Here is a 57,671-nt window from a genome sequence, read left to right on the forward strand (position 1 = left end):
GTTGCGCCACCCCCTCCGGCGTGGCGCCGGGCGGGAACAGCGCCCCCACCGTCTGACTGATGCGGGTATCCTGCGGCCAGGCGCTGTCAGTCACCTGCCACAGGTACACCGGCGGCTGCCAGCGCAGGGCCTCCCCGACCTGCTCGAGGGTGCGAAGATGGTTATCCAGGGTAGCGCTGGTCGCCTGCGTCTCATCAAGCGCCAGCACGATGCCATCCAGCGGACGGCTGCGGCGCAGCTTGCGCAGGGCGGCCAGGCGTTCAGTATCCGGCGCGGATGACAGAGTGCCGCCGTAAATCAGCACCGTGCGGTGGCCTTCGAGCCACTGCTTTTCCGCCAGACCGGGGACGATGGCGGCAATGTGCGCGGGTTCACCGGCCACCAGCAGCAGGCGGACTTTGTGGCGCCAGAAACGGGTATAGCGGCGGCGGAGATGGGTGGCTATTTCTTTCGATAGCATCGGGCGTTTCAACGCCAGCGTCTTTGCTGATGTACTCTGTCCAGCCGCTGATGAACGCCTGGCTCGACTGATGATCCAAAGATGTATCGCCAGAAAAACCAGAGATACGACACATACCAGCACAATCCAGAGAAGACCGCACACCAGTAGAATCGGATAGATAACCGACCATTTTGCAGCATGGTCACCTATGAAAAACCAGTACGCCAGTCCCCCCAGTAAAATAAGGAACGTGATCGCCACGGCTGTAAGTACCACCGTGAACGCAGCAGAAATAGTTTCTTTCTGATTTTTATCTGTTTTCATGAGGTTTAACAATTCCAAGCGCCAGGGGGTGTAAAGGATCAGTGGCTATCCAGCCGCAGGGTTGCGACTGGCTTTGTGCGAAAATGGCAGCAAGTGATATCACGACAAGCGCCTCAAGTTTTCCCGTATTACCCCAAAAATTGTCCTGCAAATGATGAGTAACGTTCCAGCCGCTGCCTGCCAGTTCAGATTGTTGCGGGTGAGAAAAAAGAATGCAGGCGTCAGGTGCTGCGTCAAGTTCACTTTGCTTCTGTGCTCGTTCACAGACATCCTTCAAATATTCCGTTGCCGATGGGGAAAAATATTCCCCCTGTGAGAGCAATACAGCCCCCTCAGCACTCACAAGCCACAAGGCAGCGGCTTCTCCGGCAGGCAGCAAATCCTCTGCCGAGGGGACTTCAGACTGGCACCCAGCCACCAGAATTTGCGTGCCATCGCCCTCTGAATCCAGAAAGGCTGCAATATCTGACAGTGAACGTTCTCCCTTCCACATAATCGGTAATTCAGGCAGCACAATGCCTGGAAAAGAGTCCTTTATCTGTGCAACAAACGCCTGCCATACGCTCTCGCTCCCCTGCCAGTAAAAGCGCTGCGGCGAGACCAATTTTTTGCCTTCGCGCTGCCGTTTCCACTGTAGTACCAGCATACGAGCCAGTTGATTTTCACGTTCCGTCGCATCGGAAGAAAAAGAACGCGCCACACGCAGCGCTTTACCGTTTGCCTCCTGACGTTCTGCTGGCGCTTTTTGCTCACGCTTAAGCAAACGCAACCAGTCCATCATCTCCGCCCCGGCAGGGCCAATCAGCACCACATCCTCCAGGGAAAACTGCCGACGATGCTGATACCACCAGTGACTTTGTACCTGTGCCACCTCCGCTTTCCAGGTGGATGAGTGGTGAATTGAAAACCGGTAATACAGTAGAGAAAGAAGCCAGAAAAGCCCCATGACGGTTAACGTGAACAGCATCGCGGCAAAAACGATCCCGGAGCTTGCATCTGTTCCCCGTAATAACGCACTCGCAGCGCCGACCGCCGGGACCAGTAATGCTCCGGCCCCCAGCCAGCGTTTTGCCGCAGGCGGTTTAGCGGTGCGATAATCAGGAAAATCAGGTAGCGGTCTCACTGTGCAATACCGCAGTCGGGAAAAGAACTCACCAGCGTACAGCCACAGGCGCAGCGGTGTCCGTGAAGAGCGACGGGCTGACCATCCACTTTTGACAGCGAACTGCCTTCAATAATCGTGGTCATACCATGCTTATTGCATTTTACCGGATCGCCTTTAGTGGCAATGCCTTTTCCAAAACACAGATAATGTCCGGCCAGAACTTTACCGCCATACTCCCGCAGGGTATCGCCTTCGCGTATTACCTGTTTCATATTTATTCCTTGTATTATTTACACAGGCATCCGTATATCAGAACGCCATTTCGTTATGGCCACAGTGAGGCTATCGCCGCTTTCGTACTGGCCAGTTTTTCCGCTTCCCGCGATTGTTGCTGCCAGGCGATTAATTCCGCTGGCTCGTTTGTCAGCGCAGGTTGAAGGGGAAGATCGGACAACATGGTAAGGGGAATATCCGCAGAGCTGTTTACCACGGATATTTTTTGTTTTATTTCAGGCGGGGAGTTTTCACCCATAATAGCCCCTCCTTTCTCAGCTCGCTCGATAATAAAATCAACGTCAGGAACCGTATCTTTAAATCTCCCCTCAATAAAGCGCCCGTATTTCACAAGAGGTGTAATATTTTTACTCATCAGCTCACCGAAATAGATCATCCGGTATAAAAAGTAACTTCCCCACGGTTCCCTGGCATCAAGCGTCGCCTGCATAAACCAGGCCCTGGAATCATGAACCTGATCGTCAAATAATGCTCTGACCAGCCCTCCGGGTTGTTGCTCGTTGCTGCTTTCCCCCTGAGGAGGAAAGAGCATTGAATATTTTTCATTGGCCTCTTTTTTTATCTTTATATATTCGCCACTTACATCATCATCGCTGAAGGTATAAACCAGGTTACTCAGTTTATCCATTCCCTTATATATCCAGTTTCCGGTTACGGCACGCTGTTTTAGCTGATAGTCCTCGCGAAATTCTTCCGCAGCCTGGCGCAGCTGCGTCTGCCCCAACGCGGGATCAAAATCTTTCGGCCCCGGCGGATAGGGGATATAGGTATCTTTTTCAGCAGACTCCTGCATTTTACGCCGTGTTTTCTCTACTTTCCGCTGTTTTATATCTCGCGCCTGTTCGGAAGCCTCTCTAATTTTGGGGTCGCTGTCTTTATCCATGCCGTTTGCGGCTGCATCAATATAAAACCGCTGTTTTGTATAGTTGCCACTCGCATAGCGACCGATACGCCAGGCGGTTATCCAGGTGATTTGATCTTCCAGCGCGGTAATAACGTTGACTGATGCACGTACAGGTTCGTATCTGGCAGCATTCTCATCATTTATTTTTTCCAGAGATGAGGGAAGGTTTAATGTTAATTCACGCCAGGCGTTGAAGCGCTGGATCATATCTGGTGCAATATCAAATTCGTGGCTGAGTTCAACGGGCATGATGCGCCAGGTATCTTTTTTCAGGTCATCGGGCAGTGCATCCTTCAAAACTTTAAGTGGTGCTCCGGCAAAAAAAGCAGCAGCATGAATATCATGCAATGCAATCTGCGATAATAAATAACCGTCGTTATTTGCCACTGCTTTTCCCTGATCGCCAGGCATATAACCACCACCAATATCCGAATGCATACCGGGATACACCATCTCTCTGGCATAGGATGGATAGGTTCCGTCATGGCGGCAAATCGAATCCAGAGGAAAACAGAGCCGCTGCTCGTAGGCAGAAACCAGATGCACGCAATTTTTGATCAGGCCGTTATCGGGCAGCTCCATTGCATTATCGGCCCAGCCCATATGTCCTTCCGCAAGAGGGGCGATATGCGCCACGCCAACAGAGGCCACCGTATCCAGCAGTCCCAGAAATTCGACGCTCAGCGGCACCTTCCAGTTAGCGCCTTCCAGCGTCAGACAGAGATCCGGCTTCGTTCCTTTTCTGAAACCATTGGGCAGCAGTTCAACCAGCCAGTTGACAAAAGCCCTTGCCGCCGCCGCTCCGCGTGAAAAACCGTACACATACAGCTTAATCCCCAGCAGTTTCGGTTTACCGGGTTCAGGCTGCTTTAACGCCAGCTTCAGCTCGGGTTCCAGATCTTTTAAAAGCTGCCGGAATACTATTGGTCGATATTGATCTAAAGCCCCGAAGGACATCTCTTTCACCGCTTTCCAGCTTTCATTATCGGATAACGCAGGTTTGCCCAGCGTGCGTCTTAAGGCATCGATAATGCGAATAAGCGCCCAGTTAATTCGCTCTTCGCCATAGGTAGCAAAAACCAGACCGGGTGTACTGTAATTCAGATCCGCCACTTCCGGGAAAGGGGTACCAACGCCGGGAATATAGTACTTGTAATATTTATTCCCCGACGTCCCTTCCATATCCACCAGTTCCCCGGCGTGTCCCTGGACGCCACCGGCGTGCCCCTGGCCAATGGTTGCGCGAAAAAGACGGGCAATATTGGTGGGATGTTTAGGAACGTCGATATAAAGATCGTTGTTCAGATTATTACCGGTGCCGTCGAAAAACAGGCTGATATGCAGCGTCTTACAGCACGGCGGTTCCACCAGTCGACCCGCCGCCTGGCAAAGTTCATTGCGGTAAGCCAGTTCATGGCTGTCCTGCTGCTTACAGTTTTGACCGACTAACGCCGCTTGTGTGGGTAAACGTCCATTTTCAGGAAACAGAGGAGGATACCAGACTACATCAGGCTTCATTGTGGACATACTTTGGGTTCCTCCATTTTGATCGGATCTTTAATCGGATAATTTGGATTGCCGTAGTCGTAGCAGCTGGTGGTGACTTTTATTTGATCGCAGGGTAAAAAGTGAACCTTTATTCCGCAGGTTTTTTGCCCGGTATAATCGGGAACAGGGACTATTTTTGTATGCGCTTTATTCAGTGCCTTAATTTTCCTATACCATTCTTGTTTTTCATCAAAATACACTTGCCATACTTGATAATAATTTTTCTCGTTCATCCCGGAGGTATCAGGTCGTTTCGGTTCAGGAATTTCAGGTACATCATCGGCAAAAGCCACACCCGTTTCCCACTCAACTTTCACCGTCATTCCCGGTTTCCATTTTGTCGGCACGCCGTAACAGCAGCCACCGCCTCCCCCCTGCCAGGGGCCGATAATATCCAGCCCTGACTGCCCGTCTACGCTGAAATGGTTTATCGCCCAGTGGGTATGGTTAACCGCTTCTATGGTACCGCTGCCGCCGCTAACATTCTTTTCTCTGGCAGGCCTGTCACAACCAGCCAGCAATATCGCCACAGCGATAAAAACAAGGCGTGTGAACCATCGTCCCTGCTTCGGAAACTGCGGAGGATACCAGACTGCATCAGGCTTTATTGTGGACATACTTTGGGTTCCTCCATTTTGATCGGATCTTTAATCGGATAATTTGGGTTGCCGTAGTCATAGCAGCTGGTGGTGACTTTTATTTGATCGCAGGGTAAAAAGTGAACCTTTATTCCGCAGGTTTTTTGCCCGGAATAATCGGGAACTGGGACTATCCGGCTATGTTCCTGGTTCTGAGCTTTTATTTTTTTTCCCATTCTAAATATTTAGCGTCATCTCCATATCCTGGAAAATCCATTGAATAACCGACACCCGTTTCCCATTCCACTTTCACCGTCATTCCCGGTTTCCATTTCGTTGGCACACCGTAACAGCAGCCACCGCCGCCGCCCTGCCAGGGGCCGATAATATCCAGCCCTGACTGCCCGTCTACGCTGAAATGATTTATCGCCCAGTGGGTATGGTTAACCGCTTCTATGGTGCCGCTACCGCCACTGATGCTCTCCTCTTTCGCGAGTCGATCGCAACCAGCCAGCAATATCGCCACAGCGATAAAAACAAAGCGTGTCAGCCATCGTCCCTGCGGTGGATACCAGCCTAAATCAGACTTTATTATAGACATATCTCAGGTTCCCTTATTTTAGCCGGATAAACAGGGTTATCATTAGATTCAACCGTCATCTAATAGCCGCTTATTGTTTGGTCTTTTTTTTTCAAATATTTTTTGGATCCATGTCAGAGCCACAATGAGGACATTTATCGATTTTATAGTTAACAAAATTCATGCATGATGAACATCTGTATATGTGTCCGGTATGTTTTGGCCAACGCTTATCAGGAAAAAACAAAGCGATAAAAACACTAATAACAGGAAGTATAAAATAAAAAGAATTTGCCGGCTCTCCCCAGGATAATAGCATAACTATCGCTAAAAACATCATAGACGCTTTGATAAACAAAACACAAAACACCAGAGCAATAAAAAAGCTTTGTTTTTTCCAGACAATGATTCCAACCAGTAATATTACCGTTCCAGAGATAATAACTTTTGTATCACTATCCAAATACATAACCCCTCCGATGTAAGTAGCTATGATCCCTATTGAAAATACCACTCCTGATGACTTTATAGATTATTAACACCAGAACTGCATTCATCAGAATAAATTTTATTTTTAAGAATATACTCAGCCACCCACTCATTACGTTTATCTTCGAAAAGCACACCTTCTTTTGTCGCAGCCAGCATAGCCTTAAAGCAAGCAGAAAATTCACTTTCTCTGTTCATAAAAAGGTTCTTCGGTAATGGCAGATAAACCAATAATTGTTTTGCATCACACAGACACATCAGACTTTCAAACTGATTATCAGTAAATATGATTTGCTCACTCAATTCCTCTTCACCTAATGCTGCCCCGTTTCCTTCCAGCAAAACAGGTGCTTCGTCGCGATCCAGCCAGCTCCAGAATAATGTCGGTCTGTGGAGCTGACTTTGCTGTTCATCACTAAGAACATGGGTAAAAAGATACGAAAATATACGCGTATCCCAGAAGCGAAATATCCCTGCACGCCCCTCATGCTGCGCATCAATGCAACGGATCAACCATTCAGCCAAAACTTCGAACCGCCAGGATGACCCCAGCACCAGTAAAGGCGCTGTTGCCGCAGCTTCACTAGCCAGCGCATATAACCACTGCACCTGCTGAGCATCTTCCAGCTCAATACGTACCAGCAAAGGCGCATCGTCCGGGTAAATATTCTCCGGCAATCCCTGGTAAAGGGACTGCCATTTTATTGCCGGAGAAAACCCGGAAAGAGCCGGAATGACGGAGAAATTCACGCCGCACTGATCGATAATCATATCGACATAATTGTGACCAATCTGCTGACACGTCAGCTGGATTTTATCCAGCCAGATCTTTATGTTGTCCATTTACGCATCCCTCGGCACAAAACCCTGAGCCAGTTCCTGAGCCCGTTTGAGGCATTCTTTACATACTGATGAAGGCAGATCGGGCAACTGGAAATCTTCGCTGGCTGGCCCCTGCAAATTATGTTGTCCTTTCAGACTTAACAGGCCAGGTCCATGAATTTCAATTTCTCCCTGCGGAGTCAAGCGAATGTAAGCGCCGCCACACCCAACAGTGATACCATTCTTCGCCGTAAGCTGAAGATGTCCCTGTGTGGACTGTACGGTAACATCCTGAAGAGATGTTAATGAGAGAATATCGCTATGAGATTCGATATTCAGCGGGCCTTTTGCAGATACCAGACGAACACCTTCCTGGCGGGAAAGTAACGATATCGCCTGGCTGGCATTCACTGCAAGCCTCTGCTCGCTGGCAATACTGACTTCTCCAATACTCTGCATATACAAACCGTTGCCACTGTGCAGAAGAATGCTTTCTGGCGTAACGCTCCCTATCCCCTCCGGTGCTTCCATCAACAATACCGGTTTCTTTATCTGGTCCGCCTTTTCAACAAACTGCTTTAACGTATCCATATCTGGTGAGAAATTACGGTGCGTTTGCGTCACACTCTCCCAACCGGCAATAAGGTTTTGCGCCCCCCTCAACAGACTGGTTGCAGGCTCCATCGCCAGCTGCTGCCCCTGCGCTTTCATCTGCGCATCAGCGGTGATGAATATCCCTTTCCCGGCCCGTATCGCTCCGTAGCTGTCGGTACGCAGCTCGAATCCCTCCCCGCGCGGCTGTTTTCCGCCGTCCACCAGATGCCCCAGGTTCAGCTGGCTCTTGCCGCCGTACTCCGTGCTGACCTTGATGTGCTCTTTTCCCCGCGCGTCGTCGAGGCGGATTTTGTTGTTCGCCGGCGTGCGCAGCACGTTACGTTTATAGTTCCGGATGGTGACAGGGTCCGGGTGCGCCGAGTCGTGCAGGACACCGGCTATATACGGCCGGTCCGGGTCACCCTGTTCAAAGGCGATGGCCACCTCGGTGCCCGCCAGCAGCGGCAGATGCAGGCCGTACGTGTCACCGGCATACGGGCGCGCCTGGCGTACCCACAGACTCTCTTCTCCCGGCTGCCAGTGGTCGCGGTCGAACAGCAGGTTGACCCTGTAACGCCCGTCGCGGTCGATATGGCCGTAGATATCACTGCTTTTCGTGCTGGTGACCCGCGCCGGCAGCGTCCCGGCCATCACCGGCCTGGCGATAGTGGCCGGGCGGAAGCCGTAATCTTCTAAGTACGGGATGGCGTGGAAGGCCACCTCAAAACTGCGGTCGCGCCGGGCGCCGCTGTGGAGGTGGGTTATCATCACCCCCTCCCGGAAGGTGCCGGTGACCTCTTCGCCGCCGCTCACCTTCAGTTCCTGACCGGGGGCGAGCGTCGCGCAGCTGCTCTTTCCGCTCAGCCGGGACTGGTCGTTCAGGTAACGCTCGTGACGCAGGCGGGCATAAAACGCCCCGCTCTCCGGCGCCGGGTCGCGCGGATGGCTGTCGCCCGGCGTCAGGTAGTTATCCCCCCAGTGGTACGCCTCGCCGTAAGTGGTGCTGTCGCCCCGGCTGACATCGATGCTGAGGCTCATCTCCGCCGGCGCGTTGCGGTAGTTATAGTCCCGGGTGAACACCGACTGCGGCACCACGCGATGCCGGCTTTTCAGCGCCCACACCGACTCGGTACCGCTGTCGTGCTGGCCGGAGGGCGGCACCGACGGCAGAATCAGCCCCTGCCCGTCGTGCCGCTGGTCGTCGTAAAACTCCACCACGTCGATGTTCAGCCGGGTGTCGGCGGTGAAGCGGAACCAGATACCCACCTCACTCAGCAGGCGGGTGATAAAGCGCAGGTCGTCCTCGCCGTACTGCATCACCTGCTCGCGACGCAGATACGCCTGCGCCAGGGTGAAGATAAAGTCCTCCCCGCGCATGCCGTGGCGGGTGCGCAGGATATGCTCCACGATATCCGGCACCGACATATCCTGGTAAATCCGGTTCTGGTGGCTCCGGGAGAGCAGCGCCAGACGCGGCTGCAGAGTCAGGGAATAATGCGTTTCGTCCCGGGAGGCGGAAAGGCGCTCAAACGCCGTCACCACGCCCTGAATCGTGCGTACCGGCTGCCGGATTTTTACCCCGAAGCCCTGGTCAACCGGGGCCTGCAGGGTGAAGGCGGCATCCTGCATCAGCATCTGCTGCGGCGTGAGGGTTTTGTCGGCGCTGGTGAATTCAATCTGGTAGCTGAACGGTTCGCTCAGGGCCTCATCGCCTTCAAAGGCCAGCACGTCCAGGAGGGCGCGGCAGCCGCGCACCGTTAACAGAGGATGGTTGTGGCTGAACTGCTGTGCCGGGATATCACTCATTCGTTCACCTCTTTCTCAAACGTCATCGCAATCATTTTCTTATCGTCCCGACCCGGAGAAGGGCGCTGAGGCAACTGTCCTGCAGCCACAGGGCTTAAGCGCAGCTGGCTTACCGCCGGTAATATCTGCTGGCAGAGCAGGCTTTTTCCGGCGTCAGGCGGCAGGCAGAAGAGACTTTCTGTTGCGCGGGCGCAGTTTGGGTGAAGACGACGTAACAAAATGGCGGGATTTTCCATGAGAGTTTCTCTTCAATCATTTCAGGTACGCTACCGCCCGTCGCTGTTCACTTACCAAAGCGCATCAGGCCAGCAGACCAATTTTTGTCGTTGTTGAACACTTGCCCCGCGGCTGCTCAGCAAAATAACTGCGGACAGGAAAACCTGCCCGTTTCAGGCTCAAGTAGTGACACCTACGTTTGGCGAATGGGAGTCTGTGATATCCGCTCCGCCGTTGCTCTTCAGCAACAGGCAGACCGGAGTTGCCATGCTACTTCTCCGTTTCATTGATTGACGCGCCGCTCTCCCGCGATAAGGCCGAAGGCATGCCCGGTGGCTGGCAGGCATTCACCTGCGGTACCAGACTGATTTCGACACGGCGGTTCAGCGCACGCCCTTCAACCGTTTCATTGGTGGCTACAGGACGGTTCTCGCCGAAGCCCTGCACCGCAAAACAGCTCTCCGGTACATCTCCGGTGTCACGCATCCAGTCGCGCACCGATTCGGCACGCTTCAGCGAAAGTATCTGGTTGGCTTTTTCCTCACCGGTACTGTCGGTATGGCCCGCAACGACAATCAGCCAGCCGGGTTTTGCTTTGATGCCAACCAACGAGTGCACCAGCAGCTTTGTCGATCCGGGCTTAAGCGCCCACCTCCCGGTATCGAACAGCGACATGCTGTCGAGGCGGATGGTTTTCGGCACGGTTTTTTGTGCTGGTTTTTGTGGCGGAGGTGGGGGTTCCCAGGAACGAATCGCGGCCAACACCGGTATGCGTAAATAGGCCCCGTGATACAGACCGAGACTCAGGTTCAGCGGCTCACCGCGGCGCGCCCACTGATCCAGTTGAACCGCATCCCCACTCAGGATTTGCAGGGCGCGGGCTTTCGAGGCGTAGTCAACCATCGCAATCTGCTCATAGTGCTGAATATCGAACCCCACCCGCTGCAGTAGCTGGCGGTTGTTCCACGCGCTGGCGCACAGTGCGATGAGAATGGCAAGGGTGAACAGACAGAACGCCCGGCGTAAAATCCTGGCGCGTGGCGTCTCGCTGACGCCCAATGGCAACAGTGGCAGAATAAAATCCGGTAACAGGACATCCGCTGATGAGGTATCAGGCTGCCAGCCAGGTAGTGAGCCCAGAGCGGTATGATGAGACAACCAGCGCTGCCACAGATTCTGAGGCAGAACCGGTGCCCCCGACGGCGTCATGTGATACAGCATCATAGCGGGTATCACCGGGGGCGTATCAACAGAGGGCGCCGTCAGCATAGCCAGCGCCGTCTCGTGCGTCAGGCGAACCAGCGCATTCATCCTCACCTGTGTGGCCAGACGCTCCCTTCCGTTCTTTTGCGCCAGCCAGGTCCCGGTGCAGCAAGGCGCGTCATTCGCCTGCCACACCTGCATGGCTTCCCCGGTCTGCGCTGTCTGCCATAGCGAGTGAGGAACAGACGCCCCTGCCACGTGACTGCTCAGTAGTAAAGGCACCGAGCGGCGGCAGTCGCTCCGCGCCTGGTTCAGCTGCCAGCGCAGCTCATTAAGCCCGACCGCCAGCGCCGCCTCATCACCGTGCAACTGCGGGCAAACGCAGACCATCACCGCCAGCTGCGATATCAGATCCGGGCGTTTACGCAGAAGAGTACGTACCGTCTGCTGCAGTTCGGCGGTAGGAACATTTAACCAGCAGCCCTGAGCCGTACGCAAAACCACCCCGCACTCCGGCCACCTGGCGATATCACCGCAGACCAGCACCACCGGCAGGCGGTACGGCGCGTCCGGAATGTCATCCAGCCAGGCATCCTCTGTAAGTCCCCATTCCCCCTTGCGCCCGGCGACAATCAGGGCAACGATGACTGCGGTCAGGATCAGCGCAACAGCCAGAATCCGCCCGCCGGTAGCCAGCGGCAGAAACAGCAAACAGAGCAGTACCGCAAGGATCCCGGCCCAGAGCCATAACAGGCGCAAATGGTTCACGCTCATTTTTCCGCCCCGAGCAGCAGGGTTGTAATCAGGGAATCAAGCCAATGATTTAGCCCCAGCCACAGCGCGGCGATCGCAACCAGCGACAGCCCGAGGCAAACCGGCCAGCGTCGCAACCCGTCCGCCAGGCCGCTACGCCCGGATATACCCGCCAGTACAGGCTGGCTCTGGTCGGTTTCAAACGGCGAAACGCGCTCCGCCAGTCTGGTGATAAGCTGGTCGCGAACCGGCTCATCCAGGGCATAACATCCCTTAAAGCCCAGCATCAACACGCGATGGAAGCAGGTCAGTACCGCCACATCCGGCGCGGGCTCATGCAGAACCTGTCGCATCCGCTCATACAGCGCATCGCCGGCGTCCAGGGCACCGAAGTATTTCGCCTGCAGCGGACGGTCATACCAGACGATGCAGGCATCATCCTCACCTTCACGTCCTTTAGCTGTCTCATCCAGCAGCGCACACCAGGCGTAGAGAATATGCCGACGGCTCGCCTCGCTGAGGCCCGCGGTCTCCAGTTCCGCCATGACCTTTTCAATATGCTCTACGCAATGTCGCCAGAGGCGTTCGCCCTCCCCGTCGGCCAGTCTCGCCCCGCACCGCAGTTCCGTCACCGTCAACCAGGCGTCAGCCATCAGGGCGTCGATATTCGTATCCTGTTTCATGAGCGCAGTACCGCATAGAGTTCGAGTTCAGGGGCGCCCAGCAGACCGGGGACGTAAAAGACACAACTGCCTTCCAACAGCATCGCTCGCGCCGCCGGATGGGCCATATCAAGGGTGAAATACTGGTTCTCCAGGCGCAGCGGGATGGCCGCCGGAACGTGGCTCATCGCGCGCAGAGGGATGCCGGGTTGCGAACCGTTAACGACCCGGTCGACTTCATCCGGGCTGCCCGCTTTGCACTGAAGCGGAAACTGCTCCAGTAGCTGCGCTACCGGCAGCGCCGATCGTACCGAGAGATAAAAATCCGCCTCTTCACGCAGTCGTGGATCGTGCAGACGGGCATGCCAGCGCTTGCGTCGTTCATCATGAACCATGTCAATCGCCACCACCCTCGATGGCAGACTGGCTTCCAGCAGTCCCCCCAGCAAGTCAAACAATCGAGGAAAGACCGCCGTTAACTGCTCATGACGATAGGCCGGAATATCGGCTGTAGTGTGTTCAAGAGAAAAAGTCAGCAGGCTACCTGCCAGACAGGCCAACGCTGTATACAGACGTTCCGGATGCACCTGCGGATGACGAACAAAATGGCTGAGCAACGGCTCAGCGCTGTTGAGCGCACTCAGCAGCCAGAACAGCGACACGTCCGCTACCGCGAAGTCGGCCATTCGCTCGTTGCTTTCCCGACGCATAGACATCAGGCGCTGCAGGCGCGCACGGAGCTGACCCGCCAACTGTTCGGTCTGTTCCCTCAACCAACGGCTGGCCTGTACGTTCAGCAGCGGCGGCAGAAAAGACTCGTCCTGCGACCAGTGTCCCTGGCTATCGCGCGTAAGACGGATCGCGGCGACGGTCTGGTAATCAGCGTTGTCGCTATCGGCCTCACGCAGCGTCAACTCCGGCTGCATTACCGCAATCTGGCGGCAGTCCTCCCCATAGCGGTTTCGCACCTCCCGCCAGGCCAGACGCCAGCGCACGGGACGCTCCGCTCTCTGCTCCGGCTGCAGACAGTTGCCACCGTTCTCATGCTCATGGGGCAGCGCCAGAACCACCGTCAGTTCGTGATGTTCTGTTTCCGGCAGGTTCATCACCGGCGGCAACGCATCGGCGTTATCGCTATCAATGAGCGTGCCGTCGGCGAAACGCACGCACAGGTGGTCGGCTTTCAGTTTCCCCTGCTTCAGCAGCGCGGTATTAAACTCCGCCCGCGCCACTCCCCAGGGATGAATTGCCCCCAGCCGGGCGACATACTCTGTCTGCCAGGCCGATTGCGCGGTTTCCTGCTGAAAATGTTGGGGAGAGATCATCTGCCCCCGTCCCCATAACGGTCGTACTGTTTTCATCCCTGCTCCTGTATTACGCTTTTGATATCAGACCCACCTGCGACAGGGGCACGTCCGTGTCTTCCAGGGCTTTGTCGGGCTGCTCCGCGCTATTTTCCGATTGACGGCCCTCACCCTTAAACTTTTCTATAACGCTTCCAGACCCTCGCCTGAGGGGCGACAGAAAGCGCCTCCATATCCAGAAAGGGATTCATCTCACCCCAACTGCACGCCCGAACCAGGTGGTTTTTTAAACAGAAAACAACGAGTGCTCTCTGTTTCCAGTACTGCGGCTTGCCTTTCGCGAAGCGGTGTTGATATTTACCAACATCAGCCATTTCCGGATAATTGATTAAACAACGCACCCGATTAATTCAGGGGCCAGCGTGTTCATTTCGGCTCATAATTTCTGAGTCAACGTGGCGTCTTTTAGAATTTATTCAAACGCCTTTCTGAATATAGCGATATCAAAGTCTGTATTTGAGGGCGCGGGATAATTGACGTATCGCCAGAATGGCATGAAGTTAAAGTTTCTCGCATGCATCCTGCTCGTACTCAAGGCCTTTAAAAACTTAGACACTCTGACGCATATTATTTCCCGCGCGTTCTTTTAGCGCCTGCTCAGCCCAGATAAACGCTCTTCTGCACGACATTATGAAAACACGCAGCTAAAAAGAGCGCACATTGGCGTTGAATTTTTTTATCTTCCAGATAAAAGACGCCCCGCTTTGCCATTACTCAAATCAGTAACGATGCAGCGCATAAGCGGAAATGCGACGCCGCTATTCGCGCCTCTCTGACGTGCAGCCTCAGCTTAAATCAGAGGCCGCCTTACAGCCGCACTCGCAATATCCTGGCCATAGCGCTTCCTTCCCTGGAGGCGTATGGGCCAAACATAACGATTTTCTTTGCACAATCATCGCAGGGCCAGACATCAGAATAGAGCAACTCATCCGTATTCAGGCCAAATATAAGACTTTGCTTAAGCATTTAAATGAAAATACAAAAAATAATAAGCATCATGCGCACAAAATCAACAAAAACATTCATCATCTGACTGCGATAAATAAAAAATTCACATCTCACAAATGAATAAATATTAAATTCACATATAAACAAACGGAGTTTATTGATGCTAATCAATGAGCGAAGGCAATCAGGCCATTCCCGATGCGGAAAAGATTGCGCGTATCCAAAAAGATATGTTGAGTACGTTTGACCGCTCGCAAGCCATCAGCCAGCCCAACCCCGACGATAAATATAAATATCAATAATTTCAGATAGGATAAATATAGATTTTAAAAATGATATCTGATGGCCTCTACGCTGTTCATTGACCAGGCGAGTAAGAGCTGGCGAAAGTGAGGTTTGCTGCTGGGGCGGGAAATAGAATACAGGTTAGCTGGCGCTGCGGGCCGCGCTCTGGAGAGATGTGATGGTTGCCTGACGCCCGCAGGCAACCGGTGCTCATCAGTGCTTCACGATATACATCGTGCGGCTATAGGCGACGTCTTCCGGATTGGCAATCGGATACCCTTTCAGCCACGGTTTAATCAGTCGCCCGTTGGTATACTGGTAAATCGGCGCGATAGGCGCTTTCGCCATAATGATTTTTTCCGCCGCGTTGTAATCGTCATTGCGCGCCTTTTCCGACGTTTCCAGCGCCGCCTGAGTGAGAATTTTGTCGTAGGCCGGATCGTTGAAGCGGGAGATATTACCGCTGTGCGTCGAGGTTAGCAGCGACAGGAACGTTGAAGGTTCATTGTAATCCCCCACCCACGAAGCGCGAATCACATCGAAGTTGCCGGTATTACGGCTGTCGATATAGGTCTTCCACTCCTGATTTTGCAGCTTCACGTCGACGCCAAGATTCTTCTTCCACATAGACGCTACCGCAATGGCGATTTTCTGATGATTCTCCGAGGTGTTATACAACAGGCTGAGCTTCAGCGGGCGACCCGGGCCGTAGCCCGCCGCCTGCAGCAGCGCTTTGGCCTGGGCATTCAGCTCAGCCTGGCTCATGCTCTCGATTTGCGACGGCTGGGGAGTGAAGCCGGCAGTAACATCCGGAGTAAAACGCCAGGCCGGTTTCTCACCAGTACCCAGAATTTTTTCCGCCATCAGACGGCGGTCGATAGTCATACTCAGCGCCAGGCGGACGCGCTCATCGGCGGTTGGCCCTTTCTGTGTGTTAAATGCGTAATAATAGGTGCCCAGCTGTGGCGGAGTGTAAACCTGCCCCGGAATATCCTTCATCAGCTTCTGATACATATTTTTCGGGAACGACTCGGTAATATCGATATCACCGGCCAGATAGCGCTTAGTTGCCGCTGACTCCTGATTAATGGGCGTAAACGTGACCTGCTGGATCACCGTTTTGCCGTTGTCCCAGTAGTGCGTATTGGGAACCACCACCAGTTTTTCATTCACCACGCGATCCTTTAAAACGTACGCGCCGTTGCCAATCAGGCTTCCCGGACGGGTCCAGCTGTCGCCGCTCTCAACATTCGCCTTCTGGACCGGATAAAACGCAAAGCTGGCGGTCAGATTGCTGAACCACGGCAGCGGTTTATCCAGCTGAACGCGCAGCGTTCGCGCGTCTACGGCGGTGACGCCAAGGGTATCCGGCGCGGCTTTACCATCAATGATATTTTGCGCATTGGCGATACCGGCCAGCGCCGCAAACCAGGCAAAGGGTGAAGTGGTTTTGGGGTCAACCAGCCGTCGCCAGCTATAGACAAAATCTTCTGCCGTCACCGGCGTTCCATCGGACCAGCGGGCATTATCGCGCAGGGTAAACGTCCAGACGCGGTTATCATTGCTCTGCCAGCGAGTCGCCACGCCTGGTATAAGGTTGCCTTTCTCATCCTGATTGACTAAACCTTCAAAAAGATCGCGGATAACCTGAATTTCAGGCAGGCCGACGGCTTTCGCGGGATCTAAGGTGGCGGGCTCATCTTTTATGTGCCGCACCAGCACCTGTTTTTCGGCTAATACGGTGCCGGGCGGGACATCCGCCGCCCAGGCAAGAGAAGAGACGCTGGCTAACCACAGCGCGCCGCATGTCAATTTGACAGGATACTTCATAAGATCCCCTTTAAAATAAAAAAACCAGAGCTGGCAGTGCGATAATTATTTGTTTCATCACCTGAAATTGCAAACAGCTTGTGAAAGAAAGTTGACATATATGCTGATTTCAACATTGCTGGAAACTATTTGATTCCGGGACGGTTTTACACAACACTGCTGAAAAATAACCTGATAACAGGATGCCCTATGCCCGTTTCTCGTCCTCGCCCCCAGCGCGGTGATTTTCCGCCTGGAACCCAACGCTACGGCCAGTCTTACCTGGGCGCGCCGCTGCTGTGGTTTCCGGCGCCGCTGGCCGATAGCCGTAGCGGCCTGATCCTTGCCGGTACTCACGGCGATGAAAACGCCTCCATCGTCACCCTCTCCTGTGCGCTACGAACCCTCAAGCCAGAGCTGCGCCGTCATCACGTGGTGCTGGCGGTCAACCCTGACGGCTGTCAGCTGGGGCTGCGGGCTAACGCACGCGGTATCGACCTGAACCGGAATTTTCCAGCGGCGAACTGGAAGGAAGGAGAAACCGTCTACCGCTGGAACAGCGCGGCAGAGCAGCGCGATGTCGTTCTACTCACCGGCGAAAAGCCAGGTTCGGAACCCGAGACCCGGGCGCTGTGCCAGTTGATCCATCAGATCCACCCGGCATGGGTAATCTCATTTCACGATCCGCTGGCCTGCATTGAAGACCCCGGCCACAGCGAACTGGGGCACTGGCTGGCCGATGCGTTTAGCCTGCCGCTGGTGGGTAGCGTCGGCTATGAAACGCCCGGTTCTTTTGGCAGCTGGTGCGCCGATATCGGCCTGCCCTGTATCACCGCCGAATTCCCGGCAATATCCGCCGACGAAGCAACGGAGAAATATCTGCAGGCCATGACGGAGCTGCTGCACTGGCACTCTCAGAGATGAAGCACCCCGGTGCTGAAGTGCAGCGCCGGCTCGACATCTACGGCCAGCCATGTTGGACCATCAAGATCGGCAAAACGGGCCAGCGGCGCCAGCGGTAGCGCCGCGCTAATCGCTCTCGACGTACACAGCATACAGCCCAGCATCCGCGCAAACCCCAGGCGTTCTGCCTCCTCCGCCAGCAGCAGCGCTTCAGTCAGACCACCGGTCTTATCCAGCTTGATATTAACCATTTCATAGCGGCCGCGCAGCGCCGCCAGGCTATCGCGAGTATGGCAGCTCTCATCAGCGCAAATAGGCAGCGGATGGATAAAATTCGCCAGCGCTTCATCGGCCCCAGCCGGAAGGGGTTGCTCCAGCATCGCGACGCCGACGTCCGCCAGCAGCTGACAGCGCTCGGCCAGACCGTCGCTGCGCCAGGCTTCATTGGCATCGACGATGAGCGTTGCCTGCGGAACCGCCTCGCGAATGGCAATTAACCGCTCGCTAATCAGATGGTCATCAAGCTTCACTTTCAGCAGCGTGGCACCTTTCTCCCACAGGGCCGACGCGCTGGCCGCCATCTGGTCGGGGGTGCCGATCACCACCGTTTGCGCCGTAACCACCCGCTTGGGCAGCGTCACGCCTAACAGCTGCGAGATGCTTTTACCCGCGCTGCGCGCCTGCCAGTCCCAGAGCGCGCAGTCCACTGCATTACGCGCGGCCCCTGGCGGCAGCAGGCGTTGAATCTGCTCTCGAGTGACGCCCCGCTCAATCTGTTCGCCGATCGCCATAATCTGCGCCATCACCGAGGCGATACTCTCTCCATAGCGAGGATAAGGCGTGCATTCCCCCGTGCCCTTGACGCCATTCTCTTCAATTTCCACCACCACGACTTTTGCCTCGCTGCGGCTGCCGCGGGCGATCACAAAAGGGCTATGTAGCGGCCAGGCTTCTTCATAGACTCGCAGATTTCGCATTCCCTGAACCTCGCAGGTAAGTATTAAAAGGATTTGCCGTGCCGATGACGGATGTCATACACTAGCCGCGACGTTAACTATATGTAAACAGGAAGATAACCATGTCACAAACCGTGCATTTCCAGGGCAACCCCGTTTCTGTTCAAGGCACCATTCCGCAGGCAGGCGCTAAAGCGCAGCCGTTTACGCTGGTGGCCAAAGATCTCTCTGACGTCGCGCTGAGCCAGTTTGCGGGCTCCCGTAAAGTGCTGAACATTTTCCCAAGCATCGATACCGGCGTTTGCGCGGCATCGGTACGTAAATTCAACCAACTGGCGTCAGAACTGAACAACACCATAGTGCTGTGCATTTCCGCCGACCTGCCGTTCGCCCAGTCACGCTTCTGCGGCGCTGAAGGCCTGAACAACGTCGTGACTCTGTCCACCCTGCGCGGCGCGCAGTTCCTGGCCGACTACGGCGTAGCGATCTCCGCGGGCCCGCTGGCCGGTCTGGCAGCGCGTGCTGTGGTCGTGATTGATGAAAACGACCAGGTGGTATACAGCCAGCTGGTGAATGAAATCACCGAAGAGCCGGACTACGACGCAGCCCTGGCCGCGCTGAAAGCGTAATATCCCCACCAGGTAACGTAAGCCCTCGTTAAACGGGGGCTTTTTTTATTCCCGCGTCGCATAGCGGGAGATAAAGCGCGCAATCGCCGGGCCGGTCAGCAAGATAGTGAACAGGCGCAACGTCTGCATCGCCATAATAAAAGACATATCCGCCCGCGTGCCGGCAGCGATAATCGCTACCGTGTCCAGCCCGCCCGGGCTGGTCGCCAGATAGGCGGTCATAAAGTCCAGCGGTAAAACCTGCGTCAGTCCATAAGCCATCAGCGCACATAGCAGAATCAGGCCGATAATCGATGCCAGGATCTGCGGCAGGGTTTTTAACGCCAGCAGGAAGATCTGTTTATTAAACTTTAGACCAACGCTCCAGCCAACGGCGGCATAAGCCAGCGCCAGCAGCCACTCAGGGAGTTCAAGCTGCAGCCAGCCTTCTCCCTGCACCAGCGCGCCGATCAGCATCGGGAAAAGCATCGCACCGGACGGAAAGCGCAGACGCAGCCCCAGCCATCCCGCGGCCGCCGTCACCAGCAGCGTAAGCGGTAGCTGCCAGCTTATCGGGGGAAACCAGGCGACCTGCTGAGTCATCTCCTGGGCTTCGCCGCCGAGCGCAACGCGAACCACCAGCGCCGCGGCGCCGGCAACAAAAAGTACGCGCAAATACTGCATCAGCGCCACCAGTCGAACGTCGGCGCCGTACTCCTGGGCCATAATAACCATCGCCGAAGCGCCGCCCGGCGAACTTCCCCACGCCCCGGTGGCGCCGGGTAGCGCGCTATAGCGCACCAGCAGCCATCCCGCCAGCGCGCTGATGGCGAGCGTGGAGAAGAGAATCAGCAGCACCAGCGCCCAGTTTGCCAGCAGAACACCGAAAATCGAGGGCGTCAGGCTACGGGCGATCATGCAGCCGATAATCATCTGAGCGGCAATAAAAAAGGGTCGGGGAACGCGGATTTCCGCGCCGCGAAGGCTCAGGCAAATGCCGGCAATCATCGGCCCCAGCAGCAGCGCGGCCGGGAGGTGAAACCAGAACAGCGCAAAAGAGATCGCGCTGGAGAGCACCAGCAGTTTCATCCACTGAAAAAAACGACTACGCCAGATCCACATGCGTATTCCTGCAAAAAAGAGGGTAAAAACGCAGTATATACAGATTCATTCGCCGCCAGGCCCCCTCCTTTTTCTGGAAATGTTCTGGAAATGCCGACCGACGGCGCAGGCAACCGGTCGGCGGGAATTACTCGTCGCCTTTTTTCTGGCTCAGACCGTACTCGCGAAGTTTATTGGCGATGGCGGTATGCGAGACGCCAAGCCGCCTGGCCAGTTTACGCGTGCTGGGGAAGCTACGATAAAGCTGGGTAAGCACCGAGCGCTCGAAACGGCGCGTGATATCATCCAGCGAGCCTTCCATCGCTTCTTCGCCAACCGCTAATGACGAGACGTCGTGATCCGGCAGCAGGATATCCTGAGGGCGCAGTTCAAAACCGTCCAGCTGAGTCAGGGCACGGTAAATCGCGTTTTTGAGCTGGCGCACGTTGCCCGGCCAGCTATAGCGCGTCAATACGCTGTTTAAATCGGCAGAAAGTTTCGGCCGCGGGATACCCTGCTCATCGGCGAAACGCGCCACAAACAGTTCGGTCAGCGGCATGATATCCTGCGGACAATCGCGCAGCGGTGGTAAATAGAGCGTCAGCACGTTAAGACGATAATAGAGATCTTCGCGGAACAGCCCTTTTTGCACCAGCTCCACCAGGTTTTTCTGCGTCGCGCAGATCACCCGTACATCTACGTGGACTTCATGATCTTCCCCGACCCGGCGGAAGGTTCCATCGTTGAGGAAGCGCAGCAGCTTAGTCTGCATTCGCGGCGACATTTCGCCAATTTCATCCAGCAGAACCGAACCGCCGTTAGCCTGCTCGAAGAACCCCTTTTTGCCCTGGATAGCGTCGCCAAACAGCTCGCTCTCTACCGCGTCCTCCGGAATGGAGCCGCAGTTCAGGGCCAGGTAAGGTTTCCCCGCTCGCGGGCTGGCGAGGTGGCAGGCGTGAGCGAGCAAATCTTTACCGGTACCGGTATCGCCGACGATCAGCAGCGGCGCGCTGAGCATAGCCAGCTTGCGAGCCTGCTCGACGACGTGGCGCATTTTCGGGCCTACGGCGAGGATCTGGCTGAAGGCGCTGGTATCCTGAATGGTCATCGTTTGCAGCTGACGCCCCATACGGACCGTTGAACGCAGCATCGCTACCGCGCCGGTCAGCACCTTCTCGCCGTGTTCGCCTTCGAGATAAACCGGGGTGATCTCCAGCAGGAAGTTCTGCCCGTTAACCACCACGTGCTCGGCGTGGGACTCCTGCGGACTATTTTCCAGCCAGCGCTGGACGTTAAAATCGGTAATCAGCTGTGCGACCGGATGGCTGCGCAGCTTCTCCTGGCTCTGGCCAAACAGCTGGCAGCTGGCCGGGTTAGCCAGTTCGACTTTTCCTTTGGTGTCGAGAGAGAGCACAGGCTCCGGCATCGCTACCAGCAGCGCGCTGAGCGCCAGATGTTCACGTTCTGACGGCATCCACGCCACGGTGCGCACGTCGGTGACGCCGGCGATACGACGAATTTCCGCCATCAGACTGCTGAAGCTAGCGAACTCCAGCTCGGCGAAATTGAGATAAATTCGGCCAATAGGGTCAATGTCGATACCCCGCAGGTCGATACCGCGCAGCACCAGTAAATCGAGCAATTCACGAGTCAGACCAAGACGGTCTTCACAAAAGACTTCAAGACGCATAGGAGTTTTCACCCTAAAGAGGCCAATAACGGATGAATAATAGGACAGTTATTTGCTGGCGTGAAGATAGCTGTCAACAATTATTGACAGTATGGCGGAAAAATGGCCTTTATGCCGTAAAGTTATGCGCTCAGAGTGGAAAATGGCAATAAAAACCGGTCGTCATCGCCGCTGCTTTTCTCCCCCGATTGCGCTGCGCATCGCCGTGAGACAAGTGACAGCCTTCTGTGGAGCGGTAACCCGGCTAAGGCGTTCACGCCGCAAGCCGGGAATGCTTAAGCGACTTATTTTTCCGCGCCGCTTTTGCTCTTTTGCAACGTCTCTTTTAGCTGGCCGATCAGCTCGCGGCGGAAGTCCCCCAGCCGCGGTTTATCATCGGCGATCCACGGCAGCGGGCGGCAGAGCTCCATCGCCTTGATACCCAGCCGCGCGGTCAACAGCCCGGCGCCAATCCCCTGCGCCGCGCGCGCCGATAGCCTGGCCGCGAGATCCTGCGACATCCAGTCCATCCCGACTTCCCGCACCAGCTCGCTGGCGCCGGCAAAAGCGATATTCAGCAGCACCAGACGGAACAGGCGCAGGCGGCTGTAGTAGCCGAGCTCAATACCGTACAGAGTGGCGATGCGGTTGATGAGGCGTAAATTACGCCAGGCGATAAACGCCATATCCACCAGCGCCAGGGGACTGACGGCAATCATCAGCGTCGATTCCGCCGCCGAGCGGCTAATCTCACGCCGTGCCTGCGCATCCAGCACCGGCTGCACGATCTGCGCGTACAGGCTTACCACTTCGCGATCGTTTTGCGTTTCGTGGATCGCTGCATACCAGCGTTGCAGCGCCGGATGCGATTGATCGAGACCCGCCTGCCGGGCCAGCTTTTCGCAAAAGGCACGCCCTTTGCCAACCGCATGGCTGTGCATCAGGTCCCGAGCCTCATCGCGCTCGTGCGCGCGCTGGCGTAACCGCCACAGACGGCGCCATTCGGTCGCTACCGAGCCGACGCCCGCCCCGACAATCAGCGCGCCGGCTGCGCAGCCGCCGAGGGCGATCCAGTCTTGCGTTTGCCAGGCGGTCATCGTCCACTGCACGCCCTGCGCTACGACGCTGACGCCAAAAATAGCCAGCCCGGCGCTGACCATCTTTCGCCACAGGCTGCGCTTAGGCCGCAGCACCGACTCCACTACCGCTTCCGCCGCCCCCTCTTCTTCTTCCGGCGCGTCAAGGCGCGCAGGGGCGAACTTCTCCGCATCCGCGTCGTCAAAAGCGCGAGCGGATTTCAGAATTTGCGCCTTTTCCACCTCCAGCGGGCCGTCGAAATCAATACGCGGTTTTAAGGGTTCGGTCATCGCAATTTATCTCCGATCAAAAATTCCAGCGCCGCGTCGAGGCGAATATGCGGCAGCGGTTTATCAACATCCATCACTTGCGGGCGGAAGTTTTCAAACTGAAAGCCCTGCTGCTCCCAGAAGGCCTGACCCGGCAGGCGCGCGGGCACTTCCCCGGGATAGACGGTCAGCGGCTGTCCGTCGCTTAGCCGATGCCCCCGCAGCGCAGGGATCTTCTCCCCGTTCACCTCAATAAGCCCGCTCTGCGTCGCCTGAATCGACGCCAGACCCAGGCAATCCATGCTGATGCCTTCAAACGCCGCGTTCTGCCAGGCATCCTGAATCAGCTGCTGCAGCAGCGATACCATATTGCTGTGCTGATCGACGGTGACGTGATCGGCTTTGGTCGCGGCGAACAGCAGCTTATCGATAACCGGTGAGAACAGACGACGAAACAGCGTGCGCTGGCCATAGTGGAAGCTTTGCATCAGCTGCGTCAGCGCGAGACGCATGTCGTTAAACGCCTGAGGCCCGCTGTTAAGCGGCTGCAGGCAGTCCACCAGCACAATCTGCCGGTCGAAGCGGAGAAAATGATCTTTGTAGAAGCCTTTCACCACTTTCTCGCAGTAGTATTTAAAACGCTCGCGCAGCATTCCGGCATTGGTCTGTTTGTCCGCCTGCACCAGCTTAGCCTCACCGGCGGCATCAACGTCCGGCCAGGGGAAGAACTGCAGCGCCGGCGCGCCGGCCATTTCGCCGGGCAGCACAAAGCGCCCGGGCTGAATAAAATGCATCCCTTCGCGCTTACAGCTGTGCAGATAATCGGTCCACGCCGCGGCGATCTCCGCCAGACGGGTTTCATCGGCGGGCGCCAGCGGATCCAGCCCTTCGCAAAGCTGCCGCCAGCGCGCCGACCACGCCGCCCTCTGTCCCTGCAGCAGTCCGGTCATCTGTCGTGACCAGGTCAGGTAATCCTGGGCCAGCATCGGAAGATCCAGCAGCCACTCGCCGGGATAATCGACAATCTCCAGATAGAGCGTCGAAGTCTCTTTAAAATGGCGCAGCAGCGAATCGTTAGAGCGATAGCGCAGAGCGAGGCGGATTTCGCTGACGCCGCGGGTGGGCGTCGGCCAGACCGGAGGTTGTCCATAGAGCTGGGCCAGCCCTTCGTCATAGGTAAAACGCGGAATGCCAAAATCCCGCTGCGGGACGCGCTTGACGCCCAGCAGGCGTTCTTCTCTGGCCGCGCTAAGCAGCGGCAGCCGTGCCCCGGCGTGGATATTCAGTAGCTGATTGACCAGTGCGGTGATAAACGCGGTCTTGCCGCTGCGGCTAAGACCGGTGACGGCCAGACGGAGATGCCGGTCAACCCCACGATTCACCAGCGCATTAAATTCTGTTTTGAGTCGCTTCATCGCCATCCTGTTGAGCCTGAAGAACGAGGGAAATAGACATGAGGGCTAATCAATAAAGTGCATTAGCCCCGCTGCGGCGGGGCTGACGGTTAGTGGCTGGCGCTTTTCGGCATCGCTATTTGACTGAGGCCGCCGGCATTCACCACCTGCGTGTAGCCCATTTCGCTCAGCAGCTGCTGAGCCTGGCCCGACTGTCGGCCAACGTTACAATAGACGTGAATGGTATCGTTTTTATCCGGCACTTCAGCCGCAATCCGCGATTTTAAATCCGCCAGCGGTATGTTCACCGCGCCGTTAACGTGTTCTTTTTGATACTGCTGTGGAACGCGGACGTCAATCCAGTGCTCCGCCGCGAAGGCGGGTAAAGCCATCGCCAGCGCTAAACCCAGAAACAATTTTCGCATTTTATCATCCTGATAGAGTGAGTTTTTAGGCACTCATAACATACGCCATCCACGACGTTTAGAAAACCGCTGCGCCGCCCGGCTGAGCATCGGTTCCAGAACAAGCATCAGCAGCATTTTCAGCGGCCGACGCGCGACGGATTTTACCGCCCAGCCAGCGACGCCCGCCGGGCCGTAGCGCAGCGCGGTGAGCAGCACCAGCTTGCCTGCGATTTTCAGACCCGGTTTAACTTTTTGCCCGGCCTGCTGCCATTTCATGTTCATTATTAACCTCAACTTTCAGTTATAGCTGACGAAAACGACTGCGTAGCGAAAAGGTGTCAGAGGTGACGTAGCGTTCCATTTCACGCAGACGGCGCTCCCCTGCAGCCAGCTCCTTATCCGCAGCAGCCAGCAGCTCTCCGCTGCTCGGCGTTTTTTCACCATACAGCTCGCTTTCCGGCATAGGATCCAGCGCAAACGAGAGAATGATGTAGGCCACCACCACAAACAGGAACAGGCCAAAAATCATTGCCAGTACGGTAATCAGGCGCACCAGCTTAACCGGCACGTCCAGGTACTGCGCGATACCGGCGCAAACGCCTTTGACCATGCCCTGCTGTGGAATGCGCCACAGTTTTTTACTCAGATCCAGTCCGCCCATTATTTTTCTCTCCAGTTCGGATGCTCAGCGTCAAGAATGGCTTCCAGCGCCTGAATACGCTCGCGCATGCGCTTTGCGTCATCGGTCAGCTGCAGCAGGCGCTGCTGCTCGTTTTGCGATAAACTGCCGCTGGCGGTGCGGTTGTTGTAATGCAGCCAAAGCCAGACCGGCAAAACAAACAGCACAAACAACGTCAAAGGGATGGCGAGAAAAAGCATGCTCATGTGAACTCCTTGCAGATGGCGGCGGCACGTCTCGGTGCCGCCCGAATACATTACTGGTTATTTTGATTCATTTTGGCTTTCAACGCCGCCAGCTGCTCGCTGATTTCATCGTCCGCTTTCAGATCGGCGAACTGCTGATCCAGCGATTTATCTTTACCGAAGCGGTGGCTTTCGGCTTCGGCTTCCATATGATCGATACGGCGTTCAAACGATTCAAAGCGCGCCATCGCCTCATCAATCTTGCCGCTGTCCAGCTGACGACGAACGTCGCGGGAGGAACTTGCGGCCTGATGGCGCAGCATCAACGCCTGCTGACGGGCGCGCGTTTCGCTCAGTTTATTCTCCAGCTCGCCAATCTCTTTTTTCATCCGCGCCAGCGTTTCATCAACCAGCTGCGCTTCATTTTCCAGGCTAGCGATCAGGTCGGTCAGCTTCTGCTTCTCGATCAGCGCCGCACGAGCCAGATCCTCTTTCTCTTTACGCAACGCCAGTTCGGCTTTCTCCTGCCATTCCGCCTGCTGCGCAACGGCCTGTTCAATACGACGGGTCAGCTGTTTCTTTTCAGCCAACGCCCGCGCCGAGGTCGAACGCACTTCAACCAACGTGTCTTCCATCTCCTGGATCATCAGTCGAACCAGCTTCTGCGGATCTTCCGCTTTCTCCAGCAGAGAGTTAATGTTGGCGTTCACGATGTCGGCAAAACGAGAAAAAATACCCATAATTTCAATCCTCATAGTTCTGGTATCAGGCACCGGCCTGTGCCATCACTAATACAAATGCCGTGCCAACTTTTTATCTTATTGATTTTAATAGAAGTGGTTGTTATCTGGCCAACGCATTGCTAAAGTGACCTGGTGAATCACACTACTTAATGGCGAAATTCATCATGGCGGAATACAAGGACAACCTGCTCGGCGAGGCCAACAGCTTCCTGGAAGTGCTGGAACAGGTCTCAAGACTGGCGCCGCTCGATAAACCGGTGCTGGTGATTGGCGAACGCGGAACCGGTAAGGAGCTGATCGCCAGCCGCCTGCACTTCCTCTCTTCCCGCTGGCAGGGGCCGTTTATCTCGCTGAACTGCGCTGCGCTGAATGAAAACCTGCTCGATTCCGAGCTATTCGGTCATGAAGCCGGGGCATTTACGGGGGCCAGTAAACGCCATCCGGGGCGCTTCGAGCGCGCCGACGGCGGTACCCTGTTTCTTGATGAGCTGGCCACCGCGCCGATGCTGGTGCAGGAAAAGCTGCTGCGCGTGATTGAGTATGGCGAACTCGAGCGCGTCGGCGGCAGCCAGCCGCTGCAGGTTAACGTCCGCCTGGTGTGCGCGACCAACGCCGATCTGCCACAAATGGTGGAAGATGGGCTCTTTCGCGCTGACCTACTCGACAGGTTGGCTTTCGATGTGGTGCAGTTGCCGCCGCTGCGCGAACGCCAGAGCGATATTATGCTGCTCGCCACCCAGTTTGCTATCCAGATGTGCCGCGAACTCGGACTGCCGTTGTTTCCCGGCTTTAGCGAACGCGCCGCCGTGACGCTGCAGAACTACCGTTGGCCCGGGAATATCCGTGAATTAAAAAACGTGGTGGAACGGTCGGTTTACCGTCACGGCAGCAGTGAAAGCGAGCTGGATAATATTATTATTAACCCCTTCCGCCAGCAGCAAACTGCCCCGCCCGCTGCAGCAGAAAAGGCGCCCGGCCCCATGCTGCCGCTCGATTTGCGCGCTTTCCAGCTGGAGCAAGAAAAAAGCCTGCTCGAGAGAAGCCTTGAGCAGGCGAAGTACAATCAAAAGCAGGCGGCCGAACTACTGGGGCTAACCTATCACCAGCTGCGGGCGCTGCTGAAAAAGCATCAGCTTTGAGCTATGCGCGGCAGCAGCAGCGCGCTCAGCGTCATTGAACCGAGACAGAGCGCGGCGTTAAACCACAGCGCATACTGCGCCGCGCTGGCCATTCCCAGCGGTAAAAACAGCGCAAAAAGTGACGCTGTCACCGCTATACCCATCGCCCCGCCGAGCGAACTACCCATCTTATAAATTCCCGACGCCACCCCGACCTTATTCTCGGGAGCGTTGACCACCGCGGTGTCCGTTGACGGAGTAGCGTAGCAGCCCAGTCCAAAGCCAAACAGCACGTTGCTGAAAAAGACCGTAACGATATAGGTCGATTTATCGAGAAAGGTGCAGGAAATAAGCAGGATGCCAAGCGCGGTAAAAACCGGGCCGGCGATCATCGGCAAGCGCGCGCCGTAGCGTTGCAGCAGCTTTTCGCCCACCCGGATCATCGCCAGCACGGTGACCAGGTAGCCGAGCGTCATCATTCCGCTCTCCAGCGGGCTTAGATGGTGCCCCTGCTGGAGCCAGATGCTGGCAATCATCATGGTACCGATGGCGCCGTTGAGCAGAAAATTCGACAGCACCGCGGCGCTGTAGGCCCGGTTACGAAACAGCGCAAAATCAATCAACGCCGCGTCGCCCTTACGCCGACCGCTGCGGATAAAAAATAACCCCGCCGCCAGCGCGCCGCCCAGCATCGTCAGCGAGGTTCCGCTGCTCCAGCCCCAGCCGTGGCCTTTACTGATAAACAGATTTAACAGCACCAGCGCAAGGATCAGGCTGAGCAGGCCGCTAATGTCCAGCTTATGCTGCTGCGCGCTGGCGCTGCGGCTCTCCGGCGTACCGCGCAGTAAAAACAGCGCCGCCAGCGCTACCGCGATGGAGAAAACAAAGATCCAGCGCCAGCCCAGTCCGGTAGCAATCGCCCCGCCGACAAACGAGCACAGCCCGCTGCCGCCCCAGGAGCCGATGACCCAGAAGCTGACCGCCCGCTGGCGCGCTTTACCTTCATACCAGGTTTTTATTAATGCCAGCGTCGCCGGCATGATGCAGGCGGCCGATAGCCCCTGTAAAACGCGTCCGGCCAGGAACAGCGCGGGTCCCTGGGAGAGCACCAGCATTGCGCTGCCGGCTATGCTGAGAATCAGGCCCAGGGTGGTCATGCGCATGCGGCCGAATTTATCCGCCAGCCCGCCGCTGGCGACCACAAAGCAGCCGCTGAACAAGGCGCTCAGGCTCACCGCCAGGGTCAGGGTTTCCAGCGAAATATCAAGGCTGCTTTTCATTGCCGGAACCACGTTAATCACCGACTGGGCAAACAGCCAGAAGGTCAGAACGCTCAATACAATACCCGCCAGCAGGCGATCGGTGCCGACGAACTGCGCTTCGCTTAGCGATACAGAACTCATAGCAGGGTCCTCTTCGTTGCGGAGATTAACGCAAATAGTGTTCCGTCAGGGCGCACCACAGCGCGGCGCCTTTTAGCAACAGGGCATCGTTGAAGTCATATCCCGGGTTATGCACCATACAGCGATCCGCTTCATCCCCGGCTCCGATGGTGAAATAGCAGCCGTTCGGATTACGCTCGAGCATAAAAGCAAAATCTTCGCTGCCCATAAACGGCTTCACTTCGCCAACCTGCTCCTCGCCAAATAGCGAAGCCGCCACCTTCCGAACCATCTCATTGGCTGCCGGATCGTTTCTTAAAACCGGGCTGCCGTTAACGTGGGTAATGGCGGCGCTGGCGTTAAAGCTCTCGGCCTGAGCGACGGCAATATCGTGAATGCGCTGCAGTACGGTCTCGCGAACCTGTTCGTTTAAGGTGCGCACAGTGAGCTTCATTAAGGCCTTGTCATTGATAATATTCGGCGCATGCCCGGCCTGGATGCTGCCCACGGTCACGACAGCCGGCTCAAACGGCGTGATATTGCGGGAGACAATGGATTGCAGCGCCAGGGTGATATGGCAGGCCACTAGCGTAGCGTCGACGGTATGCTCCGGCAGCGCGCCGTGTCCACCAACCCCTTTGACTTCAATATGGAGAGTGTCGGATGAGGCCATCATCGCCCCGTCGCGCAGACCGATTTTGCCTAACGGTTGTCCCGGCATATTATGCAGGCCAAAAATGGCATCGCAGGGGAACTGGTCGAACAGGCCGTCTTCGAGCATAACCCGACCGCCGTAGAGCAGTTCCTCAGCCGGCTGAAAAATAAGCTGCAGCGTGCCGTTAAACTGCCGCGTGCGCGCCAGATATTCCGCGGCGTACAATAGCGTGGTGGTATGACCGTCGTGGCCGCAGCCATGAAAACGCCCCTCTATCTGGCTGGCCCACGCTTTGCCGCTCATCTCCTGCATCGGCAGCGCGTCCATATCCGCCCGAAGTCCCAACCGTTTTTGACCGTCGCCTGCGCGTAAGGTACCGACCACGCCGGTTCCCGCCAGACCACGATGAACCTGATAGCCCCACTCGCCGAGCAGTCGGGCCACCTCTTCGCTGGTTTTATGCTCTTCAAAACCGATTTCCGGCTGCTGGTGGAAACGGCGACGAAGAGCGACAAACTGCGCCTCATTAACCTGTAATGCCTCAATAATCGGGTGTGTCATTTTTATTATTCCTGTGTTGTGTTTGCACGACACTTTCGAGTTTATGCATCCATGGCGGCTTTAAAATGCGCTTTTTTGTTTTATAGTGACGGATTATTAATGAGTGTTTTTCATACAAAACGGTTATGACAAAAAACAACACGCTGTTTTTTGTCTTCAGGAGGCGGTGTGGATCATCATTCAGGCGACTTTCAGGTTACGGTTCGCGATATCCGCCAGTTGAGCCAGCAGGAAAACGAGACGCTGACGCTACTATGGCTGCTTGAGGGCAGCGTCGAACTCCGCGATGGCGAGTCGGGCCGGAACCTGCAGGCTGATGAACTGGCGATAGTGAATCGCCATCGCCCCTGGAGCCTGCACAGCAAGACGGCGAACGTCGTGATGGCGCTGTCGCTGAGCGCTGGATGGCTGACCCGCCTCGACGGCGATTTTTTTGCCTCTGCCTACCAGAGCAGCAACGAAACCCGCGATGCCGAAGATACCCTGCGCTACCTGATGCGCCAGCTGCTGGTCCTCGGTCTGGTCAATCCGCAGGCCCACTACCGGCTGGAGGCCAACCGCTGGCTTAGCGAAATTGCTCTTCTGCTGGCGTCACGCTTCAGCCGTCCCCTCACCGCCCTGGCGCCTCGCGGAGCCGAACGCTGGAGTCAGCGAATAAATCGGGTAGTGGCGCGAATCGACGCCAACTATCAACGGCGCCTGTCGCTGCAGGAGATAGCCGCCGCCGAATTTGTTTCTGAGGCCTGGCTATCGCGTCTGTTCCGCAAAGAGGTGGGCGTCAGCTTTATGCAATACATCACCGGGCTTCGCCTGCGTAAAGCTGCTGAGCAGTTGACGATGACGCGTAAATCGATACAGCAGATCGCTCAGCAACAGGGCTTTGCCAGCAGCCGGGTGATGAGCGACCTGTTTAAACGCGAACACGGTCTGACGCCGCGCCAGTTTCGCCAGCAGCATCCGCAAACGGCGGTTGAATCCCCTCGTCCACGCGTTCAACGGGCTGAGCTGTGGCAACCAGTGTCTATAGACAGGCTATATTCCCGGCTCAATGCGCCGCAGATCAATGGGTTGGATAGCCCGCCGCTGCGGCTCAATCCCCAGCAAACCCGTCATCTTGATATGCGCCAGCTACCGGCGCGCGGTACGCCGCTGCGGCACTCGCGCATCGTCGTTACCGTTCGGGAACTGGATGACCTGCTGCGCGACGATGTCCGTCAGGAGCTCGAAGAACTGCACAACTCGCTGCCGATATTCGCCATCGACGTTCACGATCCGTTTCTCAGTAGCCGCCTGTTCGGTACCGGCTGGGACGATGCGCAGCTGGCCGGGTATGCCTGCTGGTATAACCTGCAGCGCATTTTTAGCTGGCTGGCGTCGATGGGCTGGGCGGTAATACTGCATACCGGTATCACCACCCGCGGCGATCTGCTACAGCGTTTTCTGCGCCTGTCCGCCAACCATTTTCCACCGGCAACCCTCGCCAGCTGGCGTTTTGTCTGGCACTGGTCCCCGCAGGCCAGCGATGAGGCGCGCCAGCATGCCTGGCGGCAACAAAAAACGATCCTCCAGGCGCTTTCGCCGCAGTCGGCGCTGGGGATCTGGCACCGCTTTTCACAAAACGTGGAGGAGGATCCCCTCCTCTGTTCACCGCTGCTGGCCGAGGCGGATTTTCTTGCCTGCCAGGCAGATGCGAATGAACTGCTGGATCTGGCGCAGATTGATAGCCAGAGGCTGGCCGCCAGCGAGAATTACCCGGTGCTTAAAATGCGCAAGCTCCACAGCGCGCTGCGCCAGCGGCAGCTGCTGTTACCGCTTTGGCTACTGTCGTGGAATACCCTGACCGGCGATACTCGCGACACCAACGGCCGTTTCTTTCGCGGCGCGCTACTGATGGATAATCTGCTGGGGCTGGCAGACCAGGTGTGGCTGGCGGGGTTTTGGCTGAATTCCGGGCTGCAGGGGGAGGCTGGCGCTAACGGCAAGCTTGATACCTCCAGCCTGGCGCTGCACTATCTCCACGGTTTGCCGCGACCGGTGTATTGGGTCTTGTGGCTGTGGCGCAGGCTGCGGGGCGAAGTGGTGATTAACGAAAAAAATTTGCTGCTGCTGCGCGATAACGGCCATTACCAGTTGCTGCTGCGCAATACGGTGGTTTTCAATCCCTGGCTTTCCAGCGAGGAGGCGTTTATCCAGCGCTTTAGTCAGCCATGGAACGTGCGCCTGCACGGCCTTGAAGGACGCTGGCGCATCAAACATCATCTCTTCGATCGGCATCATGGCGCCCTCTTTCCGCTTTTCGAGGCTTTTCGCAGCCAGAGCGGCCCGGATGAAGAAGAGTATCGCTGGCTGATGCACCAGGCGCGCCCGGCCCTGCGCGTGAGCGAAGAAACCCCCGCAAGCGATCGCTGGCAGCTCGTCGATTCGCTGGAGAGCAACGCGCTGGCGCTGTATGAATTTACGCCTCTTAATGACATGAAGTGACAGTGTCACATGAATGGTTACCATGACCTGCGGAGGCAAACAGGGACAAAGTTAAGGGTTTTAGATGCGCCCGGGCCGTCATCATGGTTAAACATTTGTAACTGGTAAGATATACTGATGTGAACTATCATCGGCGCATGATGACTCAATGGACTGAAAATACAGATGATTCCGGTTAATTCCTCAACGCTTGGCCGCTATGCCGCGCACGTCAGCCTGGTTCATACCATGAAAAGCCACAAAGCCCCGGCGCTCACGGTCATGATGATCTTTTCAGACCTGCTTATTCGTTCAACCGAAGATTCCTATCGTCTGCAAGGCTGGGAAATCACGCCGCAAAAAAGCGGCCTGGTGCTGCGTACGTATGTCGCGAACCATCCTGATGGCGGAAAGCTTGAAATCACCCCAAAAGACTATATTGCACGTTATAACCGGCTCCTGCCGCTGTAGCGCCCCTTTCTCCGGCGGTCGTGCCGGCACGGCTCGCTGGAGAATCCGCAAATAAAAAGCTACCATGTGGCAAACATCTGGGCGTCTGCGGCGCAGAGAAGCGCTATGCTTACGACAATACGTGCCCGCGAGCCGTTCTGCATTTGAATCGATGAAATTCATATTTGCGCTTCCCGTCTCTTCGCCTGTTGCCAAACGCAGGGTGAATTAAGAGGTATACTCGAAGTTAATAAGCGGTATGAATTTGAATTAGTTGGTCAAATAACCGACGCAACCATCGCTTAAATTATCTCCATAAGCAATAAGGTGGTGGTAAATGTTATTTAATATTAATAAGATAGAGCCTTGCTCTATAATCAATAAGAAACTATGCGCCTGAAATTGTCTTCTCTCCTGGCAGCGGTGTCTATGCTGTACGGGCAAGCTTTTGCCGCGCCCGCCCTGCCTGCTAACGCGGATATTCGCGATAGCGGTTTTGTTTATTGCGTAAGCGGCCAGGTTAACACCTTCAACCCACAAAAGGTCAGCAGCGGTCTGATTGTCGATACTCTTGCCGCCCAGCTGTACGATCGACTGCTTGATGTTGACCCCTATACCTACCGCCTGGTCCCGGAACTGGCAGAAAGCTGGGAGGTGCTGGATAACGGCGCCACCTACCGCTTCCACCTGCGAAACAACGTGCCGTTCCAGACCACCGCCTGGTTTAAGCCGACCCGCAATTTCAACGCTGACGACGTGATTTTTACCTTTGGCCGGATTTTTAACCGCGACCATCCGTGGCACAACGTGAACGGCAGCAGCTTCCCCTATTTCGATAGCTTACAGTTCGCCGACAGCGTCGAAAGCGTGCGTAAGCTGGATAACCACACCGTTGAATTTCGCCTCAAACGACCGGATGCTTCCTTCCTGTGGCACCTGGCTACCCACTACGCCTCGGTGATGTCGGCGGAGTATGCCGCAAAGCTGGCCCAGAGCGATCGTCAGGAGCTGATCGATCGTCAACCTGTTGGCACCGGCCCGTTCCAGCTTGAGGAATATCGCAGCGGGCAATATATTCGTCTGCAGCGCCACCCGGCCTACTGGCGAGGTAAACCGCTGATGCCGCAGGTGGTGGTCGATCTGGGCTCCGGTGGTACCGGACGACTGTCAAAACTGCTGACCGGCGAGTGTGATGTGCTGGCCTGGCCGGCTGCGAGCCAGCTCTCTATTCTGCGTGACGACCCGCGCCTTCGCCTGACCCTGCGCCCGGGAATGAACATCGCCTGGCTGGCGTTCAATACCGCTAAGCCGCCGCTCGATAATCCGGAGGTCCGTCACGCGCTGGCGTTGGCCATCAATAATCAGCGTCTGATGCAGTCAATCTATTACGGAACGGCGGAAACCGCAGCTTCAATGCTGCCTCGCGCCTCCTGGGCCTATGATAACGACGCCAGAATCACCGAATATAATCCTGCGGAAGCTCGCGCCAGGCTTAAAGCGCTGGGGCTGGAACAGCTGACGCTTAAACTATGGGTCCCGACCAGTTCGCAGGCCTGGAACCCCAGCCCCCTGAAAACCGCCGAGCTTATCCAGGCGGATATGGCGCAAATTGGCGTGAAGGTGATCATTGTGCCGGTCGAAGGGCGTTTTCAGGAAGCCAGATTAATGGATATGAGTCATGATCTGACGCTTTCCGGCTGGGCAACGGACAGTAACGATCCGGACAGCTTCTTCCGTCCGCTATTGAGCTGCGCGGCGATTGCCTCACAAACCAACTATGCTCACTGGTGTCATCGTGAATTCGATGACGTGCTACAAAAAGCGCTGACATCCCAGCAGCTGGCTTCGCGCATTGAAGCTTATAAAGAGGCCCAACGCATTCTTGCTGATGAACTGCCGGTACTGCCGCTGGCTTCCTCCCTGCGTCTTCAGGCCTATCGTTACGACATGAAAGGCCTGGTGCTGAGTCCGTTTGGCAACGCCTCTTTTGCCGGCGTCTCGCGGGAAAAAGAAGACGAGGTGCAAAAACCATGATTATTTTTACCCTGCGTCGCCTGCTGCTGCTGCTGATTACGCTCTTTCTGCTGACGTTTGTCGGTTTTAGCCTGAGCTATTTTACGCCTCACGCGCCGCTGCAGGGCGCCTCGCTGTGGAACGCCTGGTGGTTCTGGTTTGAGGGCGTGCTGCACTGGGATTTTGGCGTCTCCAGCATCAACGGGCAGCCGATCTCCGAGCAGCTTAAAGAGGTATTCCCTGCCACGATGGAGCTGTGTATCCTCGCCTTCGGCTTCGCGCTGGTGATCGGGATCCCCGTCGGCATGCTGGCGGGGATTATGCGCAACAAATGGCAAGATACCCTGATTAGCGCCCTGGCGCTGCTGGGCTTCTCGATCCCCGTATTCTGGCTGGCGCTGCTGTTGACCCTGTTTTTCTCCCTCACCCTGGGCTGGTTCCCGGTCTCCGGGCGCTTCGACCTGCTGTACGAAGTGAAATCGGTCACCGGCTTTGCGCTGATCGACGCGTGGCTTTCCGATTCGCCGTGGCGTCATGAAATGATCGTCAGCGCGGCGCGCCATATGGTGCTGCCGGTGCTGACCCTCGCAGTGGCGCCGACGACGGAAGTGATCCGTCTGATGCGCATCAGCACCAGCGAAGTGTACGACACCAACTATGTCAAAGCTGCGGCCACCCGTGGCGTATCGCGGCGGACAATTTTACACCGTCACGTACTGCATAACGCCCTGCCGCCGGTGATCCCGCGCCTGGGTCTGCAGTTTTCCACCATGCTAACGCTGGCGATGATTACCGAAATGGTCTTTAGCTGGCCGGGACTGGGCCGCTGGCTCATTAACGCCATTCGCCAACAGGACTACGCCGCAATCTCAGCGGGCGTGATGGTCATCGGCGCGCTGGTGATTATTGTGAACGTGATATCCGATATTTTGGGGGCTATGGCTAACCCACTGAAACATAAGGAATGGTATGCCCTACGATAGCAGTTACAAATAAAAAAACACCATTTAAATACAACAAGTTAGTTTTTATTATTGTGATTTTTCCGGATTTTAATACACAATTTTGTACACATTGTTTTTAACGTCCACTCCGGCAGTCATCAGTTATATGGCTGTCGGAGTTACCTTCCTACCTTTTCTCCACACCCTCTATACTTTCACTCTGATGACTGGAGGTAACCATGTGCGGACGCTTTGCTCAATCACAGACACGCGAAGAATACCTGGCTTACCTTGCCAAAGAAGCTGAGCGTGATATCGCCTATGATCCAGAACCAATCGGCCGATACAACGTGGCGCCAGGGACAAAGGTTTTGCTCCTGAGCGAACATGATGAGCAACTGCATATCGACCCTGTCTTCTGGGGTTACGTACCAGGGGGTGGGATAAACTATCCCTGATAAACGCACGCAAGAAATGTACGACGCCGATGTATCGCCCACGCTGATATCCAAGGTCACCGACGCCGTAAAAAGAGCAGATCACGGGGTGGCAAAACCGACAACTGGGTGCGCTGTATCCCATTGTTTATATGGACTGTATTGCTGTCAAAGTCCGTCAGAATGGCAGCGTAATCAACAAAGCCCTCTTCCTGGCGCTGGGTATCAACATCGAAGGCCAGAAAGAATTACTGGGTATGAGGTTGGCCGAAAATGAAGGCGCAAAGTTCTGGCTGAGTATGGTGACAGAGCTTAAAAATCGCGGTCTTCAGGACATCCTCATTGCCTGCGTGGACGGTCTGAAGGGCTTCCCGGATGCGATAAACAGGGTCTACCCGCAGGCTCACATCCAGCTGTGCATCATCCATATGGTGCGTAACAGCCTGAAATACGTGTCCTGTAAGGACTCCAAAGCCGTCACCAGCGGGCTAAAAGCTTTATCAGGCCCCGACCGAAGAGGCGACGCTGATGGCGCTTGATGCGTTCACAGAAGCATGGGAGGATAAGTATCCCCAAATCAGCAAAAGCTGGCGTGCACAGTGGGAAAACCTGAACACGTTCTTCGGCTACCCACCGGATATCCGCAAGGCCATCTACACCACGAATGCTGTAGAATCGCTGAACAGCGTTATCCGGGCGGCGATAAAGAAACGCAAAGTATTCCCGACGGATGACTCGGTACGGAAAGTTGTTTATCTGGTGATCAAAAATGCATCAAAAAAATGAAGTATGCCGATCCAGAACTGACGACTGGCGATAAGTCGTTTTATTATCGAGTTCGGTGACCGCCTGAGCGATCACCTTTAATACAGTGGCAGTTACACAGAATTACTGACAAGCTCGTAGAATAGGTACACAGTCTGGATGTAATTGTATGTCATGACATCCGCCCCATCATAAATGACGGGGCGGATGTTAAAACATCATTACCTAAGTCCAATCCTGATAGCCATTTTCGTAAATCCAGACAATACCTGCAGGGCAGTTTTCACTTAAAAACCAAAATCCTTCAAATGCATCACAATCCATATCATCCTCAGTTTTGGGAAATGCCATTTCAAAAACCTCGATCTGCTTTTCAATGCTTCCTGGGAGAAATTTTCCATGGCGAGCGAGTTTAATGTCACCATCCTTCAGTAAGCGTGAAATGAACCAGATATATAGAGCTTTTTCTTCCTGATAGGTTAGTTTATAGGCACCATCCACACTCTCTGGGTCAATATTTTTCCATAACATCGTTGTAGAGGCTCCTCGCAATAAATCTTTTCGATCCTGGTATTGTTCCTCAGTTAAATATTTCATCTTATTACCCCTATCTAAATTTTACTTCGAATCTATTTAATGATGTTTTGGATGCTGCTTTAATATCGGAGTTACCAATAATTTCAATTGTCCATCTTGCTCCGGTTTTCTCTGCTGAAGCTGAAAAATTTCGAAGATTGATAGTTTGATTATCGTTTATTTTTGCATACATCAGCCTTCCATCTGGAAGAATCTGCTCTTTAAATGGTACTCCACCAGTTAGAGATGTAGCAAAATTTATGATTTCATCTTCAGTTAATTTTTCTGAAGCAAAAACCTTAGTTCTGCCTCTGGTATCGCTCCCTCCAGGTCCCAAAACTTGTTGCAAGGATTTCCCAAAAACATTTAATTCAGCGTTAGGGTTTTGTTTGTTGAAAATACTAACTAATTTGGTAGTGTTATCTTTTTGCAAGCTTTTAACATAATCAGCCGTTTTCGTTGAAAAAATCGCTCCAGCAGCCGTTTCGCCTTTAATGAAACCGGCAACAGATTGAATATTTAATGTTTTTGTTATATTCAGTTCATCATAGACCTTCACCAACTGCTGCGAAAGCTTCTTCAGGCTATCTTCGGTTTTCCCGATAATCAGCGTACTGGAAGTGGTAATGGCTCCAGTACCGATAAGTGCTTCTGGTGCCACAATATCTGCCGCATAAATACCCGCCTGATTCAGGCAGAGCGCAGGATTTGTTTTACAACCGGCGATAACCAGCCTTGCAGCCAGAACCAGCTCGGGAGCCGCACCAATCAGAGTCATACCACCTGCTGTCAGTGCCATACCCCCACCGCTGGCCGCTGCCACGATAATCGCCGCTTCTCTCCGGGCCTGAACACGCTTCGCCGCCGCCGCATCTCCTTCACTCGCTGCCAGAATATCCCGCTGATTATCCAGGGCATACTGCTGCAGCATATGTTCCGTCATGTTGTAGCGATAGACGTTCTGGGCACTGTCTGCACCGCTGTATACCCCTTCGGGTGTGTGCGTAATGAGTGCCCCGGTCAATGCGCCAATCACACGTGCCGTCTGCTCTTTTGCCTCGTTACCCTTTAAGGCTTCCTGCAACCGCAGTAACTGACGTTCCCGTTCATTCAGATTAGCCGGCTCAAACAAAGAACTCTGCATGATAACCCCGGCCAGCTCGGCAGCCAGCGCTCCGGCAGCGGCCCCTTTCCCGTCACCACGACCAATTTCCGCGCTGATACCCGCGACCACCGCATGACTCAGCGATTTGCCCGCTATACCCAGAACCTCGCCGTTATCGCCAATCAGACCGACCCCTTCGGCATTAATCTGATTACCAATATTCGCCAACAGGGCGTTAGTCAGGTTGTCCTTAAAACTGCCGCCGTTGAGAGCGGTGTTCAGGCTGGAGCTGATAACCGACTGGCCGGCCACGCGCTGGACGATTTTTCCCCATCCTTCGTTTTTGACCAGCGCCGGCAATTTTGCTTTATCGGGCGGCACCTCAACATTCATAACCTTATCAAAGCCCGCGAGCGCGCCCCCGATAACCATGGAGGTGGCCAGCGATTTGACCGAACTGCTGCTTCCCAGTGCCGACAGCGTTTTTGACAGATTCCCCTGATTTTCTACCAGTGCCACGGCGGCCTGAGCGGCAAGAGAGGACATCCCGGCAGTAACCGCGCCGGTCGTTACTGCGCCACCACCCACGGTGGAAGTTACTGAAGATGCAACTGTCGCCGCCAGTGAACTGCCTGCGGTGGCCGCTGCTGCAGCCACCGCAATCACCGCCGCCACAGCCGGATTCAGGCTCTGACTTTTATAATTCCAGCTGTCGTAAGCATCCTTAACCGTATTCCACTGAACATCGCTGCGTGAATTCAGTCCCTTCAGCCACTCTGTACCGGGTAACGCCGCCAGAGCAGTAATCGCGCCCTGCAAAGCCTGACCATTTTTCGCTTTGATATCGGCACTGATGCCGCTGGCCGCGTTGACCGTCAGTTTTCCGCCAGCATGAACAGACGGAAGCACCCATTTTCCTTCGCTGTAGCCTTTATTTGCCTGCTTGATATAGAAGCCTTTCGAGGTGCTGACCGTCTGCTCAAAAGTCGTGTTTTTCACGGCCAGGAAGTTGACTTTTCCGTTGGTACTGGTCAGCGTGGCGTTCTTTTTCGCCTCGATTTTACTGGCTTCATAGGTACTGTCATCACGGCTCAGCAGGCTGAGATTGCCTCCCGCAATAAAGTCCGTCACCCGGTTGGTGGTGGTGTGTTTCGTTTGTTTGACGGTGGTTTTCTTACCCCACCACTTTCTCTTCGTGGTTTCACGTTCGTAATGACTGGACTCTTCCATCGCCTGGGCATAGAGCCAGCCGCCTTTTGCAGCAACATCCATCGCCCCCTTTGCCAGTAAACGCGATGCCTGAAAAAGGATGCTGCCACCCGAGATAACCGTCAGTGCACCACCTGAGTTCAGCGTGACACCTGTCTGGCTGACGCTTTCCGTCCAGGTATTCCCGGACTCACGGTATAGCGTCCCCCGGGCGGACTGAAACTGCATATTCCCGCCGGATGTCAGCGTGATGTTACCGTCTGAGGTCAGCGTACTGCCGTTAGCCTGGATCCCCCCGTTTGCCGCCAGAGTCAGACTTTTCGCTCCGTGCAGACGGGTCAGTACGTTGAGTTCATCCCTGTTATTGTCATTACCACTGTCCGTTACACCATATCCGTAGGTGCCCAGCCAGAGAAGTTTTCCTGCCTGCAGCGTCGCGGTTTTCCCGGCGACAATATGAGCGCCCTGTACACCGATATCTGCCGCTGAGCTGATAAGCAGGTTTCCTCCTGCTTTCAGGTTGCTGCGTAATTCGGGTATCCGGCTGTCCGGGAAAAAATCTCTGTAGCGGCCACTCAGGCTTCGCATGTTCAGATCAGTATTGGCAGCCGATGAGAGGCTGATATTCCCGCCGGCTTCGAGCCCTGCGCCATACAAAGACAGACGATGGCCGCTCAGGGTGATATCACCTGAAGTACGAAGCGGCTCTCCGGGCAACATCCGGTTAAACAGTTCCTGTTTACGGGCCTGGGTCAGGACAACGCCTGGCCGTTCATGCCCCAGCATGGCTTCATTTTTATCAAACGTGATATCCCCATTCGCAACCAGAGAAATATTCTGGCTCAGAACAGGAAAACGCGTGTTCCTTAGAAGAATATTTTTCGCTGCCGTCAGTGATAAATCACGTGAAGCTTCCAGACTCCCCAGCCAGCGTAGCCCGTCAGAATGGAAATAGTTTGGCCACTCGCTGGTATGAGAGGTGACGTCACCACCGCGACTGACCAGGGTAATATTCTGCCCCTTCAGCTCACTCTGCCAGGACTCAACATTTCCGCCAGCCAGAACCGAGATATCCTTTCCGGCCGTCATTAGCGCCAGCGCCATTTTCGTGCCGCTGTCTGACTGTAAGGTAATATCCCCTGAGGCCTTCATTACATCGGTGGTAATGATACTTCCGGCGCGTAAAAGGATATTTTTGGCTGTCATCGTGTCCGGACGGCCCGTCACCTCTGAATATTGGACATTCGTGGCATAAGGTTCAGTACTCTCAATACGTTCAGAAAAATCCGCCACCAGATTACCTCCAGCAGAGAGTAGTGCTGGAGAGATAGTCGGATTTTTCCAACTATTGATCTCGCCTGTTTTCTGGAACGTATAAGTTTTATTTTGTTTCCCTGCAATTGTTAACTGACTTTCCGGAACCGCAGGCGACACAGTATTAGAAGGTCGATACGCTGTATTATAGGAGGACCAGGTATCCCTGGTACCGGTGATGCCACAGATATGATTAAACGTTTTTCCAGTGAGAATCAGATCTTGATTTGCTTTTATAAGACTTTCGTTATTAGTCAGAAGAGTGGTATTAAGATAAGCATTTCTGCCAGCCTGAATGGAGGCTGCGGACGATGTAGCGGTTCGCCGATATTCTTTTCTGGCGGTATTGACCAGATCCGACTGGTTAAAATTAGCAGTACCGAACCATTTACCACCTAATGTTGCATCCCAGTAAATCACATCAGCCAGTGTGATATTTCCTGAAGCGTGTCTGATGGCACTGATGGTACGATGCTGTGGAATATTAACGAATGCTGTTGAATCAGGGTTGATATCTTTCCATTCGTAAGCCAGAACATCGCGGGTATTGTTCAGCGTCTCAGTGCGTATGACCAGGTCACCCGTATTGGTCTGAATGCGAGCCGACCGGTTCTCCACCAGACTGGCTTTGTTACCTTGGGCATCCTTCTGTATCCACAGATTTTTATGGCTGTGTAATGACGCGCCATTGCCAGTATTGCGCACCGTAGACGCAAATACCCGCATATCCCCGTGGGCAGTGGTGCTGCTCCGGTTATCCACTGTGGTCGCCGCCAGCGTCATATCACGTTCAGCGCGCACGCTGGACCCGGCTGGCGTGACGATATCTCGCCCGCTGACGTTCAGGTCAGTCTGCGCCTTAACGTTACTGAGGGTGATTTTTCCGGCCGTCGTCAGGGAGATGTCCCGCTGAGTGGATGTCATATTGCTCAGGTTGACTCCGACCCCGGCTTCGGTGGCGACCAGGCGGATTTTACCGGCATACATGCCGCCAAGCGCCTTTGTATCGACAGCAAGCTGAGGCTTTGCCCCCTCACCGGCAATGGGTTTTATCGTGCCGTCCTTAAAGCTGACCCGGTTCGCTCCCTGCGTCAGGGTGAGGGTTTTCGCGTTAATTTTGCCGTTCAGTTCAGTGGCCCGGCTGATGACATCAACATATTCGGTACTGGCGCCATTCAGACCGTTTCCGCCGATAATCACCGCGCCTTTTTTGACCTCCAGGGCCTCAAGTGCGCCCTGTTTGTCAAACTGCGGTTTGCCCGTAGTCAGTGTCACCGACGGAGTATTGATGAAACCACACCCGTTACAGGTGATGCCATTCGGGTTGGCAATCATCACACCGGCTTTACTGCCGAAGACTTCCAGCCTGCCTTTCAGTTCAGAACGATTGCCGCTGGTCACCTCGTTAATAATTAGCTCGGCCGGTTTACCCTTGAGTCTGGCATTGCCGTTGTCGATGGTGACGCCGAGCTGTGTTTTCCCGCCCTGCGTGGCGTTATTCAGCACCGCGCCCGGCGTTCCCACGTTAAAATCCTGGTAGGTGTTGTGCGATATGCCAGCCGAGTTGGGCGTGGCGATGTTCACCACCGGGACGTTCCCGGGTTTCATCACGACCTGAGTGTTGCCATTCGCAGCAGTAATACCCGCCGCAATGGCGGGATGCAGAGGCTGAACGGCGGTCAGGTAGATCAGCAGCCAGCTGGCTCCACGGGCCAGCGGATGAGCGAGTTTATCCATGTCAGAACATCCTGTATGACGGGGCCATCATGGCCCCAGCTGTGTGCCGGCAGTTAAAGTGAAACTGTGGCCTGCCAGTAAACCACGTGTTTATCCGGACTGAGTCTGTCGGGATACGACAACGGCATACCCAGGGTCAGAGCCTGGCTAAGCCTGCGACCAGTCAGCTCCAGTCCGACGGAAGCCCCTGTCAGCGTACCGCCATCGGTTATCCCTTTCTGGCGCATGACATGCCCGGTATCCAGTGCCCCCGTTGCTGAGAATGCCCCCACGCCCGGCACCGTCATCCATTGCCATGTCAGTTCATTGCGCCAGTAGCCGCCGCGGTTGCCGCTGAGATATTGATCTTTAAACCCCCTGACAGAATACTGCCCTCCGACGGACAGTTGCTCACTGGCATAAAGTCTGTCAGGCGTGGTCTGCCCCCAGGCTGCGGTCAGCCAGTACACAGTGGATGTCATCGGGTAAAACCAGCTTGCACTTGCGCTGAAGCGCCGGAATTTGCTGCGGGGCAGGCCGGGATGCGCCGGGTCATCCCGCGTCGCGCTCGCGAGCGGGACGCCGTGAGAAAGAGACGGGCCCAGGGTGAGATAGCCACCACCGATACTCCGGCTGTAGCTCAGTCCGGCAGTCACGCTGCTGAGCGTCGGGCTGCTGACGTCAAGACGTACGCCGCCCAGCCGGTTTTCGGTTTCCCGGCGGGAAAAAGCGGCATCCAGCGCAAGACGTTGCTTACCGTCACGCAGTAGCGTCCGGCTGGCGGCCAGCCGCTGTGATTGTACGGTGCCTGCATAGCGCCAGCACTGCGGGGATCCACCAACAGAAAGTGTCTGATAAAAATCAGACCACGCATACTGCGCACTGAACAGCCAGTACCCGTAAGGAACTGTTACGCCGGCCTGCATACTGCGGCTGCGTCTGTTATGGTGAAACTCACTGTCCCTGCCTGCGGCCAGTGTCCACTGGTCTGCCAGTCCCATCACATTGTCTGCTGTCAGGCGGGCATTCAGCTGTCCGCTGCCGGTACTTTTCTGCCCGCTGTTATCTGCGCCCACATCAAGACTGACAGGAAAACGCTGACTGACCGGTACCAGCTCTACCCGGGAAAACCCCTCCCGGCTCCCCGGCAGAATATCCACGGTCAGCGACCGCGAAGTCAGGCGGTTCAGTTGCTCCAGCCCTTGTTCAATATCGCGAAGATTAAGTATTTTCCCTTGCGTTTGCGGAAAGGCCATCTTCAGTGCATTTTCCTCCTGCCCCTGCAGGATAACGGTTTCCACTTTCCCTTCCGTCACGGAAATAACCAGATATCCTGCAGAAATATCCTGTTCAGGTAACCAGGCGCGTGAAGTAATGAATCCGCGGGCAAGATAAACCTGCGTAACATCCCGCACCCGCTGCTGAATTTGCTTGAGTGACATACATCCCTCCGTTGGGATTGCTGTCAAGTTTCGCTGCACAGATAGCGGGAGCACAGTGACGTTCTCGAGTCGGATATGCCGCAGTGCAAAACACTGACCGGTCGGTTCTGCGGGGGTTGCTTCCGGTAGTGAGGGATCAGGTGTGGAATGGCGGAGTAGGTCGCGCTGCTGTTGCGCCTGTTCCAGTAATGCCTTTTGTTGTTGCTCAATGGCATTCTGGTCCGCAGGGCTCAGGGGCGCTGCCGGGAGGGCTGTTGCAGTGAGACTGGCCAGCAGAAACCCGTATCTGGCAGAGGAAAGACACGACATCAAAAACTCCGTTTTTTGAAATGTTGTGCAATTTAATGCAATGAATTGTTATCACCTGTCCACTATTAATTCATAATTGAACGTAAAATGTGCATTTTTTGATGTGATGCTCTGTGTTCCCGGGAGGAAGAAAATAGGGCTATTTCAGCCATGACAGAGGTTTCAGAGGCGGGTTGATGATAAAGCCGGAATACTCCGGCAGGATCGTCTAAGGTGGGTATTAAACCAGAGGCTGACCAATCAGCTTTTCAAGATGAGTCTGCCATACCCCAAGCCAATGGCGCTGATCATCAAGGTAATCATGCAGGTTATATCTCGCCATGACGCCGGACATATGATGGCCGAGCAATTTTTCTATAACATGTGGCGGCGCGCCGAGCTCGGACAGGCGTGTCGCTATTGTTCTTCTCAGGTCATGGAGCGACCATGTTTTCATTCCCGTTTTGGCGATGATTTGAGCTGAGAATAAGGCAATGTTGGATTGCAGCGGGGGACGATCGTGTTCTGGCCCTTTTATCGTGACAGTGTCATAACATAATTTGAGACGGATGTTTCTTTTTCTGTCTTCAGCATTTTGACCACCGCTTCAGGTAGCGCCCGCCTTTCTGACTGACCGGTTTTGTAATCACTTGCTGGAATAGTCCAGGTTCCCTCCTGGAAATCAAACCATTCCCATTTAGCCGTTCTTATCTCAGTACTATGGCAACCGGTCATGATAAGAAACGTCATAATCAGCTGCTGCCTGTGCTTCATCTCCGGCAGAGCATTCCATACAGTTTTGATTTCCTCATCACTTAACCAACGATCTTTTACCGCAGCAGTCAGCCCGACATCAGAGCGTCTTAAGCTTTCTATAGGATTTACGTTAATAACCCCTCGATTGGAGCAGAAACGGAATGTGCGCTGCATTAAACCCAGCATCTGGCCGGTAACCACCCTTCTCCCCATACCATCAAAAAGGTTTAGCCAGTGCGCCTTCGTTGTCTGGTCAACAACCATGTTGCCTAATACGGGCCCAATATGATTATTGAAGTCCCGGCGGTTAACTTTTATTTTCACCAGCCCTTCAGGAATGCAGTAAAACTTTTCCCAGTAGTCGAACGCTTCTTTAACTGTCAGCGCTTCTGTTTTTTTCTGTTTCGCCAGCACCTTTTGCCGTCTCAGATCCAGTCCTTCCGTCAACCACGCCCTGAACTGCTGCCGACGCTCTCGCGCATGAGATAGTGATATGGTTGGATAATCGCCAATCGTCAGCTGTACGGCCTTCCCGTTCCATCTGTAACGATAAAAGAATGTTATACTGCCGGAAGTAGACAACCTGACATTCAAGCCGTGAGCGTCTGAAATGACCTCAATTTTGTCTCTTTTTTTGCCAAGAGATTTCCTAAGTTTTGTGTCGGTAGGCAATGTGTACATTCGGGAAGATGATATACACATCAGTGTGCACATTATACGTAAATTGATAACCTTCAAATTAATGCAAAATAAAGAATCTTAAAGCACAAAATGGCAGTAACGTGTTGCTGGTATTGAAGAATTTAAAAAGACATCAATCATGACTAACAAACATAAAACAGGTTCATATGCCCTACGATAGCGTCTATCTGGAGAAGCGCCCGCCGGGTGCGCTGCGCACCGTTTGGCGAAAATTCTATGGCGATACTACCGCTATGATCGGCCTGTACGGCTGCGCGGCGCTGGTGCTACTGTGCGTTTTCGGCAGCTGGTTCGCGCCTTACGGTATCGATCAGCAGTTCCTTGGCTATCAACTGCTGCCGCCGTCATGGTCGCGCTACGGCGAAGTCTCGTTCTTTCTTGGTACCGACGATCTGGGCCGCGACGTTCTTAGCCGCCTGCTGAGCGGCGCGGCGCCAACGGTCGGCGGCGCGTTTGTGGTGACGCTGGGCGCTACCCTACTGGGTCTGGTGCTTGGCGTGATTGCCGGTGCGACCCACGGCCTGCGCTCGGCGGTAATGAACCATATTCTCGATACCCTGCTGTCGATCCCGTCACTGCTGCTGGCCATCATCGTGGTCGCCTTCGCCGGACCTCACCTCAGCCACGCGATGTTCGCCGTCTGGCTGGCGCTTCTGCCGCGCATGGTACGCTCGGTTTACAGCATGGTGCACGACGAGCTGGAAAAAGAGTATGTTATCGCCGCCCGCCTTGACGGAGCGTCAACCCTGAATATTTTATGGTTCGCGGTGTTGCCAAATATTACCTCTGGGCTGGTTACGGAGATCACCCGAGCGCTCTCGATGGCGATTCTGGATATCGCCGCGCTGGGTTTCCTCGACCTCGGCGCTCAGCTACCTTCCCCGGAGTGGGGAGCGATGCTCGGCGACGCACTGGAGCTGATTTACGTTGCGCCGTGGACGGTGATGCTGCCGGGCGCGGCCATTATGATTAGCGTCCTGCTGGTTAACCTGCTGGGCGACGGGATCCGCCGCGCAATTATCGCCGGGGTGGAATAATGCCGTTACTCGATATCCGAAATTTAACCATTGAATTCAAAACCAACGAAGGTTGGGTGAAAGCCGTCGATCGCGTCAGCCTGACCCTCGCTGAGGGGGAAATTCGCGGTCTGGTCGGAGAATCCGGCTCGGGTAAAAGCTTAATTGCCAAAGCGATTTGCGGCGTCACCAAAGACAACTGGCGGGTGACCGCCGACCGTATGCGTTTCGACGATATCGATCTGCTGCGTCTCTCAGTGCGCGAACGGCGTAAACTGGTGGGCCACAACGTCTCGATGATTTTTCAGGAGCCGCAATCCTGTCTCGATCCTTCCGAACGTATCGGCGAACAACTCACGCAGAATATCCCCGGCTGGACCTTTAAAGGCCGCTGGTGGCAACGTTTTGGCTGGCGCAAGCGGCGCGCCATTGAGCTCTTGCACCGCGTGGGGATTAAAGACCATAAAGATGCGATGCGCAGCTTCCCCTACGAGCTGACGGATGGTGAGTGTCAGAAGGTCATGATCGCCATCGCGCTGGCTAACCAGCCGCGGCTGCTGATCGCCGATGAACCGACTAACGCCATGGAGCCGACAACACAGGCGCAAATCATCCGCCTGCTGACGCGGCTGAACCAAAACAACAACACCACGATTTTGTTGATCAGTCACGATATGCAGATGCTCAGTAAATGGGCGGACAAAATTAACGTCATGTACTGCGGGCAGACGGTGGAAACCGCGCCGAGCGAGGAGCTGGTGACGATTCCTCATCATCCCTATACCCAGGCGCTGATTCGGGCGATTCCCGATTTCGGCAGCGCCATGCCGCACAAAAGTCGGCTCAATACCTTGCCGGGCGCTATTCCGCTGCTCGAACAGCTGCCTATCGGCTGCCGGCTCGGGCCGCGCTGCCCTTACGCCCAGCGTGAATGTATCGAAACGCCCCGGCTGGTGGGCGCGCGCAACCACCTCTATGCCTGTCACTTCCCGCTGAACATGGAGAAAGAGTGAAATGGTCGAAACATTGCTTGAAGTACGCAATCTGAGTAAGACCTTTCGCTACCGCACCGGCTGGTTTCACCGGCAAACGGTAGAGGCGGTTAAGCCGTTAAGCTTTACCCTGCGCGAGCGCCAGACTCTGGCGATTATCGGCGAAAACGGCTCCGGCAAATCGACGCTGGCGAAAATGCTAGCCGGGATGGTCGAACCCAGCACAGGCGAACTGCTGATTGATGACCATCCGCTGGCGTTTGGCGATTTCTCTTTCCGCAGCCAGAAGATTCGCATGATTTTTCAGGATCCGTCGACCTCGCTCAATCCACGGCAGCGAATTTCGCAAATCCTCGATTTTCCTCTGCGTCTCAATACCGACCTCGAACCCGAGGCGCGGCAGAAGCAGATTATCGAAACGTTACGCATGGTTGGTCTGCTGCCTGACCACGTCAGCTATTATCCGCATATGCTGGCACCGGGCCAAAAACAGCGTCTGGGCCTGGCGCGAGCGCTGATCCTGCGCCCGAAAGTAATCGTCTGCGATGAAGCGCTGGCGTCGCTGGATATGTCAATGCGTTCCCAACTGATTAACCTGATGCTGGAGCTGCAGGAAAAACAGGGTATCTCCTACATTTACGTTACCCAGCATTTGGGCATGATGAAGCACATCAGCGATCAGGTGCTGGTGATGCACCAGGGTGAAGTGGTCGAACGCGGCAGCACCGCCGATGTACTGGCCTCTCCGCTGCACGAACTGACAAAACGTCTGATTGCCGGCCATTTCGGCGAGGCGCTGACCGCCGATGCCTGGCGTAAAGACGGTAAATAATCCGAGGCGAAAATTGCGATGATTGTTCCGGTTCAGTTTTCTACCCTGCCGGTCACGCCGTGGAAAAACGGCGGTGGGGAAACGCGTGAAATTGTCAGCGTTGCCTCGCCAGATGCGCCGTTTCTCTGGCGCGCCAGTATCGCTACGCTGGAAAAGGATGGCCCGTTTTCTCCTTTTCCCGGCGTTGACCGAGTCATCACCCTTCTTGAGGGCCAGCCGCTGTGGCTACGGGGCGACAATATTGCTCAGCGCCTGATGCTCTGGCAGCCATGGGCTTTTGCCGGCGAATGGCCTCTTGCCAGCGAAGGCATTAGCGGACGCGGTCTCGATTTCAATATTATGACCCAGCGCGCGCGTGCCGCCTCGCGGGTTATCGTCGTCGCTGAGCCGCAACGGCCAGGCGCGGAGGGTATCGCATGGGTTCTGCGGGGACACTGGCGGATGGCGGATACGATTTACCAGGCCGGCTCGGGGATCTGGTGGCAGAATCAACCGCCTGGCGAGCTGATCCCGCATTCTGAGGACGCCCGGCTTTTACTGGCGGAAATCGAGCGCCGCTAACCCCAGATCGCCGCAATATCAGATGGTATACTCTTGTACGCACGGTAGCCAAAGCGCGCCAGACCGTGGCAAATGGCAGAAAAATATCGTGACACAAGGGGTCGTCAGTGGGATATAATTCCCGGCTAAATTTGAGTTATTTTGAAATAACAACGCTAACCAGATGATTGTTAAAGTAAAAATACGCAATAACGATAAGGATTAAAAGCTATGGGTTTTCTTTCCGGTAAGCGCATTCTGTTGACTGGCCTTGCCAGCAAACTGTCCATCGCCTGGGGCATCGCGCAAGCAATGCACCGTGAAGGGGCTGAACTGGCGTTCACCTATCAGAACGAAAAACTGAAAGGTCGTGTGGAAGAATTTGCCGCCGCGCTGGGTTCTAACATTGTCCTGCCGTGCGATGTGGCGGAAGACGAGAGCATCGAGTCTCTGTTCACCGAGCTGGCAAAAGTATGGCCTAAGTTTGACGGTTTCGTACACTCTATCGGCTATGCTCCGGCAGATCAGCTGGACGGCGACTACGTTAATGCGGTTACCCGCGACGGTTTCAAAATCGCTCACGATATCAGCGCCTACAGCTTTGTGGCGATGGCGAAAGCCTGCCGCGGTATGCTGAACCCGGGCTCCGCCCTGCTGACGCTCTCCTACCTGGGCGCAGAGCGCGCCATCCCGAACTACAACGTGATGGGTCTGGCGAAAGCCTCCCTCGAAGCTAACGTCCGCTACATGGCTAACGCCATGGGTCCGGAAGGCGTGCGCGTTAACGCCATCTCTGCCGGTCCAATCCGTACCCTGGCGGCTTCCGGTATCAAAGATTTCCGTAAAATGCTGGCGCACTGCGAAGCGGTCACTCCGATCCGTCGCACCGTCACCACTGAAGACGTGGGTAACAGCGCAGCATTCCTGTGCTCCGACCTGTCTGCCGGCATCTCCGGCGAAGTCGTTCACGTTGACGGCGGCTTCAACATCGCCGCCATGAACGAGCTGGAAATCAAATAAGCTGTTCACCCTCCTTACGTCCGTGAGGAGGGGTCTTTTCTGCATATTTACCCTTCTGTTATTCCAATCCGCTATTTGTTAGCACGTATCAATATTTTCTCCGGCCCCAGGGTTAAGCCAGGATAGTTCCGCATAGCATGACCGCGAAACGGCGGTTTGCCACATACCGAACAAGGAACGCCCATGGAGCAACGCCGCGTTTACGGCAAAAACCACTGGTATCATGAGACCCAGTCAACAATCTGCCCGGTGGATGTATTGCCGCTCGTCCCTGAAGCCGCCCATGTCGAAGATCGTTTTCTCCTCGATCTCACGCTACCAGAAGATCTGTTTAGGGCGCATGCGCCCTGGCTGGCACCCGCCAGACGGCTGGCTGATGCCCTGTTTCCCGCTTCTGTGAGCGTAAATCGTCTACAGACATTTAGCGCCTATGACCGGCTTAGCACGGCGCTGACCGTCGCCCAGGTTTATGGCGTTCAGCGGCTATGCAATCACTACGCAGCCCGCCTGGCGCCGCTTCCCGGCCCGGACTCCTCGCGTGAAAGCAATCGACGCCTGGCGCAAATTACCCAATACGCGCGCCAGCTGGCGAGCTCTCCTTCACTGATCAACGCGCTCTCCCGCAGCCAGCTTGACGAAGTCGGCCTGACCAGTCGCGACATTATTCTTATCAATCAGATTATTGGCTTTATCGGCTTCCAGGCGCGCGCTATCGCCGCCTTTCACGCCGCGCAGGGTTACCCGGTGCGCTGGATCCCCGGGATGCCGCAGCAGGAAGATGCGCCAGAGGCGCTTTTCTTTGCCCGAAAGAGCGACTGGCGGCCCGGACTCGACGACTCAGATTTACGCTATGCCGATGATGAGCGTCAGTCGCTGCTGGCAAAATGGCAAAAGTATCCCGGCCTGTTTGAACTGGCGCCGCTGCTGGCGACCCAGGAACCGCCGCTGGATCTGCAGGAACTGCTCCTGAGCCACCTCAGCGATCAGCCGCCGTTCGCCGCTCAGGTGGCGCTGATCGCAGCGCGGATTAACGGCAGCATCAGCTGCTTCAATGCCTGGGCCTCGCGATGTCCGGATTTTGCCGATGCTTTACGCGGTATCGTTCCTGACGCGCAGTCGCGCAGAGAAGAGCATGTCATCGAGCACCGGCTTTTACAGTCCGTACAGCTTTTAACCCGCTCCCCTGACCGTTTTAGCGCCGCCCACCTAAGCCCATTGACGGAATGCGGGCTTTCCCGCACCGCCGCCATCGATCTTCTCGCCTGGTGCGGGCTATGCGGTTGGATGAATCGTCTGAAAATCGCCCTCGGCAATGGATGTCAGCAGACGTAAAATGCTGAAACAGCGCTTGCTGCGGCAGGCATATTCGCGTAAAAATGTCAGCCGCTCTTTTAGCCACGAAAATAAGAAATTATGTTTCAGGACAACCCGCTGCTAGCGCAGCTTAAACAGCAACTGCATTCCCAGACTCCGCGCGTTGAAGGGGTCGTTAAAGGGACGGAAAAAGGGTTTGGCTTCCTCGAAGTCGACTCTCAGAAAAGCTATTTCATTCCGCCGCCGCAAATGAAAAAAGTCATGCATGGCGATCGTATTATTGCCGTGGTCAATACTGAAAAAGAACGCGAAAGCGCTGAGCCGGAAGAACTGGTTGAGCCGTTCCTGACGCGTTTTGTCGGCAAAGTTCATAAGAAAGACGACCGTCTTTCCATCGTTCCTGACCATCCGCTGCTGAAAGATGCCATTCCCTGCCGCGCTGCTCGCGGCGTAGAGCATGATTTTAAAGAGGGTGACTGGGCCGTTGCCGAAATGCGCCGTCATCCGCTGAAAGGTGACCGCGGTTTCTACGCTGAGCTCACCCAGTACATTACCTTCGGCGACGATCATTTCGCACCATGGTGGGTCACCCTGGCGCGCCATAATCTGGAAAAAGAAGCGCCGGATGGGGTAGCGACCGAGATGCTTGATGAGGGTCTGGAACGCCGCGATTTAACGGCGCTGACTTTCGTGACCATCGACAGCGCCAGCACCGAAGATATGGACGATGCGCTGTACGCCGAGCTGGCCGCTGACGGTAAGCTGCACCTGACCGTCGCCATCGCCGATCCAACCGCCTGGATTGCCGAAGGCAGCAAGCTGGACAATACGGCAAAAATTCGCGCCTTTACCAACTATCTGCCGGGCTTCAACATTCCGATGCTGCCGCGCGAACTCTCTGATTACCTCTGCTCCCTGCGCCCCAACGAAGTTCGTCCGGTTCTGGCCTGCCGTATGATCCTGGCTGCTGACGGGGCCATCGAAGACGATATTCAGTTCTTCGCGGCGACCATCGAATCGAAAGCGAAGCTGGCCTACGATGATGTGTCCGACTGGCTGGAAAATAACGGCGGCTGGCAGCCGGAGAGCGAGATAATCGCGCAGCAAATTAACCTGCTGCACGATGCCTGCCTGCGCCGTAGCGAATGGCGCAAAAACCACGCGCTGGTGTTCAAGGACCGTCCGGATTATCGCTTTGTGCTGGGCGAAAAAGGCGAAGTGCTGGATATCGTTGCCGAACCGCGTCGTATCGCTAATCGCATCGTTGAAGAGTCGATGATTGCCGCCAACATCTGCGCCGCCCGCGTGCTGCGCGATAAGCTCGGTTTCGGCGTGTATAACGTCCATACCGGATTCGATCCGGCCAATACCGAGCAGCTCGCGGCCTTGCTGAAAACCCACGATGTTCACGTTGATCCGGTGGAAGTATTGACGCTGGAGGGCTTCTGCAAGCTGCGTCGCGAACTGGACGCGCAGCCGTCCGGTTTCCTCGACAGCCGTATTCGCCGTTTCCAGTCCTTTGCCGAAATCAGCACCGAGCCGGGCCCGCACTTTGGCCTGGGTCTGGAAGCCTATGCAACCTGGACCTCCCCGATCCGTAAGTACGGCGATATGATCAACCATCGTCTGCTGAAAGCGATTATCAAAGGGGAAACCATCTCTCGTCCGCAGGATGACGTTGCGGTGCAAATGGCGGAACGTCGCCGCCTCAACCGCATGGCGGAGCGCGACGTCGGCGACTGGCTGTACGCCCGCTATCTGAAGCCGCAGGCCGGCACTAATACTCGCTTTGCTGCTGAAATTATCGATGTCAGCCGCGGCGGTATGCGTGTGCGACTGGTTGATAACGGCGCAGTTGCCTTTATCCCGGCCCCATTCCTCCACGCCGTACGCGATGAGCTGGTTTGCAGCCAGGAAAGCGGTACCGTGCAAATTAAAGGCGAGGTCGTGTATAAGGTGACGGATGTTATCGATGTCACGATTGCCGAAGTCCGCATGGAAACCCGTAGCGTGATTGCGCGCCCTGCCGCCTGATAGACTGTTCAATGCGGCTCCCTTACCCGGAGCCGCGTTTTAGCCCTTCCCGTAGGTGTTCCGCGCGTTGTCCGCTAATTATCGTCGATGAGTAAAGTTGTGCGTTTTTTTCGCTTCTCTTTTTCATCCGTTTTTAGCATCATTGATTTTATTCACATTTGTAACCAGGATAACGCCATGTCAGATCTGAATGCTCGCCTGCTCGCCCAACGTATCGATACCGTGCTGGATATTCTGGTTGCCGGGGATTATCACTCCGCGATCCATAACCTCGAAATTCTGAAAGCTGAACTCCAGGCGCTTTCGAACGACGAACAGGAAAACAAACCCGGCCAGCCTAAGGCCCCGTGGGAAATTTGATAATCTACACCGCCGCAATCGGGCATCCTGGCCCGATCGCTCGCCCAAACAGCCCTTAACTGCGAAGTTGCTATGAACGCCCGACAACAAAGTATTTTGCAAATGGTCATCGATAAAGGCCGTATGAGCGTGGCCGATCTCGCGAAAATGACCGGTGTCTCTGAAGTCACCATTCGCCAGGATTTAAACTCATTAGAAAAGCAGAGCTACCTGCGACGTACCCACGGCTTCGCCGTTCCGCTGGACAGCGAAGATGTGGAAACCCGCATGATGACCCATTTCGCCATTAAGCGAGAGCTGGCTGCGCGGGCCGCTACGCTCGTCTCCTCCGGGGAAACGGTATTTATCGAAAACGGCAGTTGCAACGCCCTGCTCGCCCGTACGCTCGCCGAGCGCGGCGATATCACTATCATCACCGTCAGCAGCTATATCGCTCACCTACTGAAAGAGACGCCCGGAGAAGTGATCCTGCTGGGTGGAATCTACCAGAAGCGCAGCGAAAGCATGGTTGGGCCTCTCACGCGGCAGTTTATTCAGCAGGTTCACTTCAGCAAGGCCTTTATCGGCATCGACGGCTGGCAGGCCGAAACCGGATTTACCGGACGAGATATGATGCGCGCCGATGTGGTGAACGCGGTGCTTGAAAAGGGCTGTGAGGCGATTGTGCTGAGCGATAGCTCGAAGTTCAACGTTGTGCACCCATATCCGCTCGGGCCGATCGGCCGATTCAACCGCATTATTACCGACGACAATCTAAACGATGCCGTGCATAACCAGTTAACGCAGTGCGGCTTAACCGTAAATATCGTCAACCATCCCTGATCGTTCTCCCTGCTTTGCCTTTAATATGCCGGGCCGTACCCGGCATAGCTCTCGTCTGAGACTTATCTGACCGCTGAATTCAGACTTTTTACCTGCCTGAAAAATTTATTGAAAGTAGAATTAATGTTAGCGATATAACAGGAAGTAACTATCACCTGCGTGAATAGAGCAACACCTGCGCAACTAAAGCTTCATGGAATACTCCCCGAGCTGGCGTAACAAGCTATGCTTAAGGGAAGTTGTATCCATGAATAGATTATTCAGGAGAAAAAAAATGATGACTTCAATGAACAAAAAAATGGCCGCTGTGGTTCTGGCCGTCACTGTTGCAATGTCTCTGAGCGCTTGTTCGAACTGGTCTAAACGCGATCGTAATACCGCTATCGGCGCAGGCGCCGGTGCGCTCGGTGGCGCGGTGCTTACCGACGGCAGCACCCTGGGTACCCTGGGCGGCGCGGCAGTCGGCGGTATTATTGGCCACCAGGTAGGTAAATAATTTAACCGCAAGCAATTAAATTAAAGTTTATATTAGCTGACCAGTACACCAGCAAAAAATTGCAGGCCACGATAATTATCGTGGCCTTATTATTGATTAACCGCCAGCCAGCTTAACCTTCATCCCTTTGGCTTCAAGAAGCGTTTTTAGCAGGTCGCGCTTATCGCCCTGAATCTCAATCACACCGTCCTTTACCGACCCACCGCAGCCGCATTTCTTTTTCAGCTCGGCGGCAAGTTTAGCCAGCGCTTCATCATTTTCATCAATCCCACTAATCAGGCAGACGCCCTTACCCTTACGACCGCTTGTCTGCCGCTGGATGCGCACGATACCGTCCCCTTTCGGGCGCGCTTGTACCGGTTTGGGTTCATCAATACGACCGCGGTCCGTTGAGTACACCAGTCGGCTATTGGAATCGCTCATCATGCCTCCTTATTCAACGATGCGTTGATGCTGCGCAGCGTAGCAGCAGGATCGGCAGACTGCGTGACCGGGCGACCAATGACCATATAATCCACGCCAGCTGCCTGCGCCTGCTCCGGCGTCATAATTCGCCGCTGGTCGCCGGCGTCGCTGCCTTGTGGACGAATGCCCGGCGTCACCAGCCTGAACGCCTGGCCCCGTTCTTGTTTAAAGCGAACCGCTTCCTGCGCCGAGCATACCACGCCATCCAGACCGCAGCGCTGGGTCAGCTCCGCCAGCTTCGCGGCGTAGTCGGCTGGAGAAAGCGTAATCCCCAGATCCTGTAGATCGCTGGCTTCCATGCTGGTTAGCACGGTGACGGCAATTAACAGCGGGGCGTCTTTGCCGAAAGGTTGAAGGGCTTCACGTGCGGCGGTCATCATACGCGCCCCCCCGGAAGCGTGAACGTTGACCATCCAGACGCCGAGCTCAGCCGCTGCGGCGACCGCGCGGGCGGTGGTATTCGGAATATCGTGAAATTTTAGATCGAGAAAAACTTCGAAACCGCGCTGATGCAGGTCGCGAACAAACTGCGGCCCCAGTAGAGTAAACATCTCTTTACCCACCTTCAGGCGACAGTCGCGCGGGTCGATACGGTCGACAAACGCCAGCGCTTTATCACGGTTATCATAATCAAGAGCAACGACGACGGGAGAGGATGTGACAACGCGGGAAGAAGATGTAGCAGTAGACGTCATGACCGGACCTTAATTGTTGATGAGCGCCGGTTCGGCGCAAAAAAGGTAAACGGGCAGCATTCTACCTGCGATAAGGCAAAAATAACAGGCTGCATTTCCCTGTCTGCCGGACGATTCGACTACCGTAGCCGGAGGAGATGATGAAGATAAATCCATTAGTATGTTGTAACTAAAGCGCGCGTTTTTTTAAATTTACTGCCCATCCAGGCCGCGAATTGGCTTAATGGTGGACCACGAGCGGCACGACGGGCAGTGCCAGTACAACGTATGCGCGGTGAAACCACATTTTTGACAGCGGTAACGCGGCTTGCTGCGGACCTGTTCGCCCACCATCTGGCGCAGAACGCCCAGGCTCTGCTTCGCCCGCCCCTCTTCGGCTTCATTAATATGGTAATCGATCAGCTTATGGAATACGCGCATCGTCGGGTGGCGCTCCAGCTGGCGCGTCACATAGTTTTGCGCGGACTCAATTCCT

General features: G+C 55.2%; 48 protein-coding genes and 5 pseudogenes (1 of these 53 running past the window's edge). 20 read left to right on the forward strand and 33 right to left on the reverse strand.

Annotated features, from left to right (window positions below; translation table 11 throughout):
- From ABLV12_RS19550 to tssK, 13 genes and pseudogenes are all read right to left on the reverse strand, one after another.
- Positions 1–460 (reverse strand): annotated as a pseudogene (locus ABLV12_RS19550) (type VI secretion protein VasK); the annotation flags it as partial.
- A 292-nt stretch (positions 461–752) separates the two neighbouring features.
- On the reverse strand, positions 753–1,889 hold the full coding sequence (locus ABLV12_RS19555) for a hypothetical protein (protein ID WP_224251330.1): 1,137 nt from the start codon (positions 1,887–1,889) through the stop codon (positions 753–755).
- Positions 1,886–2,143, reverse strand: a complete 258-nt coding sequence (locus tag ABLV12_RS19560) for a PAAR domain-containing protein (RefSeq protein WP_004101503.1) — start codon at positions 2,141–2,143, stop codon at positions 1,886–1,888. Before ABLV12_RS19560 ends, ABLV12_RS19555 begins: the two co-directional genes overlap by 4 nt.
- 53 nt (positions 2,144–2,196) lie before the next feature.
- Positions 2,197–4,596, reverse strand: coding sequence for a DUF2235 domain-containing protein (locus tag ABLV12_RS19565; protein ID WP_125286754.1), 2,400 nt, complete (start codon positions 4,594–4,596; stop codon positions 2,197–2,199).
- Positions 4,584–5,234 (reverse strand): DUF3304 domain-containing protein, encoded by a 651-nt coding sequence (locus tag ABLV12_RS19570; protein WP_348867239.1) that lies wholly within the window; start codon positions 5,232–5,234, stop codon positions 4,584–4,586. The genes ABLV12_RS19565 and ABLV12_RS19570 overlap by 13 nt, the downstream gene beginning before the upstream one ends.
- Positions 5,222–5,796, reverse strand: a pseudogene (locus ABLV12_RS19575) (DUF3304 domain-containing protein). Before ABLV12_RS19575 ends, ABLV12_RS19570 begins: the two are co-directional and overlap by 13 nt.
- A gap of 91 nt (positions 5,797–5,887) precedes the next feature.
- The gene (locus ABLV12_RS19580; protein WP_201506159.1) at positions 5,888–6,238 is read right to left on the reverse strand and encodes a hypothetical protein; all 351 of its coding nucleotides are present in this window, start codon (positions 6,236–6,238) and stop codon (positions 5,888–5,890) included.
- Between the two features lie 62 nt (positions 6,239–6,300).
- Positions 6,301–7,107 carry a DUF4123 domain-containing protein gene (locus tag ABLV12_RS19585; protein WP_004112476.1) on the reverse strand — a complete coding sequence of 269 codons (807 nt, stop codon included), beginning with the start codon at positions 7,105–7,107 and terminating at the stop codon, positions 6,301–6,303.
- Positions 7,108–9,486 carry a type VI secretion system tip protein VgrG gene (gene vgrG / locus ABLV12_RS19590; protein WP_348867240.1) on the reverse strand — a complete coding sequence of 793 codons (2,379 nt, stop codon included), beginning with the start codon at positions 9,484–9,486 and terminating at the stop codon, positions 7,108–7,110.
- Positions 9,483–9,722, reverse strand: a complete 240-nt coding sequence (locus ABLV12_RS19595; protein ID WP_126489002.1) for a hypothetical protein — start codon at positions 9,720–9,722, stop codon at positions 9,483–9,485. The genes vgrG and ABLV12_RS19595 overlap by 4 nt, the downstream gene beginning before the upstream one ends.
- Before the next feature lie 250 nt (positions 9,723–9,972).
- On the reverse strand, positions 9,973–11,679 hold the full coding sequence (locus ABLV12_RS19600; RefSeq protein WP_196558114.1) for an OmpA family protein: 1,707 nt from the start codon (positions 11,677–11,679) through the stop codon (positions 9,973–9,975).
- The gene (tssL, locus tag ABLV12_RS19605) at positions 11,676–12,341 is read right to left on the reverse strand and encodes a type VI secretion system protein TssL, short form (protein WP_016808562.1); all 666 of its coding nucleotides are present in this window, start codon (positions 12,339–12,341) and stop codon (positions 11,676–11,678) included. Before tssL ends, ABLV12_RS19600 begins: the two co-directional genes overlap by 4 nt.
- Positions 12,338–13,681, reverse strand: a complete 1,344-nt coding sequence (gene tssK / locus ABLV12_RS19610; RefSeq protein ID WP_348867241.1) for a type VI secretion system baseplate subunit TssK — start codon at positions 13,679–13,681, stop codon at positions 12,338–12,340. The genes tssL and tssK overlap by 4 nt, the downstream gene beginning before the upstream one ends.
- A 1,121-nt stretch (positions 13,682–14,802) precedes the next feature.
- Between tssK and ABLV12_RS19615 the strand changes: the two genes are divergently transcribed.
- Positions 14,803–14,934 carry a hypothetical protein gene (locus ABLV12_RS19615; protein WP_335270350.1) on the forward strand — a complete coding sequence of 44 codons (132 nt, stop codon included), beginning with the start codon at positions 14,803–14,805 and terminating at the stop codon, positions 14,932–14,934.
- Between the two features lie 196 nt (positions 14,935–15,130).
- On the opposite strand, the gene ABLV12_RS19620 is transcribed toward ABLV12_RS19615, so the two are convergent.
- Positions 15,131–16,747, reverse strand: coding sequence for a peptide ABC transporter substrate-binding protein (locus ABLV12_RS19620; protein WP_004101482.1), 1,617 nt, complete (start codon positions 16,745–16,747; stop codon positions 15,131–15,133).
- Between the two features lie 189 nt (positions 16,748–16,936).
- Between ABLV12_RS19620 and mpaA the strand changes: the two genes are divergently transcribed.
- Positions 16,937–17,650, forward strand: coding sequence for a murein tripeptide amidase MpaA (gene mpaA / locus ABLV12_RS19625; protein WP_004112466.1), 714 nt, complete (start codon positions 16,937–16,939; stop codon positions 17,648–17,650).
- Here the strand turns inward: mpaA and ycjG are convergent.
- Entirely contained in the window at positions 17,641–18,606 is a 966-nt protein-coding gene (gene ycjG / locus ABLV12_RS19630; protein ID WP_064344781.1) for an L-Ala-D/L-Glu epimerase, read from the reverse strand. The two genes, mpaA and ycjG, sit on opposite strands and share 10 nt — an antisense overlap.
- 101 nt (positions 18,607–18,707) lie before the next feature.
- Here ycjG and tpx point away from each other — a divergent pair, with 101 nt between their 5' ends.
- Positions 18,708–19,214, forward strand: a complete 507-nt coding sequence (gene tpx, locus ABLV12_RS19635; protein WP_348867242.1) for a thiol peroxidase — start codon at positions 18,708–18,710, stop codon at positions 19,212–19,214.
- A gap of 45 nt (positions 19,215–19,259) precedes the next feature.
- Here the strand turns inward: tpx and ABLV12_RS19640 are convergent, their stop codons facing one another.
- The 9 genes from ABLV12_RS19640 to pspA form a co-directional block, all read right to left on the reverse strand.
- Positions 19,260–20,315, reverse strand: a complete 1,056-nt coding sequence (locus ABLV12_RS19640) for an AbrB family transcriptional regulator (protein ID WP_004101477.1) — start codon at positions 20,313–20,315, stop codon at positions 19,260–19,262.
- 127 nt (positions 20,316–20,442) lie between these two features.
- Positions 20,443–21,984, reverse strand: a complete 1,542-nt coding sequence (gene tyrR, locus ABLV12_RS19645; protein ID WP_004101475.1) for a transcriptional regulator TyrR — start codon at positions 21,982–21,984, stop codon at positions 20,443–20,445.
- A gap of 284 nt (positions 21,985–22,268) precedes the next feature.
- Positions 22,269–23,330: a YcjF family protein gene (locus ABLV12_RS19650; protein WP_348867243.1), complete on the reverse strand. Its 1,062-nt coding sequence runs from the start codon at positions 23,328–23,330 to the stop codon at positions 22,269–22,271.
- The gene (locus tag ABLV12_RS19655; RefSeq protein ID WP_064398460.1) at positions 23,327–24,724 is read right to left on the reverse strand and encodes a YcjX family protein; all 1,398 of its coding nucleotides are present in this window, start codon (positions 24,722–24,724) and stop codon (positions 23,327–23,329) included. Before ABLV12_RS19655 ends, ABLV12_RS19650 begins: the two co-directional genes overlap by 4 nt.
- An 89-nt stretch (positions 24,725–24,813) precedes the next feature.
- Entirely contained in the window at positions 24,814–25,128 is a 315-nt protein-coding gene (pspE, locus tag ABLV12_RS19660) for a thiosulfate sulfurtransferase PspE (protein ID WP_017146046.1), read from the reverse strand.
- Between the two features lie 33 nt (positions 25,129–25,161).
- Positions 25,162–25,392, reverse strand: coding sequence for a phage shock protein PspD (gene pspD, locus ABLV12_RS19665; RefSeq protein WP_004101464.1), 231 nt, complete (start codon positions 25,390–25,392; stop codon positions 25,162–25,164).
- A 19-nt stretch (positions 25,393–25,411) separates the two neighbouring features.
- The gene (gene pspC / locus ABLV12_RS19670; RefSeq protein WP_004101461.1) at positions 25,412–25,771 is read right to left on the reverse strand and encodes an envelope stress response membrane protein PspC; all 360 of its coding nucleotides are present in this window, start codon (positions 25,769–25,771) and stop codon (positions 25,412–25,414) included.
- Entirely contained in the window at positions 25,771–25,995 is a 225-nt protein-coding gene (gene pspB, locus ABLV12_RS19675; protein ID WP_004101459.1) for an envelope stress response membrane protein PspB, read from the reverse strand. Before pspB ends, pspC begins: the two co-directional genes overlap by 1 nt.
- Positions 25,996–26,045: 50 nt before the next feature.
- Entirely contained in the window at positions 26,046–26,714 is a 669-nt protein-coding gene (gene pspA, locus ABLV12_RS19680; RefSeq protein ID WP_004101456.1) for a phage shock protein PspA, read from the reverse strand.
- A gap of 152 nt (positions 26,715–26,866) precedes the next feature.
- Between pspA and pspF the strand changes: the two genes are divergently transcribed.
- The gene (gene pspF, locus ABLV12_RS19685; protein WP_162556081.1) at positions 26,867–27,856 is read left to right on the forward strand and encodes a phage shock protein operon transcriptional activator; all 990 of its coding nucleotides are present in this window, start codon (positions 26,867–26,869) and stop codon (positions 27,854–27,856) included.
- Here pspF and ABLV12_RS19690 read toward each other — a convergent pair.
- Positions 27,847–29,238, reverse strand: a complete 1,392-nt coding sequence (locus tag ABLV12_RS19690) for an MFS transporter (protein WP_004101454.1) — start codon at positions 29,236–29,238, stop codon at positions 27,847–27,849. The genes pspF and ABLV12_RS19690 overlap by 10 nt on opposite strands.
- Before the next feature lie 25 nt (positions 29,239–29,263).
- Complete coding sequence (locus ABLV12_RS19695; protein WP_070557321.1) at positions 29,264–30,433, reverse strand: M20 aminoacylase family protein; 1,170 nt, start codon at positions 30,431–30,433, stop codon at positions 29,264–29,266.
- A 168-nt stretch (positions 30,434–30,601) separates the two neighbouring features.
- Between ABLV12_RS19695 and ABLV12_RS19700 the strand changes: the two genes are divergently transcribed.
- From ABLV12_RS19700 to ABLV12_RS19725, 6 genes and pseudogenes are all read left to right on the forward strand, one after another.
- Positions 30,602–32,914: a helix-turn-helix domain-containing protein gene (locus ABLV12_RS19700; protein ID WP_064398375.1), complete on the forward strand. Its 2,313-nt coding sequence runs from the start codon at positions 30,602–30,604 to the stop codon at positions 32,912–32,914.
- A 165-nt stretch (positions 32,915–33,079) separates the two neighbouring features.
- On the forward strand, positions 33,080–33,364 hold the full coding sequence (locus ABLV12_RS19705) for a hypothetical protein (protein ID WP_016808546.1): 285 nt from the start codon (positions 33,080–33,082) through the stop codon (positions 33,362–33,364).
- Between the two features lie 369 nt (positions 33,365–33,733).
- Positions 33,734–35,377, forward strand: coding sequence for an ABC transporter substrate-binding protein SapA (sapA, locus tag ABLV12_RS19710; RefSeq protein WP_004101448.1), 1,644 nt, complete (start codon positions 33,734–33,736; stop codon positions 35,375–35,377).
- Positions 35,374–36,339, forward strand: a complete 966-nt coding sequence (sapB, locus tag ABLV12_RS19715) for a putrescine export ABC transporter permease SapB (RefSeq protein WP_004101442.1) — start codon at positions 35,374–35,376, stop codon at positions 36,337–36,339. The genes sapA and sapB overlap by 4 nt, the downstream gene beginning before the upstream one ends.
- 200 nt (positions 36,340–36,539) lie before the next feature.
- Positions 36,540–36,799 (forward strand): annotated as a pseudogene (locus tag ABLV12_RS19720) (SOS response-associated peptidase family protein); the annotation flags it as partial.
- Positions 36,769–37,544, forward strand: a pseudogene (locus tag ABLV12_RS19725) (IS256 family transposase); the annotation flags it as partial. The pseudogenes ABLV12_RS19720 and ABLV12_RS19725, both read left to right, overlap by 31 nt.
- Before the next feature lie 183 nt (positions 37,545–37,727).
- Here ABLV12_RS19725 and ABLV12_RS19730 read toward each other — a convergent pair.
- The 4 genes and pseudogenes from ABLV12_RS19730 to ABLV12_RS19745 form a co-directional block, all read right to left on the reverse strand.
- The gene (locus ABLV12_RS19730) at positions 37,728–38,033 is read right to left on the reverse strand and encodes a DUF596 domain-containing protein (protein WP_023329588.1); all 306 of its coding nucleotides are present in this window, start codon (positions 38,031–38,033) and stop codon (positions 37,728–37,730) included.
- Between the two features lie 76 nt (positions 38,034–38,109).
- Complete coding sequence (locus ABLV12_RS19735; RefSeq protein ID WP_348867244.1) at positions 38,110–43,443, reverse strand: DUF637 domain-containing protein; 5,334 nt, start codon at positions 43,441–43,443, stop codon at positions 38,110–38,112.
- A 53-nt stretch (positions 43,444–43,496) separates the two neighbouring features.
- On the reverse strand, positions 43,497–45,173 hold the full coding sequence (locus tag ABLV12_RS19740) for a ShlB/FhaC/HecB family hemolysin secretion/activation protein (RefSeq protein WP_348867245.1): 1,677 nt from the start codon (positions 45,171–45,173) through the stop codon (positions 43,497–43,499).
- Positions 45,174–45,393: 220 nt separating this feature from the next.
- A pseudogene (locus ABLV12_RS19745) lies at positions 45,394–46,610 on the reverse strand (site-specific integrase).
- A 146-nt stretch (positions 46,611–46,756) separates the two neighbouring features.
- Here ABLV12_RS19745 and sapC point away from each other — a divergent pair.
- From sapC to osmB, 10 genes are all read left to right on the forward strand, one after another.
- The gene (gene sapC, locus ABLV12_RS19750; RefSeq protein WP_004101427.1) at positions 46,757–47,647 is read left to right on the forward strand and encodes a putrescine export ABC transporter permease SapC; all 891 of its coding nucleotides are present in this window, start codon (positions 46,757–46,759) and stop codon (positions 47,645–47,647) included.
- On the forward strand, positions 47,647–48,639 hold the full coding sequence (gene sapD, locus ABLV12_RS19755) for a putrescine export ABC transporter ATP-binding protein SapD (RefSeq protein ID WP_004101425.1): 993 nt from the start codon (positions 47,647–47,649) through the stop codon (positions 48,637–48,639). The genes sapC and sapD overlap by 1 nt, the downstream gene beginning before the upstream one ends.
- 1 nt (position 48,640) lies before the next feature.
- Positions 48,641–49,450, forward strand: coding sequence for a putrescine export ABC transporter ATP-binding protein SapF (gene sapF / locus ABLV12_RS19760; RefSeq protein ID WP_064344777.1), 810 nt, complete (start codon positions 48,641–48,643; stop codon positions 49,448–49,450).
- An 18-nt stretch (positions 49,451–49,468) separates the two neighbouring features.
- Positions 49,469–50,011, forward strand: coding sequence for a HutD family protein (locus tag ABLV12_RS19765; RefSeq protein ID WP_004101421.1), 543 nt, complete (start codon positions 49,469–49,471; stop codon positions 50,009–50,011).
- A gap of 210 nt (positions 50,012–50,221) precedes the next feature.
- Positions 50,222–51,010: an enoyl-ACP reductase FabI gene (fabI, locus tag ABLV12_RS19770; protein ID WP_004101419.1), complete on the forward strand. Its 789-nt coding sequence runs from the start codon at positions 50,222–50,224 to the stop codon at positions 51,008–51,010.
- A 183-nt stretch (positions 51,011–51,193) separates the two neighbouring features.
- A complete protein-coding gene (locus ABLV12_RS19775) occupies positions 51,194–52,342 on the forward strand; it encodes a CMD domain-containing protein (RefSeq protein WP_348867246.1) in 1,149 nt (382 codons plus the stop codon).
- 81 nt (positions 52,343–52,423) lie between these two features.
- On the forward strand, positions 52,424–54,358 hold the full coding sequence (locus ABLV12_RS19780) for an exoribonuclease II (protein WP_348867247.1): 1,935 nt from the start codon (positions 52,424–52,426) through the stop codon (positions 54,356–54,358).
- A gap of 177 nt (positions 54,359–54,535) precedes the next feature.
- Entirely contained in the window at positions 54,536–54,718 is a 183-nt protein-coding gene (locus ABLV12_RS19785) for a hypothetical protein (RefSeq protein WP_004101405.1), read from the forward strand.
- A gap of 72 nt (positions 54,719–54,790) precedes the next feature.
- Complete coding sequence (locus tag ABLV12_RS19790; RefSeq protein WP_004101403.1) at positions 54,791–55,540, forward strand: DNA-binding transcriptional regulator YciT; 750 nt, start codon at positions 54,791–54,793, stop codon at positions 55,538–55,540.
- Positions 55,541–55,817: 277 nt separating this feature from the next.
- On the forward strand, positions 55,818–56,036 hold the full coding sequence (osmB, locus tag ABLV12_RS19795) for an osmotically-inducible lipoprotein OsmB (RefSeq protein ID WP_004139496.1): 219 nt from the start codon (positions 55,818–55,820) through the stop codon (positions 56,034–56,036).
- A 96-nt stretch (positions 56,037–56,132) separates the two neighbouring features.
- Here the strand turns inward: osmB and yciH are convergent, their stop codons facing one another.
- The 3 genes from yciH to lapB all read right to left on the reverse strand — a co-directional run.
- Positions 56,133–56,459: a stress response translation initiation inhibitor YciH gene (yciH, locus tag ABLV12_RS19800; protein ID WP_108703920.1), complete on the reverse strand. Its 327-nt coding sequence runs from the start codon at positions 56,457–56,459 to the stop codon at positions 56,133–56,135.
- A complete protein-coding gene (gene pyrF, locus ABLV12_RS19805) occupies positions 56,459–57,196 on the reverse strand; it encodes an orotidine-5'-phosphate decarboxylase (RefSeq protein ID WP_017146059.1) in 738 nt (245 codons plus the stop codon). Before pyrF ends, yciH begins: the two co-directional genes overlap by 1 nt.
- 192 nt (positions 57,197–57,388) lie before the next feature.
- Positions 57,389–57,671: the 3' end of a lipopolysaccharide assembly protein LapB gene (lapB, locus tag ABLV12_RS19810; protein WP_016808525.1), read on the reverse strand. The gene runs 887 nt beyond the window's last position; 283 of the gene's 1,170 nt are visible here — the last part of the coding sequence; its start codon lies beyond the right edge, outside the window — the gene reads right to left on this strand; its stop codon occupies positions 57,389–57,391.

Origin of the sequence: Klebsiella sp. CN_Kp100 (genome assembly GCF_040065315.1) — a bacterium.
In the GTDB taxonomy this organism is placed as follows: domain Bacteria; phylum Pseudomonadota; class Gammaproteobacteria; order Enterobacterales; family Enterobacteriaceae; genus Klebsiella; species Klebsiella oxytoca.

Excerpts from the sequence above, each read along its gene's own strand:
- sapB (WP_004101442.1), top strand. The coding sequence starts at position 35,374 with ATGATTATTTTTACCCTGCGTCGCCTGCTGCTGCTGCTGATTACGCTC.
- ABLV12_RS19740 (WP_348867245.1), bottom strand. The coding sequence starts at position 45,173 with ATGTCGTGTCTTTCCTCTGCCAGATACGGGTTTCTGCTGGCCAGTCTC.
- ABLV12_RS19790 (WP_004101403.1), top strand. The coding sequence starts at position 54,791 with ATGAACGCCCGACAACAAAGTATTTTGCAAATGGTCATCGATAAAGGC.
- ABLV12_RS19690 (WP_004101454.1), bottom strand. The coding sequence starts at position 29,238 with ATGAGTTCTGTATCGCTAAGCGAAGCGCAGTTCGTCGGCACCGATCGC.
- ycjG (WP_064344781.1), bottom strand. The coding sequence starts at position 18,606 with ATGCGAAATCTGCGAGTCTATGAAGAAGCCTGGCCGCTACATAGCCCT.
- ABLV12_RS19695 (WP_070557321.1), bottom strand. The coding sequence starts at position 30,433 with ATGACACACCCGATTATTGAGGCATTACAGGTTAATGAGGCGCAGTTT.
- tyrR (WP_004101475.1), bottom strand. The coding sequence starts at position 21,984 with ATGCGTCTTGAAGTCTTTTGTGAAGACCGTCTTGGTCTGACTCGTGAA.
- sapD (WP_004101425.1), top strand. The coding sequence starts at position 47,647 with ATGCCGTTACTCGATATCCGAAATTTAACCATTGAATTCAAAACCAAC.
- tssL (WP_016808562.1), bottom strand. The coding sequence starts at position 12,341 with ATGAAACAGGATACGAATATCGACGCCCTGATGGCTGACGCCTGGTTG.
- pspA (WP_004101456.1), bottom strand. The coding sequence starts at position 26,714 with ATGGGTATTTTTTCTCGTTTTGCCGACATCGTGAACGCCAACATTAAC.
- ABLV12_RS19600 (WP_196558114.1), bottom strand. The coding sequence starts at position 11,679 with ATGAGCGTGAACCATTTGCGCCTGTTATGGCTCTGGGCCGGGATCCTT.
- pspC (WP_004101461.1), bottom strand. The coding sequence starts at position 25,771 with ATGGGCGGACTGGATCTGAGTAAAAAACTGTGGCGCATTCCACAGCAG.
- pyrF (WP_017146059.1), bottom strand. The coding sequence starts at position 57,196 with ATGACGTCTACTGCTACATCTTCTTCCCGCGTTGTCACATCCTCTCCC.
- ABLV12_RS19595 (WP_126489002.1), bottom strand. The coding sequence starts at position 9,722 with ATGGAAAATCCCGCCATTTTGTTACGTCGTCTTCACCCAAACTGCGCC.
- yciH (WP_108703920.1), bottom strand. The coding sequence starts at position 56,459 with ATGAGCGATTCCAATAGCCGACTGGTGTACTCAACGGACCGCGGTCGT.
- ABLV12_RS19730 (WP_023329588.1), bottom strand. The coding sequence starts at position 38,033 with ATGTTATGGAAAAATATTGACCCAGAGAGTGTGGATGGTGCCTATAAA.
- ABLV12_RS19775 (WP_348867246.1), top strand. The coding sequence starts at position 51,194 with ATGGAGCAACGCCGCGTTTACGGCAAAAACCACTGGTATCATGAGACC.
- ABLV12_RS19615 (WP_335270350.1), top strand. The coding sequence starts at position 14,803 with ATGAGCGAAGGCAATCAGGCCATTCCCGATGCGGAAAAGATTGCGCGT.
- pspB (WP_004101459.1), bottom strand. The coding sequence starts at position 25,995 with ATGAGCATGCTTTTTCTCGCCATCCCTTTGACGTTGTTTGTGCTGTTT.
- ABLV12_RS19735 (WP_348867244.1), bottom strand. The coding sequence starts at position 43,443 with ATGGATAAACTCGCTCATCCGCTGGCCCGTGGAGCCAGCTGGCTGCTG.
- ABLV12_RS19785 (WP_004101405.1), top strand. The coding sequence starts at position 54,536 with ATGTCAGATCTGAATGCTCGCCTGCTCGCCCAACGTATCGATACCGTG.
- mpaA (WP_004112466.1), top strand. The coding sequence starts at position 16,937 with ATGCCCGTTTCTCGTCCTCGCCCCCAGCGCGGTGATTTTCCGCCTGGA.
- ABLV12_RS19705 (WP_016808546.1), top strand. The coding sequence starts at position 33,080 with ATGATTCCGGTTAATTCCTCAACGCTTGGCCGCTATGCCGCGCACGTC.
- vgrG (WP_348867240.1), bottom strand. The coding sequence starts at position 9,486 with ATGAGTGATATCCCGGCACAGCAGTTCAGCCACAACCATCCTCTGTTA.
- tpx (WP_348867242.1), top strand. The coding sequence starts at position 18,708 with ATGTCACAAACCGTGCATTTCCAGGGCAACCCCGTTTCTGTTCAAGGC.
- ABLV12_RS19565 (WP_125286754.1), bottom strand. The coding sequence starts at position 4,596 with ATGTCCACAATGAAGCCTGATGTAGTCTGGTATCCTCCTCTGTTTCCT.
- osmB (WP_004139496.1), top strand. The coding sequence starts at position 55,818 with ATGACTTCAATGAACAAAAAAATGGCCGCTGTGGTTCTGGCCGTCACT.
- ABLV12_RS19585 (WP_004112476.1), bottom strand. The coding sequence starts at position 7,107 with ATGGACAACATAAAGATCTGGCTGGATAAAATCCAGCTGACGTGTCAG.
- tssK (WP_348867241.1), bottom strand. The coding sequence starts at position 13,681 with ATGAAAACAGTACGACCGTTATGGGGACGGGGGCAGATGATCTCTCCC.
- pspE (WP_017146046.1), bottom strand. The coding sequence starts at position 25,128 with ATGCGAAAATTGTTTCTGGGTTTAGCGCTGGCGATGGCTTTACCCGCC.
- fabI (WP_004101419.1), top strand. The coding sequence starts at position 50,222 with ATGGGTTTTCTTTCCGGTAAGCGCATTCTGTTGACTGGCCTTGCCAGC.
- sapF (WP_064344777.1), top strand. The coding sequence starts at position 48,641 with ATGGTCGAAACATTGCTTGAAGTACGCAATCTGAGTAAGACCTTTCGC.
- ABLV12_RS19570 (WP_348867239.1), bottom strand. The coding sequence starts at position 5,234 with ATGTCCACAATAAAGCCTGATGCAGTCTGGTATCCTCCGCAGTTTCCG.
- ABLV12_RS19655 (WP_064398460.1), bottom strand. The coding sequence starts at position 24,724 with ATGAAGCGACTCAAAACAGAATTTAATGCGCTGGTGAATCGTGGGGTT.
- sapA (WP_004101448.1), top strand. The coding sequence starts at position 33,734 with ATGCGCCTGAAATTGTCTTCTCTCCTGGCAGCGGTGTCTATGCTGTAC.
- ABLV12_RS19765 (WP_004101421.1), top strand. The coding sequence starts at position 49,469 with ATGATTGTTCCGGTTCAGTTTTCTACCCTGCCGGTCACGCCGTGGAAA.
- pspD (WP_004101464.1), bottom strand. The coding sequence starts at position 25,392 with ATGAACATGAAATGGCAGCAGGCCGGGCAAAAAGTTAAACCGGGTCTG.
- ABLV12_RS19640 (WP_004101477.1), bottom strand. The coding sequence starts at position 20,315 with ATGTGGATCTGGCGTAGTCGTTTTTTTCAGTGGATGAAACTGCTGGTG.
- ABLV12_RS19780 (WP_348867247.1), top strand. The coding sequence starts at position 52,424 with ATGTTTCAGGACAACCCGCTGCTAGCGCAGCTTAAACAGCAACTGCAT.
- ABLV12_RS19560 (WP_004101503.1), bottom strand. The coding sequence starts at position 2,143 with ATGAAACAGGTAATACGCGAAGGCGATACCCTGCGGGAGTATGGCGGT.
- sapC (WP_004101427.1), top strand. The coding sequence starts at position 46,757 with ATGCCCTACGATAGCGTCTATCTGGAGAAGCGCCCGCCGGGTGCGCTG.
- ABLV12_RS19650 (WP_348867243.1), bottom strand. The coding sequence starts at position 23,330 with ATGACCGAACCCTTAAAACCGCGTATTGATTTCGACGGCCCGCTGGAG.
- ABLV12_RS19620 (WP_004101482.1), bottom strand. The coding sequence starts at position 16,747 with ATGAAGTATCCTGTCAAATTGACATGCGGCGCGCTGTGGTTAGCCAGC.
- pspF (WP_162556081.1), top strand. The coding sequence starts at position 26,867 with ATGGCGAAATTCATCATGGCGGAATACAAGGACAACCTGCTCGGCGAG.